The 57,671-nt window shown below is 72.1% G+C and carries 47 protein-coding genes and 1 pseudogene (2 of these 48 only partly in view); 28 read left to right on the top strand and 20 right to left on the bottom strand.

The features are described from left to right. Positions 1-234: the 5' portion of an SPW repeat protein gene (locus tag ACGFNV_RS38325; RefSeq protein WP_393629317.1), read on the bottom strand. It extends 231 nt beyond the left edge of the window; the window shows 234 of its 465 coding nt (coding positions 1-234); it begins with the start codon at positions 232-234; its stop codon lies off the left edge, out of view. Between the two features lie 327 nt (positions 235-561). Here ACGFNV_RS38325 and ACGFNV_RS38330 point away from each other — a divergent pair, with 327 nt between their 5' ends. The 6 genes from ACGFNV_RS38330 to ACGFNV_RS38355 all read left to right on the top strand — a co-directional run bounded on the left by ACGFNV_RS38330 (position 562) and on the right by ACGFNV_RS38355 (position 11,144). Next, positions 562-2,136, top strand: a complete 1,575-nt coding sequence (locus ACGFNV_RS38330) for an acyl-CoA carboxylase subunit beta (protein ID WP_393629319.1) — start codon at positions 562-564, stop codon at positions 2,134-2,136. A gap of 54 nt (positions 2,137-2,190) precedes the next feature. Then, positions 2,191-3,954, top strand: a complete 1,764-nt coding sequence (locus tag ACGFNV_RS38335) for a fatty acyl-AMP ligase (RefSeq protein ID WP_393629171.1) — start codon at positions 2,191-2,193, stop codon at positions 3,952-3,954. Then, positions 3,951-7,985 (top strand): acyltransferase domain-containing protein, encoded by a 4,035-nt coding sequence (locus tag ACGFNV_RS38340; protein WP_393629173.1) that lies wholly within the window; start codon positions 3,951-3,953, stop codon positions 7,983-7,985. Before ACGFNV_RS38335 ends, ACGFNV_RS38340 begins: the two co-directional genes overlap by 4 nt. Positions 7,986-8,031: 46 nt before the next feature. Further along, positions 8,032-8,979 carry an alpha/beta hydrolase gene (locus ACGFNV_RS38345; protein ID WP_393629174.1) on the top strand — a complete coding sequence of 316 codons (948 nt, stop codon included), beginning with the start codon at positions 8,032-8,034 and terminating at the stop codon, positions 8,977-8,979. A 122-nt stretch (positions 8,980-9,101) separates the two neighbouring features. After that, positions 9,102-10,322, top strand: coding sequence for a PucR family transcriptional regulator (locus ACGFNV_RS38350; RefSeq protein WP_393629176.1), 1,221 nt, complete (start codon positions 9,102-9,104; stop codon positions 10,320-10,322). Between the two features lie 180 nt (positions 10,323-10,502). Further along, the gene (locus tag ACGFNV_RS38355; RefSeq protein WP_393629178.1) at positions 10,503-11,144 is read left to right on the top strand and encodes a cutinase family protein; all 642 of its coding nucleotides are present in this window, start codon (positions 10,503-10,505) and stop codon (positions 11,142-11,144) included. A gap of 63 nt (positions 11,145-11,207) precedes the next feature. On the opposite strand, the gene ACGFNV_RS38360 is transcribed toward ACGFNV_RS38355, so the two are convergent. After that, positions 11,208-12,944, bottom strand: coding sequence for a hypothetical protein (locus tag ACGFNV_RS38360; protein WP_393629320.1), 1,737 nt, complete (start codon positions 12,942-12,944; stop codon positions 11,208-11,210). 256 nt (positions 12,945-13,200) lie between these two features. Between ACGFNV_RS38360 and ACGFNV_RS38365 the strand changes: the two genes are divergently transcribed. The 4 genes from ACGFNV_RS38365 to ACGFNV_RS38380 all read left to right on the top strand — a co-directional run bounded on the left by ACGFNV_RS38365 (position 13,201) and on the right by ACGFNV_RS38380 (position 17,032). Beyond that, on the top strand, positions 13,201-15,321 hold the full coding sequence (locus tag ACGFNV_RS38365) for a SpoIIE family protein phosphatase (RefSeq protein WP_393629180.1): 2,121 nt from the start codon (positions 13,201-13,203) through the stop codon (positions 15,319-15,321). Positions 15,322-15,373: 52 nt separating this feature from the next. Further along, positions 15,374-15,694: a DMT family transporter gene (locus ACGFNV_RS38370; RefSeq protein ID WP_393629182.1), complete on the top strand. Its 321-nt coding sequence runs from the start codon at positions 15,374-15,376 to the stop codon at positions 15,692-15,694. Further along, positions 15,694-16,260 carry a TetR/AcrR family transcriptional regulator gene (locus ACGFNV_RS38375; protein WP_393629184.1) on the top strand — a complete coding sequence of 189 codons (567 nt, stop codon included), beginning with the start codon at positions 15,694-15,696 and terminating at the stop codon, positions 16,258-16,260. Before ACGFNV_RS38370 ends, ACGFNV_RS38375 begins: the two co-directional genes overlap by 1 nt. 94 nt (positions 16,261-16,354) lie before the next feature. Further along, positions 16,355-17,032 (top strand): LuxR C-terminal-related transcriptional regulator, encoded by a 678-nt coding sequence (locus tag ACGFNV_RS38380; RefSeq protein ID WP_393629185.1) that lies wholly within the window; start codon positions 16,355-16,357, stop codon positions 17,030-17,032. 63 nt (positions 17,033-17,095) lie between these two features. Here ACGFNV_RS38380 and ACGFNV_RS38385 read toward each other — a convergent pair whose 3' ends face one another. Next, entirely contained in the window at positions 17,096-18,763 is a 1,668-nt protein-coding gene (locus tag ACGFNV_RS38385) for a cellulase family glycosylhydrolase (RefSeq protein ID WP_393629186.1), read from the bottom strand. Between the two features lie 260 nt (positions 18,764-19,023). On the opposite strand from ACGFNV_RS38385, the gene ACGFNV_RS38390 reads away from it, so the two are divergent. From ACGFNV_RS38390 to ACGFNV_RS38425, 8 genes are all read left to right on the top strand, one after another. Beyond that, positions 19,024-19,611, top strand: a complete 588-nt coding sequence (locus tag ACGFNV_RS38390) for a hypothetical protein (RefSeq protein WP_393629188.1) — start codon at positions 19,024-19,026, stop codon at positions 19,609-19,611. A gap of 292 nt (positions 19,612-19,903) precedes the next feature. Next, positions 19,904-21,049 carry a SchA/CurD-like domain-containing protein gene (locus ACGFNV_RS38395; protein WP_393629190.1) on the top strand — a complete coding sequence of 382 codons (1,146 nt, stop codon included), beginning with the start codon at positions 19,904-19,906 and terminating at the stop codon, positions 21,047-21,049. A gap of 68 nt (positions 21,050-21,117) precedes the next feature. After that, positions 21,118-21,555, top strand: coding sequence for a cupin domain-containing protein (locus ACGFNV_RS38400; protein WP_393629192.1), 438 nt, complete (start codon positions 21,118-21,120; stop codon positions 21,553-21,555). Continuing rightward, on the top strand, positions 21,552-22,820 hold the full coding sequence (locus ACGFNV_RS38405) for a beta-ketoacyl-[acyl-carrier-protein] synthase family protein (RefSeq protein ID WP_393629194.1): 1,269 nt from the start codon (positions 21,552-21,554) through the stop codon (positions 22,818-22,820). The genes ACGFNV_RS38400 and ACGFNV_RS38405 overlap by 4 nt, the downstream gene beginning before the upstream one ends. Then, positions 22,817-24,067 (top strand): ketosynthase chain-length factor, encoded by a 1,251-nt coding sequence (locus ACGFNV_RS38410; protein WP_393629196.1) that lies wholly within the window; start codon positions 22,817-22,819, stop codon positions 24,065-24,067. The genes ACGFNV_RS38405 and ACGFNV_RS38410 overlap by 4 nt, the downstream gene beginning before the upstream one ends. 44 nt (positions 24,068-24,111) lie before the next feature. Beyond that, positions 24,112-24,369 carry an acyl carrier protein gene (locus ACGFNV_RS38415; protein WP_133933322.1) on the top strand — a complete coding sequence of 86 codons (258 nt, stop codon included), beginning with the start codon at positions 24,112-24,114 and terminating at the stop codon, positions 24,367-24,369. Between the two features lies 1 nt (position 24,370). Beyond that, entirely contained in the window at positions 24,371-24,850 is a 480-nt protein-coding gene (locus ACGFNV_RS38420) for an SRPBCC family protein (RefSeq protein ID WP_133933321.1), read from the top strand. Positions 24,851-24,871: 21 nt separating this feature from the next. Further along, entirely contained in the window at positions 24,872-25,204 is a 333-nt protein-coding gene (locus tag ACGFNV_RS38425) for a TcmI family type II polyketide cyclase (RefSeq protein WP_393629197.1), read from the top strand. Between the two features lie 73 nt (positions 25,205-25,277). Here ACGFNV_RS38425 and ACGFNV_RS38430 read toward each other — a convergent pair whose 3' ends face one another. The 4 genes from ACGFNV_RS38430 to ACGFNV_RS38445 all read right to left on the bottom strand — a co-directional run bounded on the left by ACGFNV_RS38430 (position 25,278) and on the right by ACGFNV_RS38445 (position 29,974). Next, entirely contained in the window at positions 25,278-26,327 is a 1,050-nt protein-coding gene (locus ACGFNV_RS38430; protein ID WP_393629198.1) for a methyltransferase, read from the bottom strand. Positions 26,328-26,372: 45 nt separating this feature from the next. Further along, positions 26,373-27,482: a nitrous oxide reductase family maturation protein NosD gene (locus ACGFNV_RS38435; RefSeq protein WP_393629199.1), complete on the bottom strand. Its 1,110-nt coding sequence runs from the start codon at positions 27,480-27,482 to the stop codon at positions 26,373-26,375. A 173-nt stretch (positions 27,483-27,655) separates the two neighbouring features. Continuing rightward, positions 27,656-28,573: an SMP-30/gluconolactonase/LRE family protein gene (locus tag ACGFNV_RS38440; RefSeq protein ID WP_393629200.1), complete on the bottom strand. Its 918-nt coding sequence runs from the start codon at positions 28,571-28,573 to the stop codon at positions 27,656-27,658. Positions 28,574-28,987: 414 nt separating this feature from the next. Continuing rightward, positions 28,988-29,974: a helix-turn-helix transcriptional regulator gene (locus ACGFNV_RS38445; RefSeq protein WP_393629201.1), complete on the bottom strand. Its 987-nt coding sequence runs from the start codon at positions 29,972-29,974 to the stop codon at positions 28,988-28,990. Between the two features lie 103 nt (positions 29,975-30,077). On the opposite strand from ACGFNV_RS38445, the gene ACGFNV_RS38450 reads away from it, so the two are divergent. Then, complete coding sequence (locus ACGFNV_RS38450; protein ID WP_393629202.1) at positions 30,078-30,485, top strand: DUF3224 domain-containing protein; 408 nt, start codon at positions 30,078-30,080, stop codon at positions 30,483-30,485. Between the two features lie 33 nt (positions 30,486-30,518). Here the strand turns inward: ACGFNV_RS38450 and ACGFNV_RS38455 are convergent, their stop codons facing one another. Further along, complete coding sequence (locus ACGFNV_RS38455) at positions 30,519-31,010, bottom strand: hypothetical protein (RefSeq protein WP_393629203.1); 492 nt, start codon at positions 31,008-31,010, stop codon at positions 30,519-30,521. Between the two features lie 95 nt (positions 31,011-31,105). Beyond that, the gene (locus ACGFNV_RS38460) at positions 31,106-31,486 is read right to left on the bottom strand and encodes a signal peptidase I (protein WP_393629204.1); all 381 of its coding nucleotides are present in this window, start codon (positions 31,484-31,486) and stop codon (positions 31,106-31,108) included. Between the two features lie 99 nt (positions 31,487-31,585). Here ACGFNV_RS38460 and ACGFNV_RS38465 point away from each other — a divergent pair, with 99 nt between their 5' ends. Next, positions 31,586-32,491 carry a hypothetical protein gene (locus tag ACGFNV_RS38465; RefSeq protein ID WP_393629205.1) on the top strand — a complete coding sequence of 302 codons (906 nt, stop codon included), beginning with the start codon at positions 31,586-31,588 and terminating at the stop codon, positions 32,489-32,491. Between the two features lie 48 nt (positions 32,492-32,539). Then, positions 32,540-33,025, top strand: a complete 486-nt coding sequence (locus tag ACGFNV_RS38470) for a carboxymuconolactone decarboxylase family protein (protein ID WP_393629206.1) — start codon at positions 32,540-32,542, stop codon at positions 33,023-33,025. Positions 33,026-33,116: 91 nt separating this feature from the next. On the opposite strand, the gene ACGFNV_RS38475 is transcribed toward ACGFNV_RS38470, so the two are convergent. The 9 genes from ACGFNV_RS38475 to ACGFNV_RS38515 form a co-directional block, all read right to left on the bottom strand. Next, positions 33,117-33,920, bottom strand: a complete 804-nt coding sequence (locus ACGFNV_RS38475) for an aminotransferase class IV (protein ID WP_393629207.1) — start codon at positions 33,918-33,920, stop codon at positions 33,117-33,119. Positions 33,921-33,932: 12 nt separating this feature from the next. Beyond that, entirely contained in the window at positions 33,933-35,111 is a 1,179-nt protein-coding gene (locus tag ACGFNV_RS38480) for an FAD-dependent monooxygenase (protein WP_393629209.1), read from the bottom strand. Beyond that, positions 35,108-36,676 carry a class I adenylate-forming enzyme family protein gene (locus ACGFNV_RS38485; protein WP_393629210.1) on the bottom strand — a complete coding sequence of 523 codons (1,569 nt, stop codon included), beginning with the start codon at positions 36,674-36,676 and terminating at the stop codon, positions 35,108-35,110. The genes ACGFNV_RS38480 and ACGFNV_RS38485 overlap by 4 nt, the downstream gene beginning before the upstream one ends. Positions 36,677-36,706: 30 nt before the next feature. Next, positions 36,707-38,233, bottom strand: coding sequence for an AMP-binding protein (locus ACGFNV_RS38490; protein ID WP_393629212.1), 1,527 nt, complete (start codon positions 38,231-38,233; stop codon positions 36,707-36,709). Further along, complete coding sequence (gene pabB / locus ACGFNV_RS38495) at positions 38,230-40,350, bottom strand: aminodeoxychorismate synthase component I (RefSeq protein ID WP_393629214.1); 2,121 nt, start codon at positions 40,348-40,350, stop codon at positions 38,230-38,232. Before pabB ends, ACGFNV_RS38490 begins: the two co-directional genes overlap by 4 nt. A gap of 30 nt (positions 40,351-40,380) precedes the next feature. Further along, entirely contained in the window at positions 40,381-40,968 is a 588-nt protein-coding gene (locus tag ACGFNV_RS38500; protein ID WP_393629216.1) for an antibiotic biosynthesis monooxygenase, read from the bottom strand. A gap of 395 nt (positions 40,969-41,363) precedes the next feature. Continuing rightward, complete coding sequence (locus tag ACGFNV_RS38505) at positions 41,364-42,374, bottom strand: AraC family transcriptional regulator (RefSeq protein WP_393629217.1); 1,011 nt, start codon at positions 42,372-42,374, stop codon at positions 41,364-41,366. Positions 42,375-42,473: 99 nt separating this feature from the next. Next, positions 42,474-43,289, bottom strand: coding sequence for a class I SAM-dependent methyltransferase (locus ACGFNV_RS38510; protein ID WP_393629322.1), 816 nt, complete (start codon positions 43,287-43,289; stop codon positions 42,474-42,476). A gap of 795 nt (positions 43,290-44,084) precedes the next feature. Next, positions 44,085-44,360: a hypothetical protein gene (locus tag ACGFNV_RS38515; RefSeq protein ID WP_393629219.1), complete on the bottom strand. Its 276-nt coding sequence runs from the start codon at positions 44,358-44,360 to the stop codon at positions 44,085-44,087. 170 nt (positions 44,361-44,530) lie between these two features. On the opposite strand from ACGFNV_RS38515, the pseudogene ACGFNV_RS38520 reads away from it, so the two are divergent. Continuing rightward, positions 44,531-45,196, top strand: a pseudogene (locus ACGFNV_RS38520) (alpha/beta fold hydrolase); the annotation flags it as partial. A 326-nt stretch (positions 45,197-45,522) separates the two neighbouring features. After that, positions 45,523-48,441, top strand: coding sequence for a glycosyl hydrolase 115 family protein (locus ACGFNV_RS38525; protein WP_393629324.1), 2,919 nt, complete (start codon positions 45,523-45,525; stop codon positions 48,439-48,441). A gap of 454 nt (positions 48,442-48,895) precedes the next feature. Here the strand turns inward: ACGFNV_RS38525 and ACGFNV_RS38530 are convergent, their stop codons facing one another. Next, the gene (locus ACGFNV_RS38530) at positions 48,896-49,846 is read right to left on the bottom strand and encodes an XRE family transcriptional regulator (protein ID WP_393629221.1); all 951 of its coding nucleotides are present in this window, start codon (positions 49,844-49,846) and stop codon (positions 48,896-48,898) included. A gap of 350 nt (positions 49,847-50,196) precedes the next feature. Here ACGFNV_RS38530 and ACGFNV_RS38535 point away from each other — a divergent pair, with 350 nt between their 5' ends. From ACGFNV_RS38535 to ACGFNV_RS38555, 5 genes are all read left to right on the top strand, one after another. Next, positions 50,197-51,267 carry a LacI family DNA-binding transcriptional regulator gene (locus ACGFNV_RS38535; protein WP_393629222.1) on the top strand — a complete coding sequence of 357 codons (1,071 nt, stop codon included), beginning with the start codon at positions 50,197-50,199 and terminating at the stop codon, positions 51,265-51,267. A 312-nt stretch (positions 51,268-51,579) separates the two neighbouring features. Further along, positions 51,580-52,971, top strand: coding sequence for an ABC transporter substrate-binding protein (locus ACGFNV_RS38540; protein ID WP_393629224.1), 1,392 nt, complete (start codon positions 51,580-51,582; stop codon positions 52,969-52,971). Between the two features lies 1 nt (position 52,972). After that, positions 52,973-53,854 (top strand): carbohydrate ABC transporter permease, encoded by an 882-nt coding sequence (locus ACGFNV_RS38545; protein ID WP_393629226.1) that lies wholly within the window; start codon positions 52,973-52,975, stop codon positions 53,852-53,854. After that, a complete protein-coding gene (locus tag ACGFNV_RS38550; protein ID WP_393629228.1) occupies positions 53,851-54,720 on the top strand; it encodes a carbohydrate ABC transporter permease in 870 nt (289 codons plus the stop codon). Before ACGFNV_RS38545 ends, ACGFNV_RS38550 begins: the two co-directional genes overlap by 4 nt. A gap of 49 nt (positions 54,721-54,769) precedes the next feature. Then, positions 54,770-56,917: a beta-galactosidase gene (locus ACGFNV_RS38555; protein WP_393629229.1), complete on the top strand. Its 2,148-nt coding sequence runs from the start codon at positions 54,770-54,772 to the stop codon at positions 56,915-56,917. 5 nt (positions 56,918-56,922) lie between these two features. On the opposite strand, the gene ACGFNV_RS38560 is transcribed toward ACGFNV_RS38555, so the two are convergent. Beyond that, positions 56,923-57,671, bottom strand: the 3' portion of a protein-coding gene (locus tag ACGFNV_RS38560) for an NAD(P)/FAD-dependent oxidoreductase (RefSeq protein ID WP_393629231.1). It continues 652 nt past the right edge of the window; only the last 749 of its 1,401 coding nucleotides appear in the window; its start codon lies beyond the right edge, outside the window; it ends in the stop codon at positions 56,923-56,925.

Genomic DNA, 57,671 nt, shown 5'->3' on the forward strand with positions numbered 1-57,671 from the left:
GTAAGCACGGCCGAAGCCGCCGCTCATCAGCAGTGCGTAGGCGATGCCGACGATCAGGTTGTTGACCGCCAGCGTGGACAGGTTGTTGAACCCCGCGATCCACGGCGAGGCCGCCAGATAGAGACCCGTGAGGAAGGCGAGGGTCTCGACCCCCTGGGCCATCGGCGTGGTCATGGCTCGCTCCGCCATCTCGTGGCGGTTGCGCATGGCGACTATGTCGGGATGGGTCTCCATGTCCGGGCTGGGAGATGTTGCCACTCCCATCACCTCCGGAAGTTGTTGCAGGTTGTACGTGCGCCCCCGAGTACCCCCGCTGCAGGGATAAACCACGCATAAAGGCGGCGCGCTCCCCTCGATCCCCCAAGGGGGTGTCACACTCCGTGCCCGACCGGTCGGCGTCCCGTGAGCGTCGGCGGCCGTCTCCTCGCTGTCCTGTCATGTCCGTTGTCACCCTGGGACGAAGCTCCGTCCCGGAGGACTCACCTCCCGCAAACAGAGCCGCGATCGGCCCGGTTTCCGTCCCGCTCGCTGCCATATTCGAAAACCACTTCGGAGGTGGCTGTGACGCGAGAGGCGACAACATCCCAGGCGAGGGACACGGCGACGCACGAGCCCGACCGCACCGCCGAACGCATCGCCGACCTGGAACGCCGCAGGTCGGGGGCGAAGGCCCCGGGTGGCACGAGAAGACGGGGGGAGTTCGGCGCACGGGAGCGGATCGAGCGGCTGCTGGACGCGGGCTCCTTCGCCGAGACCGGACTGTTCGTACGGGCCCGGTCCCTGGGGGACGGTGCCCGTCGTCCGTACGGGGACGGGGTCGTCACCGGGCACGGCACGGTCGACGGGCGTCCGGTGTGCGTGTTCGCGCAGGACTCCGCCGTCTTCGGCGGCAGCATGGGCGAGGCCTTCGGGGAGAAGACGATCGCCCTGATGGACCTCGCCCTGAAGACCGGCTGTCCGGTCATCGGGCTGAACGACGGCGGCGGCGCCCGTATCCAGGAGGGCGTCGCCTCGCTCGCCCTGTACGCCGAGCTGGTACGCCGCAACGTACAGGCGTCCGGGGTGATCCCGCAGATCTCCGTCGTCCTGGGGCCGTGCGCGGGCGGTGCCGCCTACTCGCCCGCCATCACCGACTTCACGGTCATGGTGGACGGCGCCTCACACATGTTCGTCACCGGCCCCGACGTCATCGAGGCCGTCACCGGGGAGCGCACCACCGCCGAGGAACTGGGCGGCGCCCGCACCAGCAACGCCGTCAACGGCAACGCCCACTTCCTCGCCGCCGACGAGGAGGACGCCCTCGACACCGTGCGCGACCTGCTCGCCTATCTGCCGGGCAACAACCTCGAACCGCCTCCGGAGTACGCGCCCGGGTCGGCGCCCGCCGGGGACCTGCTCGACGCGGTCGTGCCGGACCGGGTCGGGCAGGCCTACGACATGCGGGACATCCTGAGCGCGGTCGTCGACGACGGCGAACTGCTGCAGGTGCAGGAGCTCTTCGCGCCGAACATCATCTGCGCCCTGGCCCGCGTCGAGGGCCGGTCCGTCGGTGTCGTCGCCAACCAGCCGCTGTGTTCCGCGGGCGTCCTCGACATCGACGCCTCCGAGAAGGCCGCGCGCTTCGTACGGTTCTGCGACGCGTTCGGCATCCCGCTGCTGACCTTCGCCGACGTCCCCGGCTACCTCTCCGGCGTCCGCCAGGAGCAGGCCGGCATCATCCGGCGCGGGGCGAAGCTGCTGTACGCCTACGCCGAGGCGACCGTCCCGAAGGTGACCGTGGTGGTGCGCAAGGCGTACGGCGGCGGATACGCGGTGATGGGCTCCAAGCACCTGGGCGCCGACATCAACCTGGCCTGGCCCACCGCCCGTATCGCCGTCATGGGCGCCGAGGGCGCGGTGGGGGTCCTGCACCGGCGTGAGCTGGCTGCCGCCGCCGACCCCGAGGCGCTGCGCGCCCGCCTCGTCGCCACGTACGAGAGCACCTACGGCACCCCCTACATCGCCGCCGAGCGCGGCTACGTCGACGATGTCATCGCCCCCCGAGACACCCGGGCCCACGTCTGCCGCGCCCTGCGCGCGCTGCGCGGCAAACGCGCGCCGATGCCGCAGCGCAGGCACGGCAACATCCCGCTCTGACCCCTGTGACCAGCCCCTGTTCGTCATCCCCGCGACGTGAGGAGCCACGCCCCCATGGACAGCCGCCGCCCCCCGCTCGCGCCCCCCTGCCGGACCCTGCCGGAGTATGTGCGGCACTGGGCCGAGACCACCCCCGACCGGAGGGCGTTCACCTACGTCGACCACCCCGACCCGGATTCGCGCGGCGTCCACCGCACCCTGACCTGGCGCCGCCTGGAGCTGCGGGTGCGGGCGGTGGCCGCCCGGCTCGCCGCGGACGCGGAGCCCGGGGACCGGGTGGCGCTGCTGTGTCCGCAGGGCACGGAGTACGTCACCGCGTTCCTGGCGTCCCTGTCCGCCGGCCTCGTCGCCGTACCGCTGTACCCGCCGGGCCTGCCGGGACACGCCGACCGGCTCGCGGGCGTGCTGGCCGACGCGGCTCCCTCGGTGGTCGTGACGACGAGCGCGGCCCTGGAGGAGGTGCGCGGCTTCTGCGACGAGCGGCGGGTGCGGATCGTCGCCGTGGACCAGGTGCCCGACGAGGCCGCCGGGGACTGGCGGCCGGTCGAACCCGACGCGGGCGCGACCGCATACCTCCAGTACACCTCCGGCTCGACCCGGGCCCCGGCGGGCGTGGAGATCACCCACGCCAACGTCGTCGCCAACGCCCGGCAGGCGCTGACCGCCTACGGCGCCGACGAGGACCCGGTGACCTGCGTGGGCTGGCTGCCGCTCTACCACGACATGGGGCTCGTCCTGAGCGTCGCCGCGCCCGTCGTGCGCGGGCTGCTGTCGGTGCTCATGGACCCGGCCGCGTTCCTGCGGCAGCCCGTGCGCTGGCTCCGGCTGCTGGCCGCGCACCCGCGCGCGGTGAGCGCCGCGCCCAACTTCGCGTACGACTACTGCGTCGCGGCCGTCGCCGAGGGCCAGAAGGCCGGCCTGCGGCTGGGCGGGGTCACCGCGCTGATCAACGGCAGCGAGCCGGTCCGCCCCGCCACGGCCGACCGCTTCCACGCCGCCTTCGCCGCCCAGGGCCTCCCGGCGGAGAGCCACTGCCCCTCGTACGGACTCGCGGAGGCCACCGTCTTCGTCAGCGCCGCCCGCCCCGGGGAGCCCTTGCGCCGCTTCGCCCTGGACCGGGACGCCCTCGCCACCGGCAAGGCACTGCCCGCCCGGCCGGACGACCCCACGGCGGTCCTCCTGGCGGGCTGCGGCACCCCGGCGGGTCAGCGGGTCCGCATCGCCGACCCCGTGACCGGCGTCGTCCTGTCCGAGGGGGAGGTCGGTGAGATCCAGGTGCGGGGACCCAACGTCGGACGCGGCTACTGGAACCGCGACGAGCACACGCGGCGCGTCTTCGCCGCCGATACGGCCGAGGGTGGCCGCTGGCTGCGCACCGGCGACCTGGGGACCGTGCTGGACGGGCAGCTGCTCGTCACGGGCCGCCTCAAGGACCTGATCATCGTCGACGGGCGCAACCACTACCCGCAGGACGTCGAGGCCACCGCGCAGGAGGCGCATCCCGCCGTGCGCCGGGACCGGCTCGCCGCGTTCGCCGTGCCCGGCGGGGCGGGTGAGCAGGGTGAGCGGGTGGTCGTGGTGGCCGAGCACGCGCGGACCACGAGCCTCGCCGAGATCGACGTACCGGCCCTGGTGCGTGGCGTGCGGGCGGCCGTCTCCGCCCGGCACGGACTGCGGCTGGCCGACGTCGTGCTCGTGTCGCCGGGCACCGTGCCCCGTACCTCCAGCGGCAAGGTGTCGCGGGCGCTGACCCGTGAGCGGTACCTGGAGGGCGCGTACGAGGGTCGAGCGGCGGGCGTACCCGGGGTCGTGGCATGAAGGCCGCCGACGAGGGCACCCTGCGTCGCCTGATCACCGGGCGGGTGGCCGCGTGGAACGGCACGGATCCCGGGGACGTTCCGACGGACCGACCGCTCGCGGACCTCGGCATGGCCTCGCGCGACGCGGTCGCCCTGGCCGGGGAACTCTCCCTCGCCCTGGGCCGTGAACTGCCGTCGACGCTGCTGTGGGAGACGCCCACGGTCGAAGCGCTGGTGACACGTCTGGCCGGTGCGCCGGAGGAGGCCGAGCCCGTAGCGGTGAGGGCCCGTCCGGCGCCGCAGTCCGGTGAGCCGGTCGCCGTCATCGGGATCGGCTGCCGGCTGCCCGGCGGTGTGCACGGTCCCGCCGACTACTGGCGGCTGCTGACCGAGGGTGTCGACGCGATCCGGCGGGTCCCCGAGGACCGGTGGCGGGACTTCACCGCGTTCCCGCCCGCCGACGCCCTGCCGTACGGCGGCTACCTCGACGACGTCGCCGGGTTCGACGCGGACTTCTTCCGCGTCAGTCCCCGCGAGGCCATGGTGATGGACCCGCAGCAGCGCCTGCTCCTGGAGGTCGTCCAGGAGACCCTCGACCACGCCGCCGTGCCCGCCGCGTCCCTCGCCGGGACGGCCACCGGCGTCTTCGTGGGCATCTCCGCCCCGGAGTACGGGCAGCTCACCGGCGCTGACCCGGGCGCCGTCGATCCCTGGGCACCGGCGGGCGGGGCGCTGAGCGTCGCCGCGGGCCGGCTGGCGTACGTGCTCGACACACAGGGCCCGAGCATGGCCGTCGACACCGCGTGCTCCTCGTCGCTGGTGGCCGTGCACCAGGCCTGTCTCAGTCTGCGCTCGGGTGAGAGCGACACGGCGATCGCGGCCGGGGTCAACCTGCTGCTCTCCCCCACCGTCACCGTCGCGTTCCGCCGTGCGGGCGCGCTCGCGCCGGACGGGCGGTGCAAGCCGTTCTCGGCGGCGGCCGACGGGATCGGCCGCGGCGAGGGATGCGCGGCCGTGCTGCTCAAGCGGCTGTCCGACGCCGAGCGGGACGGCGACCGTGTCCTCGCCGTCATCCGTGCCACCGCCGTCAACTCCGACGGCCGCTCCAACGGACTCCTGGCCCCCAACCCGACCGCCCAGCAAGCCCTGTTGGAGACCGCCTACGCCCGGGCCGGGCTCACCCCGGCGCACGTGGACCACGTCGAGGCGCACGGCACCGGCACCCCGCTCGGCGACCCGATCGAGGCGGGCGCCCTCGCCACCGTCCTCGGCCGGGGCCGCGACCCCGACCAGCCCCTGCTGCTCGGCTCCGTCAAGGGCAACCTGGGCCATCTGGAGTCCGCCGCGGGCATCGCCGGCCTGGTGAAGACGGTGCTCGCCCTCCACCACGACCTGATTCCGCCGTCCCTGCACTGCGCGGACGGCAGCTCCCTAGGGGACACCCCCCTGCGGGTGGTGACCGAACCCGAGCCGTGGCCGCGCTACGGCGGCACGGCAACCGCCGGGGTCTCCGGTTTCGGCTTCGGCGGCACCAACGCCCATGCCGTACTGGAGGAATGGCAGCCCCCCGCCCTCCCGCCGCACTCGCCCGACGAACCCGGCGCCCGCCTCCATCTCCTCTCCGACACCGATGCCGACCGCCTGCGCGACACCGCGGCCCGGCTCGCCGACTGGCTCCGCACACCCGAGGGGACCGCCGCGCACCCCGCCGACGTGGCGCGTACGCTCGCCGGGCGCACCGGCCGGGGATCGGTGCGGGCCGCCGTCGTCGCCCGGGACGGAGGCGAACTCGCCGACGCGCTGGGCGCGTTGGCGGCGGGCCGAGCCGACCCGCGGGTCGTGACCGGCGAGCGCGATCGAGCCGGGCGCGGGCCGGTGTGGGTCTTCTCCGGGTACGGCAGCCAGTGGGTCGGCATGGGCCGGCGACTGCTGGCCGAGGAACCCGCCTTCGCGGCGGCCGTGGAGAAGCTCGACGCGCAACTGGCCCCGGAGTGCGGGCTGTCGCTCCACGACCACCTGGCGACCGGGGACGAGCTCGATCGCCTGGAGGTCTCCCAGCCCGTCCTGTTCGGTGTCCAGGTGGCGCTCGCCGAGCTGTGGCGCTCGCACGGTGTCGAGCCCGCCGCCGTGATCGGCCACTCCATGGGCGAGGTCGCCGCCGCCGTGTGCGCGGGCGCGCTGGAGGTCCCGGACGCGGCGCGCGTCATCGCCGTGCGGGCCCGGCTGCTGAGCGGGCTGCGGGGCGGGGCCATGGCGGTCGTCGACGTGGAGGACTCCGAACTGGGCGCCCTGGGGCGGGAGTTCCCCGACGTCCAGGTCGCCGTTCACTCCTCGCCCCGGCAGAAGGTCGTCACCGGCGAGGAGGAGGCGGTGGCCCGGCTCGTGCGCCGGCTGGAGGAGCGGGGGCGGGCCGCGCGGGCCATGCGGGTCGTCGGGGCCGGGCACTCGCCCCAGGTCGACGCGCTGCTGCCGGAACTGACCGGGGCGTTGTCCGACGTCCGGGGGCGGCGACCGCGCGTCCCCGTCTACTCCACCGTCCTCGACGACCCTCGCGGCGACTCCCTGTTCGACGCCGCGCACTGGGCCGCCAACCTACGGCGTCCGGTGCGCCTGGACCGGGCCCTCGCGGCGGCCGCCGCCGACGGCCACACCGCGTTCGTCGAGGTCTCGCCCCACCCGGTGCTGGCGGGGGCCGTGGCGGACACCGTGCCCGACGCGCTCTTCGTCGGCACCCTGCGGCGCGACGCCGACGATTCCGTCGCCTTCGCCGGGCGGTTGGGCACCCTGTACGCGGCGGGGCAGGAGCTGCCCCGGCCCTCCGGGCGGGTGATCGACCTGCCCGCGCCCCGGTGGCGGCACGTGCGGTACTGGTGGACGGACGGCCGGGCCACCTCCGCACCCACACCCGCACCCACACCCGCACCTGCGCCTGCGCCGTCCGCCGGTGACACCGCCGAGGGTGATTCCACCTCCGTCCTCGCCCGCCTCACCCACCACATGGCCGCCGTCACCGGCCACCCTCCTGCCCGCCTCACCGCCGGCACCGCACTCGCCGACCTCGGTCTGGACTCCCTCATGGCCGTTCGCATCCGCACCGCGGTGGAGCGCGAGTTCGGGATCGACGTACCCCTGCGCGATCTGCTCGGCGCCGCCACCGTCGAGGAGGCCGCCGCCCGGATCCAGCGGGCGCTCCCCGCGGCGACGCCCCTGCGCACGCTGTGCGCCACCGGTTCCGGCGCCCCGCTCTTCCTGGTGCACGCGGCGGGCGGACCCACCGACGTCTACCGGCCCCTCGTCGAGCGGCTCGGCGACGACCGGCCGGTGCACGGCCTGGAGCGGATCGAGGACGCCCGCACCGTGCCGGACAAGGCCCGCCGCTACGCCGAGATGATCACCGCCGTCCACCCCGAGGGGCCCTGTCTGGTGGGCGGTTGGTCCTTCGGCGGCTTCGTCGCCCAGGAGGTCGCGAGGCAACTGACCGAGGCCGGGCGGGAGGTGCGGTCGGTGGTGCTCATCGACTCCGTACGGCCCCTCCCCCAGCCCGGCCTGACGCCGGCCGACCGGATCCGCGCCCACTTCACGGGCTTCGCCCGGCATGTCGCCGCAACCTACGGTGTCCGGCTCGCGTTGCCGTACGACGAGCTGGTGGCGATGCGGGACGACGGCGACCGTATCGACACCGTACTGCGGGCCCTGCGCGAGGCCGCCGACGTGCCGCCCGCGGCGCTGGCGCACCAGCGCGCCTCCTACCTGGACCTGAGGATCGGGGAGGCCCACCGCCCGGGCCGCCACGAGGGCCCGGTGGTGCTGTACCGGGCCACCGAGCCCGCTCCGCACACGGTGCGCGACCCGGCGTACGAGCGGGACGACGAGACGCTCGGCTGGGACGAGGTGTGCCCGTGCCTGGAGGTCGTACCGGTGGCCGGGCACCACCTGTCCCTGCTGGACCCGCCGCACGTCGACGCGATCGCCGCCCATCTGCGGCAGGTCCTCGACGAGCGCAGCCGCCCGGAGCCGCCGACCGCCGCCGATGCCGCAGCGCGCCGATGACCCCCACCGACCCGCACCCCGCAGACCCGTCCCCCGAGGAGCCGCCATGTCCGACCGCACCACCGGCGTGTCCCGACGCGCCGTCACCAAAGCCGCCGCGGCCGCCGGCCTGGCCGCCCTGTTCGGCGCCGCGTCCGCCACCGCCCGCGCCGAAGCCGCCACCACCCGCCTCGGTCCACGTACCCTGGACGTGTCCGTCGCCTCCGCCGCGCTGGGCCGCAGCGCGCCGGTCAGGCTGATCCTCCCGACCGGCTTCGACTCGCAGCCCGGGCGGACCTACCCCGTGCTGTATCTGCTGCACGGCGCCCACGACGACTACACGTCCTGGACGCGAGAGACCGACATCGAGGCCTTCACCGCGGGCCGCGACCTGATCGTGGCGATGCCGGACGCGGGCCCCACCGGCATCCCCACCGCGTGGCGCAACGGCCCCGACTACGAGACGTTCCAGCTGAAGGAGGTCCCGGCGCTGCTGGCCCGCGGCTACCGGGCGTCCGGGGTCCAGGCCGTCGCCGGTGTCTCCACCGGCGGCTACGGGGCGATGGCGCACGCGGCCCGCCATCCGGGCATGTTCACCGCGGCGGCCTCGTACAGCGGCATCCTCGACACCACCGCACCCGGTGTGCCGAACATCCTGGACGCCATCGTGGCCCGGGAGAACCTCCTGCCGCTGTCCCTGTGGGGCAACCCGGTACTGAACCTCCTCACCTGGCGCGACTTCAACCCGCGCGCCCGCGCCGAGGGGCTGCGCGGCACGCCCCTGTACGTGTCCAGCGGCAGCGGGGTGGCCGGCGGCAGCGGCGACTGGTTCCCCGAGGCGCTGGAGAGCGCGCTGTGGCCCTCGGCCCACTTCTTCACCGACACGCTCGCGCTGATGCGCATCCCCGCCACCGTGCACTACTACACGGGAGGAGGACACAGCTGGACCTACTGGAAACGGGAGTTCACCGCGTCATGGCCGATGCTCGCCCGTGCGCTGGGGGTGCCGGAGTGATGTCGGTGCCGTCGGGGCACGGAACGGAGCGCAGGGGACGTCCGTCGAAGACGGGACTTCCCACTCGCCCGACGGGCACCGTCGCGTGGGCGAGCCGCTTCCGGTTGAAAGGAGTGTCCGCCGTGGCTGTCCCCACCCCGCACGGTGTCCCGGACGACCTCGGAGCCGCGCCGGTGCCGCCGGGCCTGGCCGAGCTGCTGCGCGCCGAACTCGAGGCCGTCGCCGACGAGGTGGAGGAGGAGGTCCGCAGACAGGTCCCCGAGTACGCACGGCCGGCCGGCGGTGTCTACGCCAAGCGCCTGCGATCCGCGGTGGTGCAGGCGCTGACGCTGTTCGTCGACCACATCGCCGACCCGCGCCGCCAGGCCGACGCGATCGCCGCCACGTACTACGAGCTGGGGCGCGGCGAGGCGCTGGAGGGCCGCAGCCTGGACGCACTGCAGTCAGCGCTGCGGGTCGGCGGGCTGCATGCCTGGCGGCGGCTGGGACGTACGGCCGAGGAGCTCGGGCTGGACTCCACGGTCATGGCCGCGCTGGGTGAACTGAGCATGCGGACGGTCCACGAGGTCGCGGAGGCCGCGGCGGCCGGATACGCGGAGGCCCAGCTGCGCAGTACGGACGAGTTGGAGCGTCGCCGAAAACGCCTGCTCGACCTGCTGCTGGAGGAGGGGCCGGTGCCCCTGGAGGCCGTGCAGGGGGTGGCGCACGGGGCCCGCTGGTCGGTGCCCCGGCAGGTGGCGGTCGTCGCGCTGGCGGCCACCGCGGACCAGCGGGGTGAGGACCGGCCGCTGGCCGCGGCGGGCGCGCTGGTGGACATGGAGTCGCGGCCGCCGCGCATGCTGGTGCCGGACCCGGACGGTTCCGGTCGCTTCGGCGGCCGGGCGTTCGCCCTCGCGCTGCGCGGCCGGCCGGCCGCGATCGGGCCGACGGTCGCCCTGACGGAGGCCGCGCAGTCGCTGCACTGGGCCACCCGGGCGCTCGGGCTGATGGGCCGGGGCATCCTGCCGCGGCAGGGGGTGGTGCGGTGCGCGGACCACCTCTCGACGCTGCTGCTGCACAGCGACGAACCGCTGCTCGGCCAGTTGCAGGCACGCGTCCTCGGCCCTCTCGACGGGGTCTCGGCGGGGCAGCGTCCCCGGCTCGCCGAGACGCTGCTGGCGTGGTTGCTCAGCGGCAGCAACGTGCCCGACGTGGCCGCCCGTCTGCACATCCACCCGCAGACGGTCCGTTACCGGCTGCGCCAGTTGGAGAAGCTGTTCGGCGACGCCCTGCACGATCCGGAGACACGTCTGGACCTCGTTCTCGCGTTGCGCGCGGAGGCGCTGCGGGGGCAGGACACGTAGGGAATTCATCGACGCACTCGCAGATCACGGCACTCGACAGCAGCACGGCACTCACCCCGCAACAAAAAGACGCGGCGTTTCTGAATTCCCGTTCATAACACCCCGTCAGGAAACGCGAATACGTTCGGGACCGTCCTTTTCCCCAGGCGCTGCACGCGCCCCACCCCACAAAGGATCCCCATGCGTATCCGCTTGTGCCTCGCCGCGCTCTCGCTGGTCGGCGGGGCCGGTCTCACCGCCCTCTCGGCGCCCGCCGCCTCGGCCGCCGCCTGCTCGGACATCGACGTCGTCGCAGCTCGGGGCACGTTCGAACCGGGCACGCTCGGCTTCATCGTCGGTGACCCGGTGTACTCCGCGCTGCAGAAGAAGGTGACGGGCAAGAGCCTGTCCAGCTACAAGGTGAACTATCCCGCGGACCTCTCCCTCACTTCGGCCGCGCAGGGCAACTCGGATCTGGTGAATCACGTCAAGAGCCAGGCCGCGGCATGCCCGAATCAGCGTTTCATTCTCGTCGGCTATTCGCAGGGCGCGAACGTCGTCGACAACTCGATAGGCATCAGCAGCGCCGGCGCGGTGGTCGGCAGTCCCATCGTGGCGACCATCCCCGCCGCGCTGGAGCCGAGGGTCTCCGCGGTGCTGCTGTTCGGCAACCCCATCCGGGCCCTCGGCAAGAGCGTCACCGGCGTCTACCAGAGCCGCACCCTCGACACCTGCGCGAAGGGCGACCCCATCTGCGAGAGCGGCGGGGGTGACGTGGGGGCGCACCTGAGCTACCGCGACGATGCCGACGCGGCGGCCTCCTTCGCCGCCGGCAAGGTCTGATCCGCACCGATCCGGCACACACAGGGGCCCGGGAGGATTCACCTCCCGGGCCCCTGTGTGCGACTACCGGGTGAACGCGGCCAGGTTGGTGGAGACCGGCTCGGGGCGCCCGTTGTTCTGCGCGGCCGCCGCGGTCAGCACGTCGAGGTGCTGGTAGCCGTCGGCGACCACGGGGTGCAGATCGGCCGGGACGCGGCCCGCGAGGAGCCCGTCACCCGCGAGGACCGTGAGCGTCGGGTTGGCCTTGAGCCCGTCGGGGTGGACGACGAGCCGCTTGACCTGCGGTGAGGTGGACAACTGGATGTCGGTGACCAGCTTGGTCGGGAAGTACTGCTCGGTGAAGTCCAGCGGCTGCTCCGCGAGGCTGCGCGCCAGTTCCTGGACGTCGGTGACCTCCTTGTCGGCGCCCGTGAACGGCGTGCCGTCGGCCGAGCGGTATCGGGGGTCGTCGGGGTCGCCGACCCGGTCGTAGTTGCGCCAGGTGTACAGCGGCCCGTGGGGCTGGTCCGGGATGGCCTTGTACGCGGTGCCGTACAGGCCGGGCTGCTGGGAGCCGCCGTTGGCGACGGGGAAGCTCTTGTCGACGATGGGGCCGCCGTCGAAGAAACCCACACTGCTCTGCAGGAACGCCAGAGGTACGGAGTTGTCGTCGAGCAGCGCCCCGAGCACGGCCGCGTTGGTGAGCCGGAAGTCCTTCACCGCGGGGGAGCCGGTGAGGAACGCGGCGGCGTCCTTGGAGAACAGGAAGCGGTTGGTGGCCTCGACGTTGACGTTGGAGGGCAGATAGCTGGGCAGGTCGGCCTCGGCGCTGGGGTTCCGTACGGCGCCCAGGCCCGCGATGCCCAGCAGGGTCATGGTCTCGGGGTTGAGCAGTACGGGCGCGGACAGGGTGCGCGACAGCACCCCGGTGTCAAGCCCGGCCTGCACCACGCCGTACCCGAGGCCGATGTCGGGCAGGTTGGTGTCGTCCGGGATGCTGCCGCTGAGGTCGGCCAGGGAGGTGGAGACGGTGGTGTCGAGGGCGAAGTAGCCGGCGCACTGCTGGTATCCGGCGTCCGCCGTGGTGGCACGGTTGCCGTCGAAGTCGGCGGCGGCGAAGTAACCGGTGATCACGCCGCCGAGGGAGTGCCCGCCGCACAGCACCTTCCGCTTGCGCAGGCCCTGGTCGGGCAGTTCGGCGGTGAGGAGGTCGTACTGGTCGCGGACGGTCTGCTCGATGCCGAGCTTCGCCATCCAGCCCAGTTCCCCGTTGCCGGCGTACCCGGCGAAGGTGCGACCGTCGACCTTCTTGCCCCGGTAGTAGTAGTCCACGGCCGTGTGCTGGTCGCCGGAGGCGATCCCGGTGCGGTCCTCCAGGCAGTTGGAGCGCCGGTCCAGGGCCCAGAACTCGATGTGCCGCCCCTGTTCGGCGGCGCGTGCCACGGTGTTGCGGGCGACGCTGTCGAAGGCCCCGGCCCCCTCCAGGATGCCGGGCTGGGCGACGAGGATCCGGTCGGCGTCGGCCGACGAGGCGGGGCCGTCGACGGAGCGGTAGCGCAGATACGAGAGCCAGTCGCAGGCCGCAGGACGGGCCCCGAACGAGGTCGGCAGCGGCACCTTCACCCGCACCACCGACTCGGTCACCTCGGTGACGGGGGACGTCGACACCACGGGGGTCTCGGTCCGCGCGTTCTGCCCCTGGGCCGCGGGCGCGGCGGCGGTGAGCGCACCCGCGGTCAGCAGGGCCGCCAGCACGGCGGCCACTCCTCGTCCTCTTCTCCCGTCGACCGGGCCGGTGCCGAACAGTCTGGTCCGATTCATCATGTCCATGGCCGGACGGTAGGACCGTGACGGGCCCGGGATCAGGCGGTACTCACAGGAACGCAGCTTCCCGGCGGGGCCTTGTCACCGGGCCACACGGCAGCCCGGCGGGGCGCGGACCGGCACCGTCCGGTCACGCTCGGCGATCGGCTGGTCGAAGCCCAGCGCACGCGGTACGCAAACGCCCACTGTCGGGCGTAACGTCCGGATATGTGCAAGGCGTGAGAGCGCGGCGAACACCGGACCGGAGGGCGTGATGTCCGGGATCGAGGAGGCACCGGGGGGCGTCGGATCGGTGGACGACGACCTGGGAGCGGCCCTGGCCGAGACGGTGCGCCGCACCGGCGCCTCCGTCGGTGGCCTGTACCTGATCGACGACGCGGGGCCGACGCTGCGCCTGGTGGCGCTGTGCGGTCTGCCGGTGGAGTTCACCGCGCCCTGGCAGCGGCTGCCGTTGACCGCTCCCGTCCCGGTCGCCGACGCGATTCGCGAGGACCGGCTGGTGTGGGTCGGCTCCCAGGACGAGATGGTCGGCCGCTATCCGCGGGCCGCCGCCGTGCTGCCCTACCGGTTCGCGCTGGCCGCGGCCCCGCTGAGCGGGGCGCGGCGCCGCTGGGGCGGCATCGTCCTGATGTGGTCGGCCGACCACCCCCGGGAGACCACGCCCCGCGAACGCGGCCACATCAACTCCAGCGCCCGGCACCTGGCCCGGCTGCTCGACGACGCCCCGCGGCCGCCCACGCTGCCCGTCCGGCCGCGCGTCGTGCCGATGGAGTCGGTGCGCCATCCCGTGCAGACCGGGCTGGCCGCCGTCGACTACGCAGAGCGGCTGCCCGAGGGCGCGCTGGGCCTGGACCTGGAAGGCAGGATCACCTTCATCACCTCGACCGCGGCCCGGCTGCTGGGCCGTGAGGCCGACCGGCTGCTGGGGACCCGCCCCTGGCAGTCGCTGCCGTGGATGGACGACCCCGTCCACGAGGACCACTACCGCACCGCGGTCGTCAGCCGGGCTCCCGTCTCCTTCACCACGCTGTGCCCGCCGAACAACTGGCTGACGTTCGAGCTCTACCCGGACGGCAGCGGCATCAGCGCCCGGATCACGCCCCGCGGTGATCTCGCCGGGGACGGCGCGGCACCCACGGTCGCGCGACGCCCCGCGGCGGCACCGACGGGCCGCCTGTACCAGCTGATCCACCTGGCCGCCGCACTCACCGAGACGGTGAGCGTGCACGACGTCGTCGGTCTCATCATCGACCAGATCCTGCCGGCCTTCGGCGCCGAAGGACTGGTGGTGTCCGGCGTCGACGCGGGCCACCTCCGCATCATCGGGCACCACGGATACCCGGCCGACGTCATCGAGCGCCTCGACGCCCTCCCCCTGACCACCGACCTGACGCCCGCCGGCCAGGTCCTCGCCAGCGGTGTCCCCGCCTTCTTCGCCCACCCGGCGGAAATGGCCGGCGACTACCCCACGGCTCCCCGCATCAGTGGCAAGCAGGCCTGGGCGTTCCTCCCGCTCATCATCTCGGGCCGACCGGTGGGCTGCTGCATCCTGTCCTACGACCATCCGCACACGTTCACCGCCGACGAGCGCGCCGTACTCACCTCCCTGGCCGGTCTGATCGCCCAGGCCCTGGACCGGGCCCGGCTCTACGACGCCAAGCACCTCCTCGTCGAGGAGCTCCAGCAGACCCTGCTGCCCCGCACGCTCCCCGTGCTGCCCGGTCTCGACGTCGCCGCCCGGTACCTGCCCGCCGGGCACGGCGTCGAGGTCGGCGGTGACTTCTACGACCTGCTCCGCCTCGGGGACGGCACGGCCGTCGCGCTCATCGGCGACGTCGAGGGCCACAGCGTCACCGCGGCCGCCCTCATGGGCCAGGTCCGTACCGCCCTCCACGCCTACGCCACTGCGGGCGCGCCTCCCGACCAGGTGCTGGCCCGCACCAACCGCCTGCTGGCCGACCTGGACTCGGACCTGCTCGTCTCCTGCCTCTACGCCCACATCGACCTGGCCCGCCACCGGCTCGTCATCGCCAGCGCGGGTCACGTCCCCCCGCTGCTGCGCGAGGCCGACGGACGCACCCGCGTCCTGGACATCGAACCCGGCCTCCTGCTGGGTGTCGACACGCGTGCCCACTACCCCACCACCACGGCCGCCCTGCCCCCGGGCGCGACCCTGGCCCTGTACACCGACGGTCTGGTCGAGGTCCCCGGCACCGACGCCACCCGGGCCACCGTCGGCCTCGTCCGTCATCTCGCCGAGACCGACGACCACGACCTGGACGAACTGATCGGCAGCCTCGTCGACCACAACTGGCCCACGGGCCAGTACACGGACGACATCACCGTGCTCCTGCTGCGCTCGGCCCGCGACTGACCGGGCACACGGTTGTGTACGGGCGTACACAACGTTGCGTACACTCGTACACATGGGATACGGACTGCTGGCCGCGGCCATAGCGGCGGAGGTGGCCGGGACGACGGCCATGAAGTACAGCGAGGGGTTCAGCAAACTCTGGCCCTCGGTCGGCACGGTGGCCGGCTATCTGCTCGCCTTCGCGCTGCTCGCCCAGACACTGAAGTCGATGCAGGTCGGCACGGCCTACGCGATCTGGGCCGGGGTGGGCACCGCGGCCGTGGCGGCGATCGGAATCCTCTTCCTGGGAGAGTCGGCCGGGTTCGTCAAGCTCGCCGGGATCGTCTTCGTGATCTTCGGTGTCGTGCTGCTCAATCTCGGCGGGGCGCACTGATGGCGCCGGCACGGCGGTACGACCCCGAGCGGCGCCAGCGGATCATCGACGCCGCGATCCGGGTGGTCGGCCGCTCCGGCATCGCCGGGCTCAGCCATCGCACCGTCGCCACCGAGGCGGATGTGCCGCTCGGCTCCACCACGTACCACTTCAAAACCCTCGACGACCTTCTCGTGGCCGCCCTGCGCCAGGCCAACGAGGGCTTCGCCAAGGTCGTACGCCGACACGGCGGCGCCCTCGCCGACCCCGACCGCGACCTCGCCGCCGAGCTGGCCCGCCTCACCGGCGAGTGGCTGGACGGCGACCGCACCGGCGTGGAGCTGGAGTACGAGCTCTACCTCGCCGCCCTGCGCCGCCCCGCCCTGCGCACCGTGGCCGCCGAGTGGTGCGAGGAAGCCGCCGCCCTGCTCGCCGAGCGCACCGACCCGCCCACCGCGCGAGCCCTGCTCGCCCTGCTCGACGGGATCTGCCTCCAGGTGCTGCTGACGGGCGGGGAGTACGACGAGGAGTACACGAGGGATGCGCTGAGCCGGATGATCGGGACGGAGGGCTCCGTGGGCGTGTGACCGAAGCCACGAGGGAAACGGTGCCGTTTCGATGAGGACGGGGCTACGCTGACCCCAGGGTGAACGAAACGGTTTCGTTCAGAGTGGGACCACCATGACCGCCGTCCTCATCGTCCACGACCAGTCGCTGCAGCGCCTCGGCCTCCGTATGCTCCTCGCGGCCCAGCCCGGACTGACCGCCGTCGGCGAAGCGGCCGACGGCGCCGCGGGAGTCCGGATGAGCGCCGAACTCCGCCCGGACGTCGTGCTGATGGACAGCCGTATCCCGCAGAGGGACGGCATCGACACCATCCGCCGCATCACCAGGCCCGACCCCCTCCCCCGCGCCGGCACCCGAGCCCCGCGCGTCCTGCTCCTGACCCCCACGCACGACGAGGCACACTCCTACGCCGCCCTGCGCGCCGGAGCCGCCGGCTTCGTCCTCCATGACGCCACACCCGACGACCTCACCTCCGCCATCCGCAGCGTGGCCGCGGGCAACGCCGTCATCACCCGCAGCCTCACCCGCAAACTCATCGACGCCGTCCGCCAACAACAGCCCACCCGCCCGGTCGGCGGCGAAGTCCGGCTCAACGCCCTCACCGACCGTGAACGCGACGTGCTCACGGCCATCGCCTCCGGCTGGTCCAACGCCGAGATCGCCACCCGCCTCTCCATCGCTCCGACCACCGTCAAGTCCCACGTCAGCCACATCCTCACGAAGATCGGCGCCCGCGCCCGCGTCCAGGCCGTGGTCTTCGCCTACGAGTCCGGCCTGGTGCGGCCCGCCTGACCACGGGCCGCACGACGGCCGGCGGGGGCGAGCGGCCCCCGCCGGCCGATGGGGTGTTCGGGTTCAGGCGGTCGCGCAGGTGCTGCCGCTCAGCGTGAACGAGGTCGGCGCGGGGTTGGTGCTGCCCTTCGCGGCGATGAATCCGACGCTCACCGAGCCGCCCGCGGAGATGGTCGAGGTGTAGGAGGCGGGGGCGACACTCACCGTGCCGCCGTTCTGGGTGGGCGTCCCGCCCCACATGTTGCTGATGGTCTGGCCGCCCGCGAAGGCGAAGCCCAGGGTCCACCCGTTGATGGCACTGTTCCCGGTGTTCCGGATGGTGATCTCGCCCTGGAAGCCGCCCTGCCACTCGCCCACGACGCGGTAGCCGACGGAGCAGTTCCCGGCGGGCGCGCTCGTGGTGGTGACGTCCACCGCGGCCGAGCGTGCCGAGCGGTTGCCGGCCGCGTCACGGGCGTACACCGCGAAGGTGTACGAGGTGGCGGCGGTCAGACCGGTCACGGTGACGCTGTTGGTCGTGGAGGAGGCCACCTTCGTCTCGGAGCCGCCGCTGACGCGGACGACGTCGTATCCGGTGACGCCGACGTTGTCGGTGGCGGCGCTCCAGCCGAGCCTGGCGGACGTGGCCGTCACCGCGGAGGCGGTCGGCGTGCCGGGGGCGGTCGGCGCCTGGGTGTCGCCCGGGCTGCCGCCGCCGAAGACCGTGGCCTCCTTGGCGGTCTGGGCGATGCCGTTGGCGCCGTTGAAGATGCGCTGGCCCCAGGCGCTGAGCTGCTTCGGGTCGAAGCCGATCGACAGGTCCAGGATCGGGTCGGTGTTGCCGCTCCAGGACCAGGCCAGGTAGCCGAGCTTGAGCTGCTGGGCGGTGGCCATCATGGTGTCCTCGTCGGGGTCGCCGTACTGGTCGGCGGGTCCGCCGAACTCTCCGATGAGGATGGGCAGCTTGGCGGTGACGAAGGCGTTGAGGTAGTCGGTGATCTCCGCCGCGGTGTCGAAGACGCTGTACATGTGGATCGAGAAGATCAGGTTGCCCGTGGGGTCGGCGTCGTACACCGTCTTGGCGTTGGCGCGCATGACGCCCTGCCAGTCCTGGCCCCAGTTGGGCGCGTCCACCATGATCGTGTGCTCGAACCCGGCGTTGCGGAGCTTCTTGACGGCGGCGACGGTGGGGTCGGTCCAGCCGGCGGGGTTGGTGTTGCCCCAGGGCTCGTTGCCGATGTTGATGATGACGTAGTTCTCTTCGCCGACGAGCACGCTCTTCAGGCCGATCCAGTAGTCGGCCGCCTGGTCGAGGGTCCCTGCCGCGGACTCCTCGCCGTAGCCGGTGGTGTCGTGCACCTCCAGTACGCAGATGAGCCGGTTCGCCTTGCACTGGGCGACCACGTTGGCCACGTCCTGGGCGCTGTTCTTGGTCCAGCGGTGGCCGTCGGCGAGGACGACACGGACGGCGTTGGCGCCCAGCGCCTTCACGTCGGCGAGCGACTGGAGCTGGTTCGGGTACCAGGTGTGGGCGTGGTTGACGCCACGCATGACGAAGTCGTTGCCGTTGCCCTCCAGCAGACGGCCGTTGCTGATGTGCAGACCGGCGGCCTTGACGCCGGGCGGTGACGGGGCCGCCTGGGCGGCGGGCGGGACGACCGCGCCGAGGACGACGAGGCCGAGCAGGGCGGCCAGCGCCGTCAGCAGACGGGCGAGGGGGCTCTTTCGGGTCGTACTCCTTGCTCTTCTCACTGCGACTCCAGAAAGTGAGCGTCAGGAAACAGGCATGAAAGGGAGAATGGGAGCGCTCCCATGAAGCCATCTTGCCAAGAACACGTCAAGATATCGGGCGCGTTCCTCATGCATGCGCCCCGGAAGGCGCAGGCGGGTTCGCCCGAGTGAGTGCCTGGAGTGGTGGGATCGGTGCGGCTGTTTGACGGTGGATCACGTCAAGACCGGGTCCGTTCAGCTGACGAAACGTCGGCTGCCCGGCCATGACGGAAGGACTACCCATGCGTTCTGCCCGCCTGCTCCTGACCACCGCGGCGGCCTCCGCCGTCCTCGCCCTGGCCGCCACCGGCGCCCACGCCGCCGACGGCTGGGACCACGACGACACCTCCTCTTCCTCCTCGCAGGGCAAGGAACACGACAAGGACAAGGACGCCGAGCACGGCAAGCCGCACGGCGGCATGCACACCGGCGGCGGCGCCCTGACCGCCGTGACCGGAGGCGACGACTGGGCCACCGCCCACGACCCCAAGTACGACCCCGAGACCTACAAGGAGAAGGACTCCTCCGACGGCCACTCCAAGGACTCCTCCGCCAAGGAGAAGGACGACTGGAGCGGCGCGTCCAAGGAGAAGGACGACTGGAGCGGGGAGTCCAAGGAGAAGGACGACTGGAGCGGGGAATCCAAGGAGAAGGACGAGGACTCCTGGGGCGGCGGTGACCACGACAAGCCCCACGGCGGCATGCACACCGGCGGCGGCGCCCTCGCCGGCACCACCGGAGTGACCGCCGGCGGCCTCGCCGTCCTCGCCCTGGGCGGCGCCGGCGCCTACACCCTGCGCCGCAGGAAGACCACGGCCGGCCTGGCCTGACCCGCGCCCGACGCGATACCCCGCTGCGGCCGCCACCCGTGACCCACCGGCACGGCGTGGCGGCCCAGCCATGCCCGGTGTCACTTCGTCCGGCGTTGAGCGATTTCCATGCTCGCGCCATTCGCCGAGGTCCTCTGACGAACCCTCGGTTCCGCACCCGCGATCACCCGCGATCACCCGCGTAGTTCATACGAGTCGCGCACTTCCGGGGACGGACACAAGATCGAGGCACGCTGACGTCGCCTCACGCGGTCGGCGTTCACTTCTGCCCCGCGAAGGAGTTGTGCACAGGATGACCACCACGTCCGCCCGTGTTTCACCCCCCACCCGCCAGGCGTCGCAACGCGTCTCCCAATCCGTGTTCGACGGCTCCAGACTCCGGGTCGTCCTGCTGGTCGACGTCTACGACGGAGCCCAGCAGCAGTTCCTGGAGGCGTACGAGCAGCTCTGCAACCAGGTCGCGTCCGTTCCCGGGCACGTCAGCGACCAGCTCTGCCAGTCGATCGAGAACCCCTCCCAGTGGCTCATCACCAGCGAGTGGGAGAGCGCCCCGCCGTTCCTCGCCTGGGTGAACAGCGAGGAGCACGTGCGGATGGTGGAGCCGCTGCACAGCTGCGTCCGGGACACCCGTTCGCTGCGCTTCCACGTCGTCCGCGAGACCGGCGGCCCCGCGACGGACGCCCGCGAGGCCGGGAAGCGCCGACTCCAGACGTCTCCCCGGATCGGTGACGGCGTGATCCGGCACGCGCTGACCTTCACGGTCAAGCCGGGCAGCGAGGAGGCCGTCGCCAAGATCCTCGCCGACTACGCCTCGCCCGAGCCGCGGGTCGACGACACCACCCGGCTGTGCCGCACCTCGCTGTTCATGCACGGCAACCGGGTCGTCCGGGCCATCGAGGTGCGGGGCGACCTGCTCGCGGCACTGCGCCACGTCGCCCGGCAGCCCGAGGTGCGGGCGGTCGAGGAGGCCATCAACCCCTATCTGGAGCAGGACCGGGACCTCGACGACCCCGAGTCCGCCCGGGTCTTCTTCACGCGGGCGGCGCTGCCCGCCGTCCACCACGTGACGGCGGACCAGCAGGACCCGCAGGCCGAGCGGCACGCGTTGTACTACCCGGCCCGGCCCGGGTGCGGCATGCGGCTGGCCGAGTTGCTCGCCCGGCGGGACGAGGCGGCGGCGGACGATCCGCGCAGCCCGGTGCTGCTCAGCACGATCTTCCAGCGCGACGACGTCGTGGTCCGGCTGATCGACGTGCGCGGCGGCCTCGACGCCGCCGACCCCGCACTCGCCCTCGGTCTTCCCGAGGCCGGGCGGGCGGCGGAGGTGGCGGAGCTCCTCGACGCGGACACCTCCGCGCTGGAGGGCGGCGACTTCTCACGCTTCCTCGCCCACACCCGGATGGAACTCGTCACCGACCGCCGGTCGCCGGACGCCTGATCCACCAGGACGCGGGCCGCGGCGGCCACGCACCTCATGTCGACGCAGCACACCATCGGAGGAACGTCGTGATCAAAACCCGTCCCAGAATCGTGGACTTCAGCGAGGTCGAGCCCAACACCCGGCGCGGGGGCGACCTGCGCGCCATGCTCACCCCGACCACGGTCGGCTCCACCAGCGGTTTCATGGGCGTGGCCGTCGTGCAGCCCGGCGACCGCATCGGCGAGCACTACCACCCGTACTCCGAGGAGTTCGTGTACGTGGTCTGCGGGCAGCTGGAGGTGGACCTGGACGGTGAGCCCCACCCGCTGCTGCCGGAGCAGGGGCTCATGATTCCGGCCTACCTGCGGCACCGGTTCCGCAATGTCGGCAACGTGGAGGCGCGGATCGTCTTCCACCTCGGCCCGCTGGCCCCCGAGCCCCGGCTGGGCCATGTCGACACCGAGGGGTCCGAGGCCGACGCGGGCGAGGAGCACACCGTCGAGCGACGTGAGGTGCTGTCATGACCAGGCGCGTGGCGGTCACCGGTATAGGTGTCGTCGCCCCGGGCGGTATCGGCGTACCGGCCTTCTGGGACCTGCTCTCCCAGGGTCGCACCGCGACGCGGGGCATCACCTTCTTCGATCCGACGGGGCTGCGGTCGCGGATCGCCGCCGAGTGCGATTTCGACCCGGCGGCGCACGGGCTGGACGCCGAGGACGTCGTCCGGGGCGACCGGTACATCCAGTTCGCCCTGGTCGCCGGTGCCGAGGCCGTCCGCGACTCCGGTCTCGACCTGGCCCGGGAGGACCCCTGGCGGGTCGGGGTCTCCCTGGGTACGGCGGTCGGCGGCACCACCCGTCTGGAGCACGACTACGTGCTGGTCAGTCACCGCGGTCAGCGGTGGGACGTGGACCCTGGCGAGGCGGAACCGCATCTGCACCGCGCGTTCTCGCCGAGCACGCTGGCCTCGACGGTGGCGGAGCGGTTCGGGGCGTGCGGGCCGGTGCAGACCGTCTCCACGGGCTGCACCTCCGGGCTCGACGCGGTCGGATACGCCTTCCACGCCGTGGAGGAGGGCCGGGCCGACATCTGCATCGCGGGTGCCTCGGACTCGCCGATCTCACCGATCACCATGGCCTGCTTCGACGCGATCAAGGCCACGTCCCCGAACAACGACGACCCGGCGCACGCCTCCCGGCCGTTCGACAACAACCGGGACGGGTTCGTCATGGGCGAGGGCGGGGCGGTGCTGGTCCTGGAGGAGCTGGAGCACGCTCGGGCCCGCGGCGCCCATGTGTACTGCGAGCTCTCCGGTTACGCCACCTTCGGCAACGCCTATCACATGACCGGTCTGACCAGTGAGGGTCTGGAGATGGCCCGGGCCATCGAGGACGCCCTCGACCACGCCCGTCTCGACGGCTCGGCGATCGACTACGTCAACGCGCACGGCTCGGGCACCCGGCAGAACGACCGCCACGAGACCGCCGCGGTGAAGCGGGCGCTGGGCCACCACGCCTACGACACGCCCATGAGTTCCATCAAGTCCATGGTGGGTCACTCCCTCGGAGCGATCGGGGCGATCGAGGTCGTGGCCTGTGTGCTGGCCCTGGCCCACCAGGTGGTACCGCCCACCGCGAACTACGAGACGCCCGACCCCGAGTGCGACCTGGACTACGTGCCGCGCGTCGCCCGCGAGCGCAAGCTCAACAGCGTGCTCTCCGTGGGCAGTGGGTTCGGCGGCTTCCAGTCCGCGGTGGTCCTGACCCGGTCGAGGGAGAGGACACGATGAGCGAACCCCGTCAACGGCGCGCGGCCATCACCGGCATCGGTGTGATCGCGCCCAACGGAACGAGCACCGAGACCTTCTGGAAGGCCACCCAGGAGGGCGTCAGCGTCCTCGACCGGGTCACCCGCGAGGGCTGTGAACACCTGCCGTTGCGGGTGGCCGGCGAGGTCCGTGAGTTCGAGCCGTCGGCGGCGGTCGAGGAGCGTTTCCTCGTCCAGACCGACCGGTTCACGCACTTCGCGATGGCCGCGGCCGACCTCGCGCTGGAGGACGCCGGCCTCGGCCAGGCCGACACCGACGCGGCACCGTTCTCGGTGGGCGTGGTCACCGCGGCCGGTTCCGGCGGTGGTGAGTTCGGCCAGCGGGAGCTCCAGCAACTGTGGGGCAAGGGCAGCCGGTTCGTCGGCCCGTACCAGTCCATCGCCTGGTTCTACGCCGCCAGCACCGGCCAGATCTCCATCCGCCGGGGCTTCAAGGGCCCCTGCTCGGTGGTCGCCGCCGACGAGGCCGGTGGTCTCGACGCCCTGGCGCACGCCGCGCGGGCGGTGCGGCGCGGCACCGATGTCATCGTGGCCGGTTCGACCGAGGCGCCGCTCGCGCCGTACTCGATGGTGTGCCAGCTCGGTTACGAGGAGCTCAGCACCGTCGAGGACCCGGCGCGTGCCTACCGGCCGTTCACCGACGGCGCCTGCGGGTTCGTACCGGCCGAGGGGGGCGCCATGGTCGTGGTGGAGGAGGAGTCCTCGGCCCGGGAGCGGGACGCGCGGGTGCGGGCCCTCCTCGCCGGGCACGCGGCGACCTTCACCGGCGCCTCCCGCTGGGACAGGTCCCGGGAGGGGCTCGCGCAAGCCATCCGCGGTGCCCTGGACGAGGCCGGCTGCGCGCCCGAGGAGATCGACGTGGTCTTCGCCGACGCCCTCGGTGTGCCGGAGGCGGACCGCGCCGAGGCGCTGGCGATCGCCGACGCGCTCGGTTCGCACGGCAAACGGGTGCCCGTCACCGCGCCGAAGACGGGTACGGGGCGGGGCTACTGCGCGGCGCCCGTCCTGGACGCCGCGGCGGCGGTGCTCACGATGGAGCACGGCCTGATCCCGCCCACCCCGAACGTCTTCGACGTCTGCCATGACCTCGACGTGGTGACCGTCCGCGCCCGCGCCGCCGAGGTGCGCACGGCACTGGTCCTGAGTCGGGGACTCATGGGTTCGAACTCGGCGCTCGTGCTCCGGCACGGTGCCGCCGACGCCTCGTAGCGAGGCAGCGCACAGCACGCACGCAGCACAAGGAGAGGATCCGCATGAGTGACCGCATCACCGTGGAAGAGCTGTCCGAGCTCATGAAGAAGGCCGCCGGGGTCACCGTCGCCCCGCAGCAGCTGCAGGAGCAGTACGACGCCGGTTTCGACACCCTCGGCATCGACTCGCTCGGTCTGCTGGGCATCGTCGGCGAGCTGGAGAATCGTTACGGCACGCCGATGCCGCCCGACGCGGAGCGCAGCAAGACGCCCCGTCAGTTCCTCGACCTCGTCAACAGCGCCTTCCTGGCAGGAGCGTGACATGGCCGGACACACGCAGAACGAGATCACCATCGCCGCGCCGCTGGACCTCGTGTGGGACATGACCAACGACCTGGCGAACTGGCCGCGGCTGTTCAGCGAGTACGCCTCCGTCGAGATCCTGTCGAAGGAGGGGAACAAGACCACCTTCCGGCTGACCATGCACCCCGACGAGAACGGCACGGTGTGGAGCTGGGTCTCCGAGCGGGAGCCCGACCGCGACACGCTCACCGTCAAGGCCCGCCGGGTCGAGACCGGCCCGTTCGCCCACATGGACATCCGGTGGCAGTACGAGGAGGTCCCCCAGGGCACTCGGATGATCTGGACGCAGGACTTCGCCATGAAGCCCGACGCGCCGGTCGACGACGCCTGGATGACGGACAACATCAACCGCAACTCCAAGATCCAGCTGGCCCTGATCCGGGACCGGATCGAGAAGGCCGCCGCCGAGCACGGGTCCACCCCGGGCCTGACCGACTGAGCCGTACGGAGGACAGTCCCCATGCACCAAGCCCTGATCGTCGCCCGGATGGCACCCGGTTCGGCCCCGGACATCGCCAAGATCTTCGAGGAGTCCGACCGGGGAGAACTCCCCCACCTCGTGGGGGTGGCCCGACGCGGTCTCTTCCAGTTCGGTGACGTGTACCTGCACCTCATCGAGTCCGAGCAGGACCCAGGCCCCGCCATCGCCAAGGTGGCGGGCCACCCCGAGTTCAGGGACGTCAGCGAGCGTCTGTCGGCGTACGTCAGCGCGTACGACCCGGCGACGTGGCGGTCCCCCAAGGACGCGATGGCGCACTGCTTCTACCGCTGGGAGCGGGACTCCTCCGCCTGAGCCTCTGTCGTCGGCCGCCGGTCGCCGGGTCCGTGGTGTCGCGGGCCCGGCGACCGGTGGTCTCAGGGGGTGCTCACGCGGGGACGATGCAGTCGAACGCGTGCAGGTAGGGGTTGACGGGACTGATGTTGTCGATGACCAGGCCCGCCTCGGTCAGCCGGGAGACCATGCTCTCGGTGGTGTGCTTCGCGCCGCCGACGTTGAGGAGCAGCAGCAGGTCCATCGCGGTGCTGAACCGCATCGACGGCGTGTCGTCGACGAGGTTCTCGATGACCACGACCCTCGTCCCGGGCCCGCCCGCCTCGATGACGTTGCGCAGGGTCCGGGCGGTGCTGTCGTCGTCCCACTCCAGGATGTTCTTGATGACGTAGACGTCGGCCTGGACCGGGACGGCCTCGCGCACGTCGCCCGGCACGATGCGCATGCGGTCCGCGAGGGCGCCCCCGTCGCGCAGTCGCGGGTCGGCGTTCTCGACCACGCGCGGCAGGTCGAGCAGGCTGCCCTGCATCTTCGGGTACTTCTCCAGCAGGCTCGCCACGACATGCCCCTGGCCGCCGCCGATGTCGGCGACCGACTTGCTGCCCGACAGGTCGAGGAGCTGGGCGACGTCCCGCGCGGACTGCATGCTCGACGTCGTCATGGCCCGGTTGAAGACGTCGGCCGACGCCGGGGCGTCCTCGTTGAGGTACTGGAAGAACTCCTTGCCGTAGAGCTCCTGCACGACGTTGCCGCCGGTGCGTACCGCCTCGTCGAGGAGCGGCCACGCGTCCCAGGTCCAGGGCTCGGTGCACCACAGGGTGATGTAGCGCAGGCTGTTGGGGTCGTCCTCGCGCAGCAGCCGGGACATGTCGGAGTGGGCGAACGTTCCGTCCTCGCGCTCGGTGAAGACGCCGTAGCAGGAGAGGGCACGCAGGAGCCGTCGCAGCGGCTTCGGCTCGGTCTTCACCGCGGCCGCGAGGTCCGGCACGCTCATGGGGCTGTCCCCCAGCGCGTCGGCGACCCCCAGCCGGGCGGCCGCGCGCAGGGCGGCGGCACAGGCCGCCCCGAACGCGAGTTCCCTCAGCCGCATGGACGGCGGGGGTGCCGATCCCGCGGTCGGGTCGGCAGTGCTTGCGGTCGTCATGTGCCGCCTTCCTCTTTCTCGTTCAGGTGGTGGGGCCCGGGTGGGTCAGCACAGGCCCGCGGGTGTGGAGCTGACGCAGACGTTGTCCTGGAAGGCGTTGTCGGCCGCGTCCGTCTCGGTGTTCACGAGGTCGGCCGGGGCGTTGCGCTCCAGCGTGTTGTCGCTGATCCGGTTCCGCTCGTTGGTGGCGCCGACCAGGCTCTTGAAGAGCACGACGCCGCCGGACAGCGGGGAGGTACCGGCGTTGTCCGTGATCAGGTTCCCGGTGACGAGGGTGTCCTCGGCACCGGTCAGGACGATGCCGGAGCCCTGGAGGAAGGGCAGCCGCGCGGTCTTCGCGCAGTACTTGTTGTTGCCCACGACGCGGTTCTCGCGCACGGTGAGCGCACCGGCCCGCGGAGGCGTCTCGTCGCCGACGATGAACACCGCCGCGCAGTTCTCGGTGATGTCGTTGCGCGCCACGGTGAGGTTCCTCAGGCGCCGTACGGTGACGCCGGTCCGGTTGCCCTCCAGGCGGTTGCGTTCGATCACCGCCCCACGGGTGTCGGTGGCTCCGCCCTCGCTCGTGACGGAGTTGCCGAGGAACAGGCCCGCGTCACCGTTGTCCCGGGCGGTGTTCTGCGCGAAGACCCCGCGGGTGGAGCGCTCCTGGGCGATGCCCCACTGCCCGTTCTTCTCGGCGGTCACCTTGCGCACGGTGAGCCGGTCGGTGCCCGTCGCCCACAGGCCGTTCTTGGCGAAGCCGGACAGGGTCAGCGAGGCGACCGTGGTCCCCTCGACGGGGCTGCCGTCCGCGCCTTCCACGCAGATGCCGTTCCCGGCCCGGGCACAACTGTCGGCGGCCCTCCTGGCAGCCCTCGTCTCGCCGCTCGGGGCGGTGGTCGCGGCGGCGCTCGTGGTGGCCGGCTTGAGGACGGTGCTGCGGCCCACACCGCGCAGCGTCAGGCCCGAGGTGGTCACCCGGACGCTCTCCCGGTAGATGCCGGGGGTCAGCAGGACCGTGTCCCCGGGCTTCGCGGCGTCCACCGCCGCCTGGATCGACTCTCCGGGGTTCACCACGTGGACCGTGGGGACGGAGGAGGACGGGGTCGCGCCGAGTGCCGAGCCGACGAGGGCCGCGGTGCAGGCGAGATACACCAAATGATGTTTCGTCATATTCTGTACGTTATGACCTGATAAGCCATAGAACGGCTCGATGGGCCGTCCGGCGGCGTGTCACGCGACCGCCCGCGGCCGTGCCGGCGCCGGATCCACACGCCGGTGCTGGTCCTGCGGGGCGCGTGCGACTACAAGAAACCCCGGACAGCCCGCCGTGCGCCGGTCACGGTTCAGACGCGGGGCGCGCCCGTCACCGACATCATCAGCGAGTACAGGGAGGTGGTGGCCGTGATGAACAGGCGGTTGTTCTTCGGGCCGCCGAAGGTGATGTTGGAGACCGGCTCGGGCACGCGGAGCCGGCCGATGAGGGTGCCGTCGGGGTCGTAGCAGTGGATGCCGTCGTGCAGGGCAGCGGCCCACAGGCGGCCCTCGTCGTCGAAGCGGATGTTGTCGAAGTGGACGCCCTCCCGGGCCTCGGCGAAGATGCGGCCGTTCGTGAGCGAGCCGTCGTCGCGGACGTCGAGGACGTGGATGCGGGCGGCCCGCGAGTCGGAGACGTACAGCCGCTTCTCGTCGGAGGACAGGATCACGCCGTTGGGTCCGTCGAATCCGTCGGCGGCGAGGTGGACCTCCCCGGTCGCCGGGTCGATCCGGTAGACGTTGCACGCGCCGATCTCGGACTCGGCGCGGTGGCCCTCGTAGTCGCTGAGGATGCCGAAGTCCGGATCGGAGAACCAGATCGTGCCGTCGGAGCGCACGACGGCGTCGTTCGGGCTGTTGAGCCGCTTACCCGCGTACCGGTCGGCGAGGACGGTGACCGAGCCGTCGGGCTCGGTGCGGGTGACGCGGCGGTTGCCCTGCTCGCAGGTGACCAACCGGCCCTGCCGGTCGAGGGTGTTGCCGTTGCTGTGACCGGCCACGCCGCGGAAGACGGAGACCGCGCCGGTGGCCTCGTCCCAGCGCAGAATGCGGTCGTTGGGGATGTCGCTCCAGATCAACTGGCGCCAGGCGGGGACGTACAGGGGGCCCTCGGTCCAGCGGCAGTTGTCGTACAGCACCTCCAGCCTGCTGTCGCCGTCCGTGCAGCGTCCGGTGCGGAAACGGTCGTCCAGGATCTCGTACGGGTCGTCGACGATGTGGCCGGACATGGGGTCCCCTCGGCGAGATGGAGCAGATTTCCTTCAACTTAACGTGGGGGAGTCGGCGACCGGCGACAACGCGGCAGCTGGGCGTGCCAGGCCCCGCGTCTGCGGCATGATCCTCCGGACAGGTCCCAGGCGGGCGGCTCGGGGGCCGTGCGGGGGCGTGACGTCCCCGCACGGCGGGTTCGGCTGGATGCCGAGGGGTGCCGCTTGGCGGACGGTGCCGCCAGATCGATCTCGCGGACGGCGGAGGCGTCGGCGCCGGCCTCGGCGCGCGTGATGGTGATCCGGATGGGGTCGGACCGTCGCCCGGGACGTGAGGATGATCCGGGCGCCGCGCACGGCAGTGGGCTTGAGCGCGGTCATCGGCCTCGTCTCCCCCGCGATCCTCGACTCCGTCGCCCACGAACGCCGTGGACGCTACCCGTCCGTGGACGCCGGGTCGACCGCGTAGCGGTCCGCCAGCACGGTCACGGCCTCGGCGACGGCCTGTCGCAGTGCGGGAGGTCCGAGGACCTCGGCCTCCGTGCCGAGTCTCAGGAGGTCGCTGACCGCGACGGCCTGTGCCTCCACGGCCATCTCCACGCGCACCCAGCCTTCGTCGTCCGGCGGACCGGCACTCTCCAGGGCTCGTGTGCCCGCCGCGCCGAACTGCATGGGGAGCAGTCGCTGGGCTCGGGGCGAGATGCGCAGGTGCGCGGTGTCCTGGTGCAGGGCGGCCTCCAGGCGCCGGGCGTTCGCCTCCCAGTAGGCGGCCAGGTCGAACCCGGTGGGTCGCTCGAAGGGCGTGCCGGTGGCGTCCACGGCCAGGAACCGGGAGATCCGGTACGTCCGTACCGCCTCCTCCACTCCTGCCACCAGGTACCAGATGCCGCTCTTGAGGACGATGCCGAGCGGGTGCAGTTCCCGGTGGACCTCACCGCGCCAGCGCCGGTAGTGCACCCGCAGGGGCAGTTGCTCCCACACCGCTCGCGCGACGGTCTCCAGATGCGGCACCGGGTCGGCGTCCCTGAACCAGGCCGGCGCGTCCAGATGGAAGCGGTCCTGGACGCGGCGGGCCTGTTCCGCCAGTCCGGCCGGGAGCGCGGCCTGCACCTTGAGCTGAGCGGTCGCCAGGACCGCGCCCAGGCCCAGTTCGCGGGCCGGTCCCGGCGCTCCGCTGAGGAAGAGCGAGGTGGCCTCGGCGTCGGTGAGCCCCGTCAGCCGGGTGCGGTAACCGTCCATGAGGCGGTAACCGCCCGCGGGGCCACGGTCGGTGAGGACCGGGACACCAGAAGCACCGAGGGCCTCGATGTCCCGATAGACCGTGCGCACCGACACCTCCAGGTGCGCGGCGAGCTCGGGGGCGGTCATCCGCCCGCGGTTCTGGAGCAGCAGGAGCAGGGAGAGGAGCCGGTCGGCGCGCATGAAGACATTGTCCGCCGTACCTGACAGGAGATGTCAGGTACGGCGAAGAGACTGCTCGAGCACCGAGGGCGACAGCCCGCGCGACCCGTTCGAGAGGACATCCATGCCCACGCAGACCACCGGCCACTTCACCTTCGCCGACTGGGAGGAGCGCGCGGTCGGCCGGAGCGACGGCCACCCGAGAATGGCGCACGCCTCCGTCACCAACACCTTCTCCGGCGGTGTCGAGGCCGCCGACACGGCGTGCGAGTACACCATCGTCTACCTCACGGAGAAGACCGGCACGTACACCGGCATGGAGCTGTTCCACGGCACCGTCGACGGACACGAGGGCGCCTTCGCCGTCGAGGAACGCGGCTCGTTCGAGGCCGACGGCAGCGTGCACTGCGTCTTCGAGGTGGTCCCGGGCTCGGGCACCGGGGAACTGACGGGCCTGCGCGGCACCGGAAGCTTCACGGCGAGGCACGGCGAGCCCTCCGTGCCGTACACGTTCGCCTACGAACTGGACTGACGGCCCGTCACAAGGCCGACAGCCACGAACCCGTCAGACCGCGCGGCGGCGCTTGGTCTTCGCGGCCGCGCGGTCGCGGAGCAAGGTCATGTAGAACTCGGTGTCCTCGCCTGCGAGTTCGAGGTACTCGCAGATGTCGGCCACCGTTTCGGCGTCCTGCGCGTCGCCGGTGAGCCCGAGGTGCAGCAGGGTCCGCAGGCCCTCCTGCACCCGGGCACGGCACTCGTCGTCCGCTCCCGACGCCACGAACTCCAGTGTCTGCAGCAGGACGCCACGGGCCAGCGGCGAGATCTCGCCCGCCAGCGCGGACATGATCACGCCGACGGCGGGTGCCGTGCAGGCGAAGATGTTCGTGTCGACCTCGACGTGGCCTTCGAGGGTGTACCCGATCATCTCCGTCGGGGTCGCGGCGGTGAGGAGCGCCTCGAACATCAGGGGCAGGTGCTCTGCGGAGTCACCACAACCGCACTTCAGCGAAGCCCAGTCGACCCGCCCGAGTTCCGCGCGCACCAGGTCACTCACCACGAGCTACGGCCCCCTTGTCGTCGAACACTCATCCTAAGCGTTCGCGAGCGGCAGGCGGCCACGGTGAGCGCCACCCCGGTGACCGTCTCCCTCCGCTACGACAAGGAGTCGCCGTCCCTCACCTTGTAGCCGGGGAGGGACGGCCAGCGGACCGTCAGGACGACGGAGTCCTCCTCCGCGTACCAGGAGTGGTCGACGCCCCGGCCCCACACCACGTAGTCGCCCTGTTCGGCCAGGACGACGTCGCGGCCGGGCAGCTTCATCTGGAAGCGGCCGCTGATCAGGACCAGCAGCGCGGTTCGCTCCTCGCCCCTCACCCAGTGGGCCCGTTCGTCGCCCTTCGGATGGACGCCCCACTTGATCTCCACGTCCTCGCTGTGGCGGGGGTCGCCGGTGTCCTTGAAGTGGCCGAGCAGCCAGCCCCGGTCCAGGGCCGCGTCCTTGCCCGCGTTGCCGACGTACACGCTGTCGTTCATGCGTCGGAAGCTAGCAGCCGACCTGGCCGGACCCGCGCCGTCCCCCGGGGTGGCCGATCCGACGTGCGCGGCCGCCCGGGCCGGTGGAGGCTGAGGGGCATGCGGCGCAAGGGTGTGAGTCGTGAGGGCGACAGCGGCTCCGACGTGGAGGCAGTGCTCGACGAGCTCTACGCCACGCCGCCCGCCGAGTTCGTCGCGCGCCGTGAGGTACTGGCCGCCGCCGCCCGCACGGCGGGGCGCGCCGAGGACGCCCGCCGGATCCATGCCGCCCGCCGGCCCACGTTGGCGGCGTGGGCGGCGAACCGGTTGCTGCGCTCCCGGCCGGAGGAGAGCCGGCAGTTCCTGGAGCTCGGGCAGGCGCTGCGCGAGGCCTACCGGACCCTGGACTCCGCCGAGCTCAAGGAGCTGTCGGCGCAGCGGCGCCGGGTCGTCTCCGCCCTGTCCCGACAGGCCGCCCAGCTGGCCCATGAGGCCGGGCACCGGCTCTCGGACAGCGTGCAGCAGGATGTGGAGTCCACCCTGCGCGCCGTCCTCACCGACCCGGACGCGGCCGAGCAGTGGGCCAAGGGCCGCCTGGAGGGCGCCCTCACCCCGCCGTCGGCGTTCCCCTCCGACACGCCCCCGCCGACCCGCGCCGCGCCGCGGACGACGGCGAAGACGTCCCGCGCGCGGGAGAAGGACGAAGTCGCCGAGCGACGCCGGCAACGCCAGGAGCAACTCACCCGGGCCCGCCGCTCGGCCGCCGCGGCCGAGCGGCGCCTACGGGACCAGCGCACCCGGCAGGCCAAGGCGGAGGCGTCCCTCGGGCAGGCCCGCGACCGTCACGCCCGAGCCGAGGAACGGCTGCGGAAGGCACAGGAGGAGGTCCAGCACACGGCCCGGGAGCAACAGCAGGCCGAGGAGCAGTACCAGGCGGCCACCGACGCGCTCGCCGGTGCCGAGCGGGAGGCCCGAGACGCCGCTGAGGAAGTGGACCGGCTGCGACCACCGGGCGAGCGAAAATAAATCCGAAATCCGGCGTGGAATTCCCTCGCGCCGGGATAGAGTCTCCCCATGGTCAAGAACGATTCCCCCTCCCGTGTGTCCCTGAAGAGCATTACTCCCGATGTGTCCACAGCGATGGGCGGTCTGCACAAGGCCGCCGTTTCCGCGGCCCAGGACGCCAAGGTCGAGGACGAGATTCTGGAGCTCGTCCGCATTCGTGCCTCGCAGATCAACGGCTGCGCGTTCTGCCTCGACATGCACACCAAGGACGCCCGGGCCAAGGGTGAGCAGGAGCAGCGGCTCCATGTGCTGAACGCCTGGCGGGAGACGCCGTTCTTCTCCGAACGGGAGCGCGCCGCACTGGCGTTGACCGAGGCCGTGACGCTGGTGCACGACGGGCGGGTCCCGGACGAGGTGTACGCGGAGGCCGCCGAGGTCTTCGACGAGGCGCAGATCGCGGCGCTCATCTGGGCGGCCACCGTCATCAACGCGTACAACCGGATCGCGATAGCCACGCGCATGGTTCCGGGCGCCTATCAGCCCGCCCAGAAGTAATCAGAGGTGAATTGATTTCCCTTTACGGGAATGCCTTCAAGCCCCGGGTCGGAGCTTTCTCCGACCCGGGGCTCCTGCGTGCGAACGGTGATTACAGAAAAGAATCCGGAAGCGGCGCCATCAGCTCATCCAGCCATGGCCGCCATTCCTCGGCCCGTGGCGCCGGGCCCGCTTTCATGGAGCTTCCCGTCCACTCCGTCACCGGGCGGATTCCGTGCAGGGCGTTCATCAGCCACACCTCGCGGCCGGCGAGTTCCTCGATGGTGCGGTCGCGGTGGGCCACGCGGGTCCCGGAGCGGGCGGCGCGTTCCTGGACGAGGCCGATGGTGACGCCGGGCAGGACGGGCAGTTGGGGGGAGGGCAGGCAGAGGGTGTCGTCCTCCCACCAGACGATGCTGGAGTGGGCGGCCTCCAGGACCAGGCCGGAGGGGGCGACCAGTACGGCCTCGTCGGCGCCGTGGAGGGAGGCGCGGCCGCGGACGCGGGCCAGGGCGGGGAGGTCCGGTCCCTTGCGGCGGGGCAGGCTGCGGGGGTCGGGCTGGCCCACGGCCCAGACGCGCACGCCGGAGCCCAGGAGCGGGGCCGGGCGGAGCATGAGGCGCAACTGGTGGGAGCCGGCGGCCAGTTCGACCCGGGGGAACCACTCGCCGGTGCGGGGCAGCGCGGCGGTCACGTCCTGCCAGAACTCGATCAGCCGACGCAGCGGCGGCCCGTCGCACTCACCGCAGGCGCGCAGGAAACGCTCACGGTGCCGCTCGTGGCCGCGCATGCGTCCCTCGCGCACGAGCCACGAGTCGGCGGCCAGCAGCCGTCCGCCGGCGTCCTGCGCCGCGGGGGTGAGTCCGCTGCCGGGACTCCAGGCCAACAGCCCTTCCAGGACGGCCGATCGGGTCATCGAGGTCTCCGTTCAGTACTTGCGGCCGGCGCTCGCCGGTGAACCGTTGCGGGGTCCGTAGGGCGCGTGTTCCAGCCAGGCACCGCACCACGGCAGGAGCGGGGAGAGCGCGGCGGCGGCGCGCTGTTTGGCCTTGACGATCCGGCGCGCGGGCCGCAGGTGTTCCAGGGCCGTGCCGGCGGCGTCGCTGTTGAACAGGGCCGCCGCCCGGCGCAGGGCGGCGGCCTCCGCGACCGCCTCGGGCGTGCCCGTGGCGATGGCGTCGGCGGCGGCCGCGGCGTCCGCGATCCCGCTGTTCATGCCGCGCGCCCCGAACGGCGGGAAGAGGTGCGCCGCCTCCCCGGCGAGCAGCACCCGGTGGTGCGGGTCGGTGAAGTCCGAGGCGACCTTGCGCAGGAAGCGGTACGTCGACACCCACAGGACCCGGTCCTCGTACCCCTCCCCCACGACCCGGGGCACCCAGGCGCGGACGGCCTCCTCGGTGCCGTACTCCTCCTGCCGGTCGTCGTCGCGGCACTGCAGGTCGAGCTGGAAGCCGCCGGTGAAGGGCACCCGCATGACGCTGCGGCCGTCGAGGCCGGGATGCTCGTAGTGGAAGACGCGCTCCAGCGGGAGCTGCGCGCCCGGCAGGTCGGCGATGTCGACGACGACGTGGAAGCCGGCGGAGTGGCCGCCCTCCAGGGTGATGCCGAGTTCGCGGCGTACGGCCGAGCGGGCGCCGTCGGCGGCGATGACATGGCTGCCCGTCCAGGTGCGGCCGTCCTCGCCGGTGAGGACGACGGAGTCCGGGCCGGACCGTACGCCCGCCACCCGGGCGTCCCACTCGAACTCCACCCCGGCGTCACGGCAGGCGGCGAGCAGGAAGCGCTCGGTGTCGACCTGGCGCAGGCTGGTGAAGGGCGGGGTGCCGGACGGGGGCGGGAAGGTGCGGGCGTACACCTCGCGGCCGCGGTAGAGGGTGCGTTTGGTGTGCCAGGTCCGGCCGTACGAGGTGATCTCGGCGGCCAGGCCCGGGCGCATGCCCTCCAGCAGCTGGAGGGTCTCCCGGTGGACGAACAGGGCGCGGCTGCCGGGCCGTACGCGGTCCTCGGGGTCGGCCTCCAGGAGGAGGACGGGGAGTCCGTGCGAGCGCAGGGCGAGCGCGGCCGCGAGGCCCACCGGCCCCGCGCCCACCACGACGACCTGGCTCATGCGACGGCGCCCTCGGCCAGCATGCGGGTGATCTCCACGCGTTTCACCTTCCAGGTGGCCGTCATCGGCAGGTCCTCGAACCGCCACTGCCGGGGCTCCGCCAGCGTGGGGAGGTCAGCGGTCGCCTCCCGCCAGCGGTCCGGGTCGAGGGCCTGTTCGCCGCGTACGCAGACGACGGGCACGGGCTCGCGGTCCGCGCCCGGCACGATGACGACCTCGCGCAGTTCCTCCAGGCGGGACATCAGGGTGTCCTCGATCTCGAGGTTGCTGTGCACGGCGTCGATCTGGTCGATCTCGCGGTCGATGAGGTACAGGGCGCCCCAGCGGCTGCGGTAGCCCATGTCGCCCATCTGCCACCAGCCGCGGTCGAGTTGACGCTGGTACTGCTCGCGGGCGCCGAGGTAGGTGAGGATGCGGCCCCTGGTGCGGGCCTCGATCCGGCCGGGCGAGCCGGGTTTGACGCTGCGGCCGGATTCGTCCGCGACGCGGACCCGGGTGAAGCCGGGGATGCCGATGCCGACCCGGCGGCCGTCCATGCGGGACGCGCCGCGCCGGGTGAACCACTGGAAGGCCACCGGGCCGGTCTCGCTCTGCCCGTAGAGCTGGATCAGCCACGGGGCGCGCCGCTCGGACGCGTCGAGCAGCCGCTGCACCGTGCGCGGGTGGATCGCGTCGAACGTGGAACCGTAGGAGCGCACGCGGGACAGGGGTGCGCCGGGCGCGTCCGCCAACTCCTCCCACAGGACGAAGGTGTTGGGGTGCGTCTCGACGATGCCGGGGCGGTGCCGGGTGAGGATCGGGGCGACGTTCGCGGGGTCCGGGTCGGTGATCAGCACCAGGGGGCTGCCGAAGCTCAGCAGGACGCCGAGCAGGTGGTAGAAGCGCGAGTGCACGAACGACATGTGCAGCGCCGCGGTCTCGCCGCGGGTGGGCCAGCCCATCGCCTTCTGCGGTACGAGCCGGTTCCACATGGTGTTCGCACAGTGCACGGCGAGTTTGGGCAGGCCCGTGGTGCCCGAGCTGTGGGTGATCAGGGCGGGTTCCCTGGAGTGCATCCGCACCGCTCGGCGGGGCGCAGACCCGGCGTACTTCTCCAGCGGTACGGCGCCCGGCGCGTCGTCCACGGAGAGCGTGCCCCGCACCAGCCCGGCGACGTCGACGTCCTTCAGCGGGCCTTCCAGCTTGGCCCGGTCGGTGATCAGCCAGGGGGTGTGGAGGCGTTCGAGGAGCCGGCCGACGACCGGTCCTGCGAGGCCGGGCGAGAGCAGGGCGGGGACGGCGCCGATCCGGGAGAGGGCACAGGTCAGCAGCACGATGTCGACGTTGTCCGTCTTGTGGACGGCCACCTCTTCGGCGGGGCGGATCCCCGCCTCCCACAGCTGTGCGGACAGTTCGTCGACCAGGTCGGCGAGGACCGTGTAGGTGAGGTCGACGCCCAGGCCGGGGTGGACGTCGAGGGGCCGGTCGAGGGTGACGAAGACCGGCCCGTGGCGCTCCGCCGCCTGCCGGAACATCGGCCCGAGGTAGAAGCCGCGGTCGGTGAGCAGGGGCTGTTGCGGTCGCATGAGCCCGGTCCTTTCAGTGACGGTCATGACTCACCACGCGCCCTGGCGGACGAGGTGGCGGCGTAGCTTCCCGGTGGGGGTGCGCGGCAGGGACTGCACGAAGCTGACGCTGCGGGGCACCTTGAAGGCGGCGAGCCGGTCGCGGGCCAGCCGGATGAGCGTCTCCTCCAGGCCCGGTGGCAGCGTGCCCGCGGGGACGACGAAGGCGCGCAGGCGGCTCGCGCCCAGCCGGTCGGTGACGGACACGACGGCGACCTCCGCGACCGCCGGGTGCGTCCGCAGTACGGACTCCACCTCCAGCGGGGAGACGGTGATGCCGCCGACCATCTCCATGTCGTCCGCCCGGCCCAGGTGGGTGTACGTGCCGTCGGGTTCGCGGCGCGCCAGGTCCTTGGTGTTCAGCCAGCCGCCGACCAGGGCGCGCTCGGTCTCGTCGGGGCGGTTGAGGTACCCGGGCGTCAGCGTCGGTCCCCGCACCCACAGTTCGCCCTCCTCGCCGTCGGGCACGGGGTGGCCCGCGCGGTCGCGCAGCTCCACCTCGAAACCGGGAACGGGACGGCCGACGGTGCCGGGGCGGTTGTGCAGGAGGCTGTTGGCGCAGAAGGCGTGTCCGGCCTCCGTGGAGCCGATCTGTTCCAGCACCGGCGCGCCGAGCAGCTCGGTGAGCTGGGCCCCGAGTCCGTCGGGCATGCCCTCGCCGGCCGAGACGGCGGCCCGTACGCTCGCGAAGCAGGCGGTGTGTCCGCCGGCCCGGTCGGCCACCAGGGCGGCGTACGCGGACGGTACGGAGTAGAGCAGGGTGACCCGGTGCCGTGCGACGAGTTCGTCCACGGCGGCGGGGTTGGGGCGGCGGTCGACGAGGACGGCGGAGGAGCCGGAGAAGAGCGGGAAGGCGAAGGCGTTGCCGAAGCCGTAGGCGAAGAACAGTTTGGACACCGACAGCGTGACGTCGTCCGGGGTGATGCGCAGCAGCCGTCGGCCGATGAGGTCGTGGTACGTCTTCGGGTCGCCGTGGCCGTGCACGACGCCCTTGGGGCGGCCGGTGGTGCCGGAGGTGTACTGGACGTAGAGCGGGGTGTGCGCGTCGACCAGGTGGGCGGTGGTCGTGGGTTCGGCGGTCGGGGTGAGCGCGACCAACTGGTCGGCGCCGAGGCGGGCGCGGTGCGGGAAGCGGTCGTCGAGGCCCGGGCCCGTCACGCACAGGGCGGCCCCGGTGTCCTCGGCCATGAACGTGTGGTCGTGGGCGGGGAGTTCGGGGTTGACGAGCACCGCGACGGCGCCGAGGCGGGCGATGGCGAGGAACGTGGTCACCCAGGTGACGGAGTCGGGCAGGGCGAGCAGCACCCGGTCGCCGGGGCGTACGCCGTGGTCGGCGAGGACGGTGGCGGCGCGGGCCGCGAGATCGTGCACCTCGCCGTGGGTGAAGGAGGTGTGGCCCTGGTGGAAGGCCGGCCGGTCCGTCCAGCCGCGCCGCTCGGCGAGGGTGGCGAGCTGGGCGGCCAGGTTTCCGGGCGCCTCGGTGTGCGCGGGGGGCAGCGTCGTCTGGGGTGTGGTCATCGGGCCGGCTCCTGTTCGGCTGCGGGCGCGGCGGCGCGGTCCCGGTAGGCGCGCATCGGGGCGACGGTCTTGAGCAGCATCTCCTCGTACTCGGCGACCGGGTCGGAGTCGAGGACGATCGCGCCGCCCGCGCCGAGGTGCAGCTCGCCGTCGGCGATCACGGCCGTACGGATGACGATGTTGAGGTCCGCGCCGCCGCTGCACCCGAAGTAGCCGAGGGCGCCGGAGTAGACCCCGCGGGCCTCGGTCTCGAGGCCGTCGATGATCTCCATGGTGCGCAGCTTGGGCGCGCCGGTCATGGATCCGCCGGGGAAGCAGGCGCGGACACAGTCCACGGCGTCCGTGCCCTCGCGCAGGCGTCCCTCGACGGTGGAGACGAGCTGGTGGACGGTGGCGTAGGTCTCGGTGGCCATGAGCCGGGATACGCGCACGGTGCCGGTCCGGCAGACCCGGCCCAGGTCGTTGCGGAGCAGGTCGACGATCATCAGGTTCTCGGCGCGTGTCTTGTCGTCGGCGGCCAGTTCGGCCCTCAGACGCGCGTCGTGCGCCGGGTTGTCGCCCCGGGGCGCGGTGCCCTTGATGGGCTTGGCCTCGGCGACGCCGTCCCGGGTGATGCGCAGGAAACGCTCGGGGGACGAGCCGGCGATGTCGAGGTCGCCGAAGCGCAGGAAGGCGGCGTACGGGGCCGGGTTGACGCCGCGCAGCGCCCGGTAGAAGTCGTAGGTGTCGCTCGGTGCGGGGAGGCGGGCGGCGTTGGTCAGGCAGATCTCGTAACTGGTCCCGGCGTTGAGTTCCCGCATGCAGGAGTCGATGTCGGCGAGGTATTGGGCGCGGTCGCGGACCAGCCACGGCTCGGCGGTGCCGGGGGCCGGCTCGGCGGCGGGGGGTGCGGCCGGGGCGGTCTGTTCCGACACGAAGGTGAGCTTGGCCGTCGTGGCGTCGAGCCAGTCGGTGGCGTCCTGCGCGGCCTGCGGGGTGTCCTCGGCGAGGCAGACGGCGTAGGTGGCGCCCTCCTCGTGGTCCACGGCGATCAGACGGTCGGCGAACAGCCAGCAGGCGTCGGGGGTCGCGGCCCGGTGGCGGTTCGGTGAGCCGCAGTCGGCCTTCGTCTCGTAGCCGAGGTAGCCGACGTAGCCGCCGGTGAAGTCGAAGGGCAGGCCGGTGGCGTCGACGTGGCGGGTGGCCAACTGCCGCTTGAGGTAGTCGAAGACGTTGGAGCGGACCTTGCGCGTGGGGCGGTCGGGCCGCTCGATCTCACACACGCCCGTCTCGACGTCGTAGCGCACGAACTCGCCGAGCGGGCCGCTTCCGTCGCCGAGGAACGAGAAGCGGGCCTGTCCCTGCTCGACGCGGGAGCTGTCCAGCCAGAACGCGCGGGGCGAGTCGGCGTACATCGACGTGAAGGCGGCCTCGGTGTCCACGGCGGTGGCCATGCGGCGGTAGTGCAGCCGGTGGACGGGCGCCGAGACCCGGCGCTGGCGCGGGATGGCGACCGCGCCGGCGGGCACCGCGGTGTTCTTCGTGCGGGGCCGTCGGGCGCGTTCCGCCGTCAGGTTGCGGAAGTTCACCAGCATCCGGTGGCCGTAGTCGGTGAGCACCGACTCGGGGTGGAACTGCACGCCCCACAGCGGTCGGGTGAGGTGCCGCAGCCCCATGACGACGCCGTCCTCGGACCAGGCGGTGGCCTGAAGGGTCTCGGGGAGCGGTTCGGCGACGGAGAGCGAGTGGTAGCGCACCACGGCGAAGTTCTGCGGCAGCCCCTGGAACAGGTCCCGGCCGTTGTGCCGGACGGTGGACAGGTGCCCGTGGCGGGGTCGCGGCGCGGGGCCCACCCGGCCGCGCTCCCCCACCGCGATGCCCTGGTGGCCGAGGCAGACCCCGAGGACGGGGACCTCGGCGTCGGCGATGATCCGGGCGGCGATGCCGAAGTCCCGGGCATCGGCCGGGTGCCCCGGCCCCGGCGAGATCACCACGTTGTCGAACGCCCGGAGATCGGGAATCTCGTCGACCGGGGTGTCATTGAGGACCACCGTCGGCTCCTCGCCGTTCACCTCGGCGATGAGTTGGTACAGGTTGTACGTGTACGAGTCGTAATTGTCGATGAGCAGGGTCTTCACCCGCCCACCTCCCTTGCGTCGTTCTCGGCCCTACGCCGTCCGCCGTTTGTGCCGTCCACGGAGTGCCTGCAGCGGCGGATACAGCCATTTCTTGAAGAAACGCTGGAGTCGCGGCATGAGAATCCAGGTGACAAGCGCTGTCACACACAGGCACAACAGCAGAGTCCGGATGAGGGGATTGAGGGTTCCGAGATAGGGGAGCACTAATAGATTAAATAAAAGCACGGGCGGGAATACCGCGCTCATGTTGATGAACCACAATTTCCACTTCGGGGGCGGCCGGGGCGCGGCCGGTGTGGTGGGCTGTGGGGCCTGAGCGTCGAACCAGCTGCGGGAGCCGACCACCGTCCGGCGCCCGGTCTCCCGGGCCAGCCCTTCGAGCCGGGCCGCCATCTGCACCCAGTCGAGGGAGTTCTCCCAGGTCCGAGCGGCCTGCTCGGTATTGAAGCGGTAGACCACATGCCACTCCGCCTCTCCGTCGACGAGCACGCCACCCCCGAGAAAACCCGGCTGCTGCGCACCTGAGCGCAGCACGGCCCACCCCCAGTTGTGGAAGTGGTCCTCGCGGCCCGGCACCACCGCATACGCGAGGGTGACGGTAACGGGATTCCTGGTCACGTCATCCGATACGAGTGACCTCCACACCGCGTTCAAATATTCAACGAAGTTTTTTCATCCTGTCCGAATTGCTTGTTTTTGGCGCCTTTTACGGCGCCTTGTCGCCGCCTGCCGACCGGATACCCGAGGTAACTTTCCTTATTCCGCGAAACCGCTTGCCGCACCTGAAAAGAAGTGATCGCTCACCCGGTCCATCACCGAATAAACAGCCGCGAACACATGGTCGTTTCCCTCAGCGGCCATGCCGTAGCGGGCGGACGGGGGGTGTGGGCATGAGAAAAGGGACCAGGACTCCCCTGTGGTCCTGGCCCCTTGCGCGGGCGGTCGTGCCGACCGGCGGCGCTGACAAGGATGCGCGCGGGATCGCCCATCCGTCATTGGCACACGGTCCCCACCTACTTGGCGGAGCGTCCACGGTGTTGTCCCTGTGCCGTCTCCCTCCGCTTCGCCACCTGTTCGCGGACTTCGCTCGGCAGGACCCCGTACGCGGTACGGAAGGCGCGGGTGAACTCCGGCGCCCGGGGGAAGCCCCAACGGGCGGCGACGGCGTGGATCGGCATCGTGCGCAGGGCCGGGTCGGCGAGGTCGCGGCGGGCGTTCTCCAGCCGCCGGTCGCGGACGTAGGAGGCTACGGTGACGCCCTCGTCCCGGAAGAGGCGGTAGAGGTGGCTGCGTGAGATGTGGTGCGCGGCGGCGATCCGGGCGGGGGTGAGTTCCTGGTCGCCCAGATGGCGGCGGATGAAGGACTTGATGAGCAGGGTCAGGGTCCGCGCGTGGGTCTCCGGCGGCAGGTCGCGGTCGGCGTCCACGGCATGGGCGAAGGCCGCGGTGACGAGATCGGTGACGACGTTGCCCAACCGGGGCGCGTCCAGGGGCTGGTAGGGGCGCGTGTCCGAGACGAGTTGCACCAGGAACTGCGCGAGCAGCGCACCCACTCCCTCGCGGCCCGACAGCCGACGGCCGATCACCCGCTCCGCGCGGTGCGCCGGCAGCGCCACGAGGGCGCGCGGGATCTCCACTCCGACGATGGTGACGGGGTCGGAGCCGGTGAGGATCTCCCACGACCGCGACGAGCAGTTGGTGTGGATGTCGTTGATGCGGTAGGCGGCCTGCTGCCTGCCCCAACTGGCCGCTCCCTCGCCCTCCAGGAGGAGGGACAGGTGATAGACCTCCGGGTCGGACTGGCGGACGAGCTTCGGTGTCCGGCGGAACACCAGGGGGTCGAAGGTCGCCGGCCACAGCGTCACGTCCCCGAGCCCGATCAGCCGCTGATGACCGTGATAGTCCGCTCTGCGCTCACTGGCCAGCTGCATCGGAGCGTGCGTCCGCCCCATCCACTCCGTCCACGCGTCGAACCGCTCCCCGACGGGCAGGTCCATGGTCCGCAAGACCGACTCGTGCAACACGGGCGTAGTCAACCATACGGTCCAGTGCACCCCCGCGGGGGCGGGGGTGTGGGCCGGTGCCCCCCCTGCGCGGGCGGGGCCGGGGAACCGGGAGGCGCTCTACCGGCGGACCGCCGAGATCAGACCGCCGGGCCGCTCCTCGGACTGCGGCGGGGTGCCGATCGGGCGGCCATAGGCGGCAGCGCGCTCGCGCAGGGTGTGGCTGTGGGCCTCCCAGCCGTGCCCGGCCAGCCAGCCCACCGGGTCGTCGGGCATCTCCGAGATCCACAAGGACGCCGCCGATCCGGGCGCGGCGTCCGCGCCGAAGCGCTCGATCACACCGGGCGAGCCCAACGTCAGCCCCATCCGACTGCCTGCCGCCGACTGCGCGCCGATCCGGGCCATCAGCAGCTCCACCGCGTCCTCGGGCAGGTAGATCAGTAGTCCTTCGGCGATCCACGCGGTCGGCACGGCCGGGTCGTGCCCTGCGGCGGCCAGCGCCCCTGGCCAGTCCTCACGCAGATCCACCGCGACGGTGATCCGCTCGCAGCGCGCGACGGCCCGCTCCTGGCGCAGCACCGAAGCCTTGAAGTCCAGTGGCGCGGCGGTGTCGACCTCGAACAGCCGGGTGCCTTCGGGCCAGTCCATCCGGAAGGCCCGGCTGTCCATGCCGGCGCCGAGCAGCACGACCTGCCGGACCCCGGACGCGGAGGCCTGCTGCAACAGGTCGTCGAGGAACTTCGTCCTGATGACGATGGAGAACGACACGGCCAGCCGGCGGCGTCGCGCGGCCTCGTCGTCGGGCAGCGGCGGCGAGGAGGGCCACAGGTTGCCGGCGGTGGCGAAGGCCTGTGCCAGTGGGTCGCGGAACAGCGCGTTCTCCCGCTCGGTCTCCAGCGCCCGCACCCTGGCCACCCCCACCGACGTGGCCCACACTCCCGACGGCTGCACCCGCTCCCGCTCATCACTCACCGCGCCAGCCTAAGGGCTGTCCCGTTATCCCTGGCGGGCGCGCGACGACAGCTACGGCACCTCGCCGCGTTGTCGGAACGTCCGCATACATCCAGTATGCCGACGTCCCTCCGCCTTGCGATGCACCGCATCTGACGCCGCACGCTGATCCACCAGGGATTACGGGACAGCCCTTAGTGACGCGACCACACGAATTGGGCCAGAGCCACTGATTGGACGCCAGAAGTCGCTCTCACCAGAGTCGCGCCCGTTGTTCCCGTCCATCCGAACCGCATCGGAGCCGTCGTCCGCCGCCACGTGAGTGAGTCTGACGCCGTTCACGCGGAGTGGAGAGCTTCCGGCGTCGAGGGTCGCTTTCGTCGAGCCGACGGACTCGCCGTACGACCACGGGGGTTCCCGTACGTCGACACCGAGGGCACGGCTCACCGCGCGGAGAGACGAACAACCCCACCCCGGCTGTCCGGGGTGGGGTTTCCTTGAGCGCCGGGCAGGCCTTGCACCTGCATTTCCCCGCAGGAAGCGGGGCGTCTTTCCTTGGACCACCAACGCGTTGCAGGTTCTGGGCCGTTCGGCGACCTGCTCAAGATCAACGTTAGCACATTCGACGACCCGACGGTCTCGCTCAACAGCATCCGCCGCCCTGGCCGGGGCGGCCCTCGCTCCCCGGTGACGTCGACAGCGGGTTTTGTCACACCCGGCATCGGTGGAGTGGTGCGGCTCCCCAACTCAAGACCGACGCGACGCACTCACTGTCGCGGGTCAGGACATCGATGACGTGAGGTGCTGGCTGATCAGCCCGCAAGCGAACTGGGCGGTCGCGAGCAGGTTCTCGCGCGCCGTGTCGGCGTTGGAGCGCACGGACTGTCCGTGCCAGAGGGATTGGACGAGCCCGGTCAGGGTCGCCGCCTCGGTCCCGGTCGCCAGTTCACCGTCCTGGATCGCCCGCTGGATGCGCGCGAGGAGGGCCTGCTCGTTGGAGTTCTGGAGTTCGGCGCCGTAGGCGCTGGTGTCGAGCGTGCTCGTACTGTCGGTCATCACGGCGCTGCTGATCAGGCACCCGGGGTGGGTGTCGCTCGGCTGGGTGAACTCATGGACCGAGTCCGTGAGGATCCGCCCGATGACGGCCTGAGATCTCCGCGAGAGCCTGCCGGTAGATCTCGCGGTACCGCTCGGCATAGGTCCGCACCGCGCACGCCTGGCGAGACGTCGCGACCACCCTCCACGCCTGGCCGTCGGTGGCCGTCGTGAACCGGCGGGGCCGTGCCCCTTCGGGGCCGTTGACCAGCGCGTACTCGCTTCGGACCGAGGTCGAGGACCTTGGCGCGATCCTCGACGATCTCGGACCTGTGCAGGCACTCTTCGGCTGGAGCTACGGCGGCCTGGTCGCCCTGCTGGCTGCCGACGAACGTCCGGTACCCCACGTGATCGCGTACGAGCCGGTGATGCGACCGTTCGCCCGTCACGCGCTGCCGGATCTGGAGGCCGCCGAAAAGGCGGCGGACTGGGACACCAGTGTCGAGGTCGTGAACCGGCAGATCTCCGGCTTCCCCGCCCAGCAGGTCGAGGCCCTGCGGGCCGACCGTCACGGGTGGGCAACCCTGCGCCGTCTCAGCAGGCCACTGCATGCCGAACTCCGTGCGCTCAACTCGGCATCGCCGCCTGCCGGGATGGCACGACGGGCGGACCGTGCCGATCTGATCCTCGGCGAGCGCAATCGCGGGACGGCCCCCTACGGAACGTCGTTCAACGACGTCCGGCGGCGCGTCGCGCACGCCGAGGTCCATGAGCTCCCCGGCCAGGGCCACATGGCCCACCTTCAGGCACCTGGAGAACTCGGGTGCCTGCTCAACAACCTCGCCGCCACCCGGTGATCACCCGTCACGTCCCACCGCACACGTCACCGCGGAGACGTCCCTCGGACGCGGCGACCCTGGCCCCGCGCCCCGCAACCGGCGCTTCTCGCAGTCCGCGTTGAGGGACCTGCGTGCCCACCACGCCCCTCGCACAACTCTGGACTCTCCCGTGAAAGCTGCCCTAAGGTGCCTCGGCAAGCGCTTTCTATCCTGACCCCGCCGACCCGTGCACGGGTTCGGCCCGAGCCGCCGCGATCCGCGCGCGGAAAGGAAGCGTCCTCGTGCAGCACAGCGAATCCCAGGGCCCCTCGCGGCCGTTCACCCGCAAGGCGTTCCTGCGCGGGATGACGGCCGTGGGTGCGGCTCCCCTGCTCCCGGCGGTGTTACCCGCGGCCGCGGCCCGGGCCGCGGCCGACGGCCGCTCCGACTTCCCGCTGGTCGAGGGCGGCGCCGCGGTGGAGGTGTACGTCGACGCGGGGGACGACCCGGCCGTGGTCCGTGCGGCCGGCGACCTCCAGACGGACATCGAGCGGGTCACCGGGGTCCGGCCGGAACTGCGGCGCACCCTGCCGCGGCGGGCCGCACTGCTGGTGCTCGTGGGCACCCTCGGCGCGAGTCCCGTCATCGACCAGCTCGTCGCGCGGGGGCGCCTGGACGTCTCGCGGGTGCGGGGGCGTTGGGAGGCCTCGGTCACCCAGGTGGTCGCCCGTCCCGCACCCGGCGTGGACCGCGCCCTGGTGATCGCGGGCAGCGACCGGCGCGGCACGGTCTACGGCGTCTACGACACCTGCGAGCGCATCGGCGTCTCCCCCTGGTACTGGTGGGCCGACGTTCCCGTCGAGCGTCGCGAGACCCTGTCGGTGCCCTCGGCCACCTTCAAGCGCTACGAGCCGTCCGTCCGCTACCGGGGCATCTTCATCAACGACGAGCAGAACCTGACCACGTGGTCCCACCGCACCCAGGAGCCGGACAAGAACATCGGCCCCGAGACGTACAAACGCGTCTTCGAGCTGCTGCTCCGCCTCAAGGCCAACTACCTGTGGCCGGCGATGCATCCGTACTCCGACTTCTTCAACAAGTACCGCGAGAACCCCGAACTGGCCGACCGCTACGGCATCGTCGTCGGCTCCAGTCACCCCGAGGCCCTGCTGCGCAACGGTGTGCACGAGTGGGCGCCGTGGGCCGAGGAGCACCGCGGCGCGGACGGCGGTCTGCCGGTGTACGACTACACCGTGAACCCCGGCGTCATCTCGGACTACTGGCGAGCCCGGGCCCGGGAGAACGCCGCGTACGAGAGCAGTTGGACCATCGGCATGCGCGGACTGCACGACAGCGCGCTGGAGACCAAGAACGCCACGACGATCCCGGAGAAGGTAGCGGTGATGAACGACATCATCGCCGACCAGCGCCGGATCCTGGCCGAGGAGGTCGGTGCCGCGGCCGAACCGCAGATCTTCATCCCGTACAAGGAGGTCCTGGAGCTGTACAACGCGGGCGTCCAGGTGCCCGAGGACATCACGCTGATCTGGCCGGACGACAACCACGGCAACATGCGTCAGCTGCCGAACGGCACGGAGCGCGCCCGCCCGGGCGGCAACGGCATCTACTACCACCTCTCCTACTGGGGCCGCCCCAAGAGCTACCTGTGGCTGGACACCACGCAACTGTCCAAGGTGTGGCAGGAGTTGCGCCGGGTGTACGAGCACGGCGTGGACCGGATGTGGATATTCAACGTGGGGGACGTCAAGTCGATCGAGACCGGGCTTTCCTTCGCGATGGACATGGCCTGGGCCGTGGACCGGTGGGACGCGGACGAGGTCGGGGGCTTCCTGGCGGAGTGGGCCGGGAAGCAGTTCGGGCGGCGCCACGCCCGGGAGATCGCCGCGATCCGGACGGAGTACTACCGCCTCGGGGCGGAGAAGCGGCCGGAGTTCATCGATCGCGGTGTCTTCTCCCCGGTGCACCACGGCGACGAGGGCGGTCGCCGCATGGCCGCGTACGACCGTCTCCTCGGACGGGCCCGCGCCGTGGGCGCCGAGCTGCCGGAGGCCTACCGGGACGCGTACTACGAGTTGGTCGAGTACCCGGTGCACGGTGCGTACCTGATGAACCTCAAGTACTACTGGGCGGACCGCAACGCGCTCGCGGTGCGGCAGGGCCGCGGGGCCGGGACCAACCGTTTCGCGGACCTCGCCGAGGCGGCCCACGCGGAGGAGGTGGCCATCACCAGGCGGTACAACACCGAGGTGGCGGGCGGGAAATGGGACGGGATCGTCAATCCGTACCCCTCGCAGATCCCGAAGGCACCCGGCCGCCCGGCCGTCACGAGGATCGCCCGGCAGGAGACCTCCGGCCTCGGCGTGGCGGCCGAGGGGAACGAGACCGGAGCGGGCCGCCCCCTGTCCTTCTCCTCCTACACACGCGACCGGCGCTTCATCGATGTCTTCAACACCGGTTTCCTCGCGGTGGACTGGGCGGCGGAGGCCAGTCACCCCTGGGTGCGGCTGAGTGCGGCGGCCGGTTCCCTCACCGAGCAGGCCCGGGTGTGGGTGGAGATGGACTGGGAGCGGGTGCCCGAGGGCACCCTGGACGCGACCGTCACCGTCGCCGGAGCCGGGCAGCGCTTGGAGGTGCCACTGCGGGTGGTGAACGACGGGGAACGGGCGCGCAGACGGGCCCGCGGGTTCGTCGAGGCCCACGGGTACGTCTCGATCGACGCCGTGCACGTCGAGCGGCGGGTGGCGCGCGGCGGAGCCCGCTGGCGGGTCGTGCGCGGGCTGGGCCGCCGTACCGGCGCGATGGAGGCGGTGCCGTCGACGACGGCGCCGGTCACGGGCGACGTCGCCACCCGTGGGCCGGAGTTGCGGTACCGGGTGCGCTTCACCAGCACCGGTACGTTCCCCGTCACCGTCTTCCGGCTGCCCTCCCTCGACGAGCGCGGGCAGCGGCGGCTGGCCGTCGCCCTCGACGACCAGCCGGTCACCGTGCTGTCCGGGCAGGCGGTCGCCACCGGCAACCGCGGCGACGCCTGGGCGCGCAACGTCGAGGACGGTGTGGAGCGGCTGACCGCCCAGGTGACCGTCGCCGAGCCCGGCGAACACGTCCTGCGGCTGTTCATGGTCGACCCGGCCATCGCCGTGGACCAGATCGTCATCGACACCGGCGGGCTGCCCGTGAGCTATCTGGCCCCGCCGGAGAGCTATCACCCGGTGTTCAATCCGGATCCGGTCCGCTCGGCGGGTCTGAACGCGCCGGAGCAGTAGTCGGACGTAGGGGTTGGTCGTGGCCGGCCGCGGCGCACAGGTGGCGCCGCGGCCGGCTTCCCCCTTCCCCCCGGATGCCGTTCGGCCGACTCACCCCCGCGGGGCCGGCCGTCGGCGGGTCGGTCCCGGTGCCGATCGGGCACCACCGATGTTGGCGGGGGGCGGGGGGCGGGGCCAAGAGGGTTCGGCTGTCCCGGACAACGGACGGCTGTCCGAGCTGGTCGCGGGCCTGTCCGAAAACCTGTCCCTGCCGCTTCGGACCGCGGCGGGCCGCGCAGGACCGGGCCCGCCGGACCGCGTTGGGCCGGGCCGCGCAGGGGCCGCACAGGGCCGGCTCGAACCGCGCCGGGCCGAGCCGGGCCGGGCAGGCCGGGCAGGCCAGGCCCAGCCGCGCCGGGCCGGACCGGGCGCCGGGCCGAGCCGCGTCAGGCCGCGCCGCGGAGATGGCCCCCGCTCAGTCCGCCCTGACGACGAACCGTTGGTCCGCACCGCCCGTGCAGCGTTCCTCGACCGCCTCCGCTCCTACGGCGGTGTCGTCGTCGGCGATCCCCACGCACCGCCCGCCCACGGGACGCAGCGAGTACCCCGCGGTGTCCTTCGCGCCGGCCGGGAGCAGCCGGAACAGGGTGGCGTGGGCACAGTCGTTCCGGGGTTCGAGCATGCCCTTGACCGGGCCGGAGGCCATGACCGTCAGGCACCCCTTCCCCAGCTGGGGGTGATGCCACTGGACCCGGTACAGACCCTCGCCCGCCGGTTCGAGGTAGGTGCGCGGCACACTGGCCTGCGCGCAGGGGAGCTGGACCGCGACGGCGCTGTCGTAGGCACCGGCGCGGTCGCGTCCGTCGGTGAGGCAGAGGTCGGGGGTGCGGGAGGGGCGGATGGTGACCCACCCGTCGGCGGGGGCCGGGGAGCCCGTGGCCGAGGTGGTCGGTGTGCCCGGGGCGCCGGAGCCGTCGGGGTCGTCGTCGGAGCTGTCGGGGAGCAGGCTCCAGGCGACCAGGGCGAGCAGCGGGACGAGGAGCACGGCGGCGAGGACGGTCGGGCGGAACGTCGTCGCGCGGGGCCGTTCGGGGCGCGCCTCCCCGGCCTCGGGCTCCTCGTCAGGCCCGTCCGGCGATGCGGCCTGCTCGGCCGCGACGCGCTCCCTGACCGCGAGCCAGTCGTCGAGGTGCCGCTCCTCGCCGCAGGCGCGGACGAACGCGGCCACGAGCTCCGGCCGGGGCAGGCCGGACCGCCGTAGGACGTCGGCGATCGTGCTGCGCGCCAGCACGTCCCCGCTACGGGCGGCCTTCACCTCCAACTCGCGGTAGGTCAGCCCAGACCGCTCCTTGAGTCTCCGCATCGCCTCCACGAAACCGGCGGCATCCACGACTTCGTACGGCGGCGACTCCCCCGTCTCTCCCATGCTCCTCATCGTGCGGCGGAGGTGGTACGGGAGACAACGGCGGATCACGCCATCCGAGGGCACCACCGTCTGTCCGGGACAGCCCGCGCAGGCGACTGACCAGCCTGGACAGCCCCCGCAGGCCGTCGGCACGGGGAACGGGCCCACGTCGTCCGGGCGCGCTCCGCAGCGGGGCTCGGCACAGCGCCCCGCTCAGCCCGGACGGGGAAACCAGGCGGGCTCCCTCCGGTCAGTCGTTACCTCCCCGAGTCTTGACGGTTGCCGTATGACTGCGTAGACATGACAGCGCAGTCAGACGAACCGCGTCTGACATGATGAGAGCTCGATCCGAGTGGGCCGCGGGAGACACCATGACGCGAGGAACAGGGCGGGGCGGGAGTTCCGCCGCGCCGCGCAGCGTGGACGTCGCCCGGCTGGCGGGCGTCTCCCAGAAGACGGTGTCAAGGGTCTTCAACGACGAGCCGTACGTCTCCGCCGACGTGCGCCGACGCGTTCTCGACGCGGCCGAGCAGCTCGGCTACCGAAGGAACAACGCGGCCCGGGCGCTGGCCTCCGGACGGACCCGCTCCATCGGCGTGGTGACGCTGGGGACCGCCCTGTACGGTCCCGCCTCGCTGCTCATGGGTGTCGAGCGGGTCGTGCGGGACACGGGATACGCGCTCCGCGTGGTGAACACCATGGAGGGCGACCCGGCGGGCATCTCCGGTGCCGTGGACTCACTCCTCGACCAGGGTGTGGACGGCATCGTCATCTCCGAGCCGATCGACGAGGAGTCGGGCGGCGGCGACGGCTCCATCCGGGTCGACGTGCCGGTGCTGGTCCTCGGCGCGCCGCCGCCGGTCGCCGCTCCGACGGTGCTGGCCGCCGGCGGTGGCGCCGACCTGATGGCGCGGGCCGCGGTGGAACACCTCCTGGACCTGGGGCACGCGACGGTCCATCACCTCGCGGGCCCCCAGCGCTGGTACGCCGCCAAGGACCGCCTCGAGGGCTGGCGGGCGGCGCTCGTCGCGCACGGCAGACCGGTGCCGCCGGTCGTCGAGGGCGACTGGTCGGCCGCCTCGGGCTACGCGGCGGGCCGCGAACTGGCCGCCGACGGCGACCTGACCGCGGTGTTCGTCGCCAACGACGACATGGCGATCGGTCTGATCCGCGCGCTGGCCGAAGCCGGCCGGCGGGTGCCGGAGGACGTCAGCGTCGTCGGCTTCGACGACGTCCCGGTCGCCGCCTATGTGACTCCTCCCCTGACCACGGTGCGTCAGCCCTTCGACTCCGTGGCGCAGGAGGGGCTGAAACGGCTCGTCCACGCCATCGAGAACCCGGGCGCGGACCCGCTGCCGACGACCGGCCCACCGGTCGATCTCGTCGTCCGCGCGTCGACCGGCCCCGCACCGTCGAAGGGAGGCCGCGCCGCACGCTCCTGACCCGTCACCCTCGACCCGTACGCTCCAGCAGGGCTCGGCGGCCGGACACACGGCCCGCGGGCGAGCCGCCCCACCGGTCCCTGCCGGCCACTGCCTCTCCCCCACCGCGCCCACACCGCTCCGGCCGATCCCGTGACACCGGTGACGCGCGCTCACTCCCCCTCACCGACGGCCCCCTGAGCCGGGGCGGCCGCCGCACCCGCCCGGGCCCCTGACGTCTCTCCGTCACGGCCCCGGCCCCTCCCCTTTCACCCCTGTTTCCGCACGCCCTCGCCAGGCGTGCCGCCACCTTCGCATCGGCGGGAGTTCACCATGCCCACATCCGGATCCTTCCCCAGCTCCTCCTCCCTGAGCCGCCGGCTCTTCCTCACCACGACGGGTGCCCTGTCGCTCGGTGCCGCCCTGTCCGGGTGCGGCGGCGGCGACTCGGGCGGCTCCTCCGCCTCCGCGAAGCCGGTCAGCCAGGCCGACGTCGACAAGGCGATGAAGACGCCGACCGAGTTGACCTTCTGGACCTGGGTCCCGAACATCCAGAAGGAGATCGCGCTCTTCCAGAAGAAGTACCCGGCCATCAAGGTCAAGGTCGTCAACGCCGGCCAGGGAACGCCCCAGTACACGAAGCTGCGTACGGCGCTGAAGGCCGGCAGCGGCGCCCCCGACATGGTGCAGATCGAGTACCAGGCCATCCCCACCTTCACCATCACCAACAGCCTGCTGGACCTGCGGCCGTACGGCGCCTCCGCGCTCAAGTCCACCTTCGTCGACTGGACCTGGGGCCAGGTCAGCGGCAGCGACGGCGAGGTCTGGGCGATACCGCAGGACACCGGCCCGATGGGCATGCTGTACCGCAAGGACATCTTCGACAAGCACGAGATCGACGTGCCCAAGACCTGGGACGAGTTCGCCGCCGCCGCGCGCAAGCTGCACAAGGCCGACCCGGACGTCTACCTCACCAACCTCGCCGCCAACCAGGTCGCCGCCTGGCACGGCCTGCTCTGGCAGGCGGGCGCCAAGCCCTACACGACCAGCGGCAAGAGCGACATCACCATCAGCGTCGACGACGCGGTCTCCCGGAAGCTGGGCGCCTTCTGGGGCGGGCTCGCGAAGGAGGGCGTCATCGGGGTCGAGCCGGACTTCACCGACTCCTGGTACGCCGCGCTGAACAAGGGCAAGTACGCCACCTGGCTGACCGCGGCCTGGGGGCCGGTCTTCCTCTCCGGTTCCGCCAAGGCGACCGCGGGCAAGTGGCGGGCGGCCCCGCTGCCGCAGTGGGACGCCGCCAAGCCGAGCTCCGGCAACTGGGGCGGCTCGACGACCGCGGTCATCCGTTCCACCAAGAACCCGATCGCGGCGGCCGAGTTCGCGAAGTTCCTCAACAGCGACCCGGCCAGCGCGAAGATGTTCGCGACCGAGCAGTTCTTCTTCCCCGCGACGAAGGCACTGCTCACGGACGCCTCCTTCGTCGGCGACGCGCCGTCCTTCTACGGCGGCCAGAAGGTCAACCAGCTCTTCGCCGACATCAGCTCCACCGTCAACTCCTCCTTCCAGTGGCCGCCGTTCCTCGACCAGGCCGCCACCGACTGGACGGAGACCGTCGGCAAGTCCCTCGCCGACCGCACCGACACCGTCCGCGCGCTGGGCACCTGGCAGTCACGGCTCACCACGTACGCCAAGGACCAGGGCTTCACGGTCAAGGGGAGCTGAGATGACCTCCCCCGTGCGGGCCCGCCGTGCCGCGGGCCCCCTGTTCGTCGCACCGTTCATGGTGCTGTTCCTGCTGCTCTTCCTCGCCCCGCTCGCCTACGCCGCCTACCTGAGCCTGTTCCAGCAACGCCTCATCGGCGGCACGGTGTTCGTCGGCCTCGACAACTACGTCAAGGCCCTGAAGGATCCGCTTCTCCTGCACGGCGTGGGACGCGTCGCGCTGTTCTTCGTGATCCAGGTCCCGCTGATGCTGCTGCTGGCGCTGCTGTTCGCGCTCGCGCTCGACAGCGGACTGCTGCGCCTGGCGCGCGTGATCCGGCTCGGCATCTTCGTCCCGTACGCCGTGCCCAGCGTGGTCGCCGCGCTCATGTGGGGTTACCTGTACGGGCCGGACTTCGGCCCGTTCGCCCAGATCAGCCGGAAACTGGATCTGCCCGCGCCGCACTTCCTCAGCGAGGGCTGGATGCTCGGCAGCCTGGCCAACATCGTGACCTGGGAGTTCGTCGGCTACAACATGATCATCCTGTACGCCGCCCTGCGCACGATCCCGCCGGAGCTGTACGAGGCGGCCGCGGTGGACGGCGCCGGCGCCTGGCGGATCGCCTGGTCCGTCAAGCTGCCGGCCCTGCGCCCGGCGCTGATGCTCACCCTGCTGTTCTCGGTGATCGGCAGCTTCCAGCTGTTCAACGAGCCGAACCTGCTGATGAAGATCGCCCCGGACGTCATCAGCAGCTCCTACACCGCCAACCTGTACGCCTACTCCCTCGCCTTCACCGGCCAGCAGCTCAACTACGCGGCCACGGTGTCCTTCCTGCTGGGCCTCGTCATCGTGATCGCCTCCTACGCCGTCCTGCTCACCGCGAACCGCAGGAGGACGCCATGAGTTCCCCGTCGGTCACCCGTCGCCGCAGCACCCCGCTGACGATCGCCATGCTGGCCGCCCTGGCCTACTTCCTCCTCCCCCTGTTCTGGCTCCTGGTCGCCTCGACCAAGAGCACGCAGGACCTGTTCAACAGCTTCGGCCTGTGGTTCTCGGACACACCGCGTCTGCTGACGAACATCAAGGAGACGTTCACGCAGAACGACGGCGTCTTCCTGCACTGGCTGCTCAACACGGTCCTGTACGCCGTCGTCAGCGCGCTCGGCGCCGCCCTGCTCGCCGCCGCCGGCGGGTACGGCTTCGCCAAGTTCCGCTTCCGCGGCGACCGTCTCGCCTTCAACCTGGTCCTCGGCGCCGTCATGGTCCCCACCACCGCGCTGGCCATCCCGACCTACCTGCTCTTCGCGAAGGCCGGCCTGGTCAACACCCCGTGGGCGGTGATCCTGCCCTCGCTGGTGAACCCCTTCGGCCTGTACCTGATGCGCATCTACGCCCAGGACGCGGTCCCCGACAGCCTCCTGGAGGCCGCGCGGATCGACGGTGCCGGGGAGGCCCGGATCTTCTTCCGGATCGCCCTGCGGCTGCTGGGCCCCGGCCTGGTGACCGTTCTTCTCTTCACCCTGGTCGCGACCTGGAACAACTACTTCCTGCCGCTGATCATGCTCAACGACCCGAACCTGTACCCGATCACGGTCGGCCTCGCCTCCTGGGCCGCGCAGGCCCAGAACGGCGGGGCCGGGGCCAGCAGCGACATGCTCGCGCTGGTCGTGACCGGCTCGCTGCTCTCGATCGTGCCTCTGGTCGTGGCCTTCCTGCTGCTCCAGCGCTACTGGCAGAGCGGCCTGGCGGCCGGCGGCGTCAAGCAGTAGCGCACGCGAGTCCCCCCGTCCCCCACACCCTTCCCCGGAGGTTTCCTTCATGGCGGCCCTGCCTGCCCGCGTCCTCTTCGGCGCCGCGTATTACCACGAGTACCAGCCGTACGAACGGCTCAAGGACGACCTGGACCTGATGGCCAAGGCCGGTTTCTCGGTGATCCGGGTCGGCGAGTCGGTGTGGTCGACGTGGGAGCCGGAGAACGGACGGTTCGACCTGGACTGGCTCCAGCCCGTCCTCGACGGCGCCCACGAACGGGGCATCTCCGTCGTCCTCGGCACGCCGACGTACGCGGTGCCGCCGTGGCTGGCCCGCCAGTACCCGGAGATCACGGGCGAGTACGCCACCGGCCGCCGCCACGGCTGGGGCGCCCGTCAGGAGGTCGACTTCACCCACCCCGCGTTCCGGTTCCACGCCGAGCGGGTGATCCGCCGGATCGTCGCCCGCTACGCCGACCATCCGGCGGTCGTCGGCTTCCAGGTGGACAACGAGCCCGGTCTGCACCTCTTCCACAACCACGGCGTCTTCCAGCGCTTCGTGGACCACCTGCGCGAGACGTACGGCGACGTCGAGACGCTCAACCGCGAGTGGGGGCTGGTCTACTGGTCGCACCGCCTGTCCACCTGGGCGGACCTGTGGACGCCGGACGGCAACGCGCAGCCGCAGTACGACGTGGCCTGGCGCGCCTTCCAGGCCCGCCAGGTCACCGAGTTCATCGGCTGGCAGGCCGACATCGTGCGCGAGTACGCCCGGCCCGAGCAGTTCGTCACCACCTGCATCTCCTACACCCGTCAGGCGGTGGAGGACGACGAGCTGACCGACCGTCTCGACATCGCCTCCGGCAACCCGTACTACGACATGCAGGACGGCCTGCTGCTGCCCGACCCCACGCCCGACGACCACGAGCAGATCTGGAAGACCACCGGCGTGTGGGCGCTGTACCAGACCGCCGACTGGATGTTCTCCTCGCTCCAGGCTCCGTTCCTGGTCACCGAGACCAACGCGTCCTCCATCGGTTTCCCCTGGGACAACCGGCCCGCCTACGACGGGCAGTGGCGGCAGGCCGCGTGGGCGCTCGTCGCGCGCGGCGCCCGGATGATCGAGTACTGGCACTGGCACACGCTGCACTTCGGCGCGGAGACGTACTGGGGCGGCATCCTCCCGCACAGCGGCCGGCCCGGCCGTGCGTACGCCGAACTCGCCCGTCTTGGCGCCGAGTTCGAGGCGGCGGGTCCGCTCGTGGCCGGTCTCGAACCGGACGCCGACATCACGCTGGTGTACTCGACTCCGAGCAAGTGGCTGATGCAGAAGTACCCGCCGCTCGCCAAGCCGGACGGCGAACCCGACCCGGCCGCCTACCACCGCATCCTCGACCCGTTCTACCGGGGCGCGTTCGACGCCGGCCGCCAGGTCCGCATCGTGCACGCCCGCCAGCTGCACGACCCGAGCGGGGAGCGCGAGGGCCTGACCCCGCAGGAGGCCGTCCGGCGCCACCCGGTCCTCGTCGTCCCCGCGTTGTACGTCGCCGCCGACGCGACGATCGACTGGCTCACCGCCTACGCCCACGCCGGCGGCCACCTCGTCGTGGGCCCGCGCACCGGATACGCCGACCACGAGGCCCGCGCCCGGCAGGAACAGGCTCCAGGACGTCTGAGCGAGGCGGCGGGCGTCACGTACGACGAGTTCAGCAACCTGCTGCGGGACGTTCCCGTGCGGTCGGCCCCCGACGGACCGCTCGACCTGCCCGAGGGGGCCACGGCGACGCGCTGGGCGGACGGCCTGGCCGTCGCCGACGCCGAGGTGCTCGTCACCTACGACCACCCGCACTTCGGCCGCTGGCCCGCGGTCACCACCCGTCGCCACGGCGCGGGCCGGGTCACGTACGTCGGTACGGTGCCCGGCCGTGACCTCGCCCGGGCGCTGGCGGAGTGGCTGTCGCCGTCCGCCCGCCACGCGTGGCGGGACCTCCCGGCGTCCGTCACCGCGACGACCGGCACCTCACCCGACGGGCGACGCGTCCACGTGGTCCACAACTGGAGCTGGGAGCCCGCCCGCGTCACGGCCCCCGTGGAACTGACCGACGCCCTGGACGGCACGTCGGTCGCCGCGGGCGCGGAGCTGGACCTCGGCCCCTGGGACGTACGAGTGTTCGCGGCCCAGGAGACCGGCTCCGGAGCGCGGTCGACGCACTGACCTGGTCAGCGCCTCGCGCTCTTGCGTTCCGCCTCCGTCAGCGGCGGGCCGTCCAGGTGCGCTCTCTTGGGGCCGAAGAGCATCGGGACGAGCATGTCGGGCGAGAAGAGGCGGGTCGGCGGCTTCTCCAGGCTCATCACGTCGAGCAGCGCGCCGAGGGCCCGTGGACTGCGGGCGCCGGTGGCCACGGCCCGGTCGACGAAGCGGGCCAGGAACCGTTCCGCCGCGGTGGGCGGCACGGCACTGGCGCCGGGGTAGAAGGCGTCCTGCCCCACCGCCAGGTCCCAGGCGGCGGAGACGGGGCGGGACGCGGCGCGCTGTACGCGGCGGGCGGTGCCCGGCGCGGTGAGATCGGTGGCGCGCAGGGCGTCGCGGACGATGACGGCGCTCCGGGCGGCGACGGTGAGGCCGTGCCCGTAGACGGGGTTGTAGCCGGCCACGGCGTCACCGAGGACGAGGAGCCCGTCCGGCCACTGCCGGAGCTTCTCGTAGTAGCGGCGGCGGTTGGCCGTGGCGTGGGTGGTGGCGACGTCGCCGATCGGCGTGGCGTCCACAAGGAGTTCGCCGATGACGGGGTCGCCGAGGCCGAGGGCGAAGGCGACGAAGGCCTCCGGGTCGGCGGTGGGTTCGCCGCCCCTGGTGCCTGAGAGGGTGACGATCCAACGGCCGCCCTCGACGGGCAGGACGATCCCGCCGCGGCCGGGGGCCTTGGCGGGGTTGGCCTGCACGTTCACCAGCGGGAAGGAGCCGTCCC

Origin of the sequence: Streptomyces sp. NPDC048751, from assembly GCF_043198595.1 — a bacterium.
Lineage (GTDB): Bacteria > Actinomycetota > Actinomycetes > Streptomycetales > Streptomycetaceae > Streptomyces.

Coding starts and splice junctions, on each gene's coding strand:
- ACGFNV_RS38420 (WP_133933321.1), top strand. CDS start 24,371: ATGGCCGGACACACGCAGAACGAGATCACCATCGCCGCGCCGCTGGAC.
- ACGFNV_RS38430 (WP_393629198.1), bottom strand. CDS start 26,327: ATGACGACCGCAAGCACTGCCGACCCGACCGCGGGATCGGCACCCCCG.
- ACGFNV_RS38355 (WP_393629178.1), top strand. CDS start 10,503: ATGCGTATCCGCTTGTGCCTCGCCGCGCTCTCGCTGGTCGGCGGGGCC.
- ACGFNV_RS38480 (WP_393629209.1), bottom strand. CDS start 35,111: ATGAGCCAGGTCGTCGTGGTGGGCGCGGGGCCGGTGGGCCTCGCGGCC.
- ACGFNV_RS38530 (WP_393629221.1), bottom strand. CDS start 49,846: ATGGGAGAGACGGGGGAGTCGCCGCCGTACGAAGTCGTGGATGCCGCC.
- ACGFNV_RS38550 (WP_393629228.1), top strand. CDS start 53,851: ATGAGTTCCCCGTCGGTCACCCGTCGCCGCAGCACCCCGCTGACGATC.
- ACGFNV_RS38345 (WP_393629174.1), top strand. CDS start 8,032: ATGTCCGACCGCACCACCGGCGTGTCCCGACGCGCCGTCACCAAAGCC.
- ACGFNV_RS38450 (WP_393629202.1), top strand. CDS start 30,078: ATGCCCACGCAGACCACCGGCCACTTCACCTTCGCCGACTGGGAGGAG.
- ACGFNV_RS38415 (WP_133933322.1), top strand. CDS start 24,112: ATGAGTGACCGCATCACCGTGGAAGAGCTGTCCGAGCTCATGAAGAAG.
- ACGFNV_RS38460 (WP_393629204.1), bottom strand. CDS start 31,486: ATGAACGACAGCGTGTACGTCGGCAACGCGGGCAAGGACGCGGCCCTG.
- ACGFNV_RS38425 (WP_393629197.1), top strand. CDS start 24,872: ATGCACCAAGCCCTGATCGTCGCCCGGATGGCACCCGGTTCGGCCCCG.
- ACGFNV_RS38395 (WP_393629190.1), top strand. CDS start 19,904: ATGACCACCACGTCCGCCCGTGTTTCACCCCCCACCCGCCAGGCGTCG.
- ACGFNV_RS38335 (WP_393629171.1), top strand. CDS start 2,191: ATGGACAGCCGCCGCCCCCCGCTCGCGCCCCCCTGCCGGACCCTGCCG.
- ACGFNV_RS38515 (WP_393629219.1), bottom strand. CDS start 44,360: ATGACCGACAGTACGAGCACGCTCGACACCAGCGCCTACGGCGCCGAA.
- ACGFNV_RS38485 (WP_393629210.1), bottom strand. CDS start 36,676: ATGCGACCGCAACAGCCCCTGCTCACCGACCGCGGCTTCTACCTCGGG.
- ACGFNV_RS38375 (WP_393629184.1), top strand. CDS start 15,694: ATGGCGCCGGCACGGCGGTACGACCCCGAGCGGCGCCAGCGGATCATC.
- ACGFNV_RS38370 (WP_393629182.1), top strand. CDS start 15,374: ATGGGATACGGACTGCTGGCCGCGGCCATAGCGGCGGAGGTGGCCGGG.
- ACGFNV_RS38410 (WP_393629196.1), top strand. CDS start 22,817: ATGAGCGAACCCCGTCAACGGCGCGCGGCCATCACCGGCATCGGTGTG.
- ACGFNV_RS38545 (WP_393629226.1), top strand. CDS start 52,973: ATGACCTCCCCCGTGCGGGCCCGCCGTGCCGCGGGCCCCCTGTTCGTC.
- ACGFNV_RS38365 (WP_393629180.1), top strand. CDS start 13,201: ATGTCCGGGATCGAGGAGGCACCGGGGGGCGTCGGATCGGTGGACGAC.
- ACGFNV_RS38435 (WP_393629199.1), bottom strand. CDS start 27,482: ATGACGAAACATCATTTGGTGTATCTCGCCTGCACCGCGGCCCTCGTC.
- ACGFNV_RS38540 (WP_393629224.1), top strand. CDS start 51,580: ATGCCCACATCCGGATCCTTCCCCAGCTCCTCCTCCCTGAGCCGCCGG.
- ACGFNV_RS38390 (WP_393629188.1), top strand. CDS start 19,024: ATGCGTTCTGCCCGCCTGCTCCTGACCACCGCGGCGGCCTCCGCCGTC.
- ACGFNV_RS38445 (WP_393629201.1), bottom strand. CDS start 29,974: ATGCGCGCCGACCGGCTCCTCTCCCTGCTCCTGCTGCTCCAGAACCGC.
- ACGFNV_RS38490 (WP_393629212.1), bottom strand. CDS start 38,233: ATGACCACACCCCAGACGACGCTGCCCCCCGCGCACACCGAGGCGCCC.
- ACGFNV_RS38525 (WP_393629324.1), top strand. CDS start 45,523: ATGACGGCCGTGGGTGCGGCTCCCCTGCTCCCGGCGGTGTTACCCGCG.
- ACGFNV_RS38360 (WP_393629320.1), bottom strand. CDS start 12,944: ATGAATCGGACCAGACTGTTCGGCACCGGCCCGGTCGACGGGAGAAGA.
- ACGFNV_RS38440 (WP_393629200.1), bottom strand. CDS start 28,573: ATGTCCGGCCACATCGTCGACGACCCGTACGAGATCCTGGACGACCGT.
- ACGFNV_RS38465 (WP_393629205.1), top strand. CDS start 31,586: ATGCGGCGCAAGGGTGTGAGTCGTGAGGGCGACAGCGGCTCCGACGTG.
- ACGFNV_RS38405 (WP_393629194.1), top strand. CDS start 21,552: ATGACCAGGCGCGTGGCGGTCACCGGTATAGGTGTCGTCGCCCCGGGC.
- ACGFNV_RS38475 (WP_393629207.1), bottom strand. CDS start 33,920: ATGACCCGATCGGCCGTCCTGGAAGGGCTGTTGGCCTGGAGTCCCGGC.
- ACGFNV_RS38380 (WP_393629185.1), top strand. CDS start 16,355: ATGACCGCCGTCCTCATCGTCCACGACCAGTCGCTGCAGCGCCTCGGC.
- ACGFNV_RS38535 (WP_393629222.1), top strand. CDS start 50,197: ATGACGCGAGGAACAGGGCGGGGCGGGAGTTCCGCCGCGCCGCGCAGC.
- ACGFNV_RS38555 (WP_393629229.1), top strand. CDS start 54,770: ATGGCGGCCCTGCCTGCCCGCGTCCTCTTCGGCGCCGCGTATTACCAC.
- ACGFNV_RS38470 (WP_393629206.1), top strand. CDS start 32,540: ATGGTCAAGAACGATTCCCCCTCCCGTGTGTCCCTGAAGAGCATTACT.
- ACGFNV_RS38340 (WP_393629173.1), top strand. CDS start 3,951: ATGAAGGCCGCCGACGAGGGCACCCTGCGTCGCCTGATCACCGGGCGG.